The sequence below is a fragment of the Pseudomonas sp. SK3(2021) genome, assembly GCF_016772375.1.
GTDB lineage: Bacteria > Pseudomonadota > Gammaproteobacteria > Pseudomonadales > Pseudomonadaceae > Aquipseudomonas > Aquipseudomonas chlororaphis_I.
In genome coordinates this window covers 6,414,268-6,469,508 of record NZ_CP061943.1, presented here as the reverse complement: position 1 = coordinate 6,469,508, position 55,241 = coordinate 6,414,268, and the positions used below count along the sequence as shown (strand labels likewise).

Below are 55,241 nucleotides of genomic sequence, written 5' to 3'. Positions count from 1 at the left end.
GGGGATTTGCTGTCATCGGGAAGATACAGCGGGCCTTTTTGACCGCAGGCAGTGACAAGGCAGGCAACCGCGACGAGCGCAGCAAGGGAAGAGATCAGGCGCTTCATGGCGAAATCCTTGAGAATGCGTTAATTGCGCCCGAGTATACCGGCCACCCGACGGCTTGCCTATGCGCTGGAACACCCGTCCGGCGGGCCTTTGCCCCGGGCGCAGGCGTTGGGCGCGGCGGCCGCGGGGATATTTTCTCTGCCGCCCGCGCCCTTGATCGGTATCCTTTGCATTCGCCCGGATGCGTCCGTATCTTGCGGCGCTTGAGCGTGAGTAGACACTTTTCGAGGTTCCCGCAATGAGTTTGACTGAAGCCCGTTTCCACGACCTGGTCGATGCCACCCAGCAGGCGCTGGAGGACATTTTCGAGGAGAGTGACCTGGATATCGATCTGGAGAGCTCCGCCGGTGTGCTCACCGTCAAGTTCGAAAACGGTAGCCAGGTGATCTTCAGCCGCCAGGAACCACTGCGTCAGCTGTGGCTGGCCGCGCGCTCCGGTGGCTTCCACTTCGACTACGACGAAGAAAGCGAACGCTGGATGTGCGACAAGAGCGAAGAGCAGCTGGGCGAAATGCTCGAGCGCATCGTCCTCGAGCAGGCCGACATCAAGCTCGAGTTCGAAGGGCTCTGAGACCGTGACGCCAACCGCCCCGGTGCGCCCGCCCAAACCGTTGTACAGCAATGTCAGCCCGGCCGTGGCCTCGCCCTGCGTCAGCCTGTGCCGGCTGGACGAGGAAAAGGTCTGCAAGGGCTGTTTCCGGCATGTCGAAGACATTCGCGAATGGCGCTCGGCGGACGATGAGCGTCGGCGCGTCATCTGTCGCCAGGCGCTGGAGCGCAAGCGGGCGGCGCCCGGCATGGGCTAGCCCCGGCACAAATGCCCGGCGGCTTGTTTATTTGTGCTGCTGTGGTAGTGTCCGGTTACGCCTCGCCACATCGGGGCCGGTGAAAACCCCGTCTTATCTGGACGGGGTTTTGCTTTTTTGTGCCGAAAAAAGGAGTCTGCCTGGATCATGAGCACCGCACCTTCCATCATTCTCACCCGCCTCGACGTGCAGCGTCTGGAGCGCCTGATCGACAGCCTGGACGACACGCTGCCTGGCGTCATTGCGTTGCAGACCGAGCTGGATCGCGCCGAAACCCTGGTGGGCCACGATGAAGTCCCGCCCGGTGTCGTGACCATGAATTCGCGTGTGCATTGCCGCGAAGAGGGCAGTGGCAAGGACTATCACCTGACCCTGGTGTATCCACAGGACGCCAACGCCGACGAAGGCCGGATCTCTATCCTGGCGCCGGTGGGCAGCGCCTTGCTCGGCTTGCAGGTCGGGCAGTACATCGACTGGCCGGCGCCGGGCGGCAAGACCCTGAAGCTGACCCTGCTGGAAGTGGAATACCAGCCCGAAGCGGCTGGCGACTTTCACCTCTGATTAGGCGCCTCTGTGCGGCTAGACCTGCTCGAGCGCGTCGTTCAAGGCGCGCTCCAGGTCGGCCTTGTAGCGCAGGTAGAGATTGCTTGAGCCGTGGTGGTCACCGAGCAGGCCGGACAGGTCCAGGTCGGTGATGTAGCAGCGATAGCGTTCGGTTTCGCGGCGCTGGCCGACAATCTCCTGAGCGACCGCGGCGAACAACTGGTCGCCATGCTCCAGCTCGGAAAACTCCCGTTGATTGCAATACAGGGTGACCTGCACCTGCCCCGGTGCGGCTTTGCCGATGATGCCCTGCACGTCATAAAAGGCGTTGTTCGCCGGTGTCTGTGGCGCCGGGCGTGGCTCGATTCGACGGGCCCTTGTGCTGCCTGAAGGCAATATCTGGTAATACAAAATATCCAGCGGCACGAGAGCCTGGGAGGCCTCCATCGGCAGTTGGGCATCGCGCCGGTAGAGGATCGACTGCAGGAAGCGTTGCAGGGGAACCAGCAGGCTCTGTTCGTCGTGGTAGGGCAGGCGTTGCTGCCAGAGCGCATCGAACTCATCCAGCACGTACAGCTCGGCCTGAGCCTCGACGACGCGGTAGAACACCTGGATGCAGTCGGGCTGGCCCATTGGCAGGATCAGCGCCAGGTCGTGTTCTTCCAGGGCCATCGGGTCCAGGTACAGCGGGCTGTAGCTCGACTGCTCTTCGCCCAGGTAGTCGATCAGCGCCGGCAGGCTCGCCAGCGCCACATGATTGACCTGGCCCGGCACCAGTTCCAGCACGTGGTAATGCTGCTGCACCTGGATCAGGTAGCGGTGATTGAGCTGGCTGAGCAACAGGTTCTGCGCCGTGTCGAACAGCTCTTCGACCCGTTGGGCGATGAACTGCGCGCGGTTGTGGCAAAAGCAGCGCACTTGCAGCTTCGGCTGCTCAGGGCCGCGCGGCAGGTTGTTGAGGTAGTCACGCAGGCAGTCGAGCAGGGCATGGGCGCCGTCGTAACGACTGACCAAGACCTCGTTCCAGCTGTTGAGCGTCACCTGGTCGAGGGTCAGCACCAGGTTTTCCCGCACCCCGGCGTAGCTCAAAGAGTCGGTACGCTCGGTGGTCATCAGGATGTTCAGGTCGCGGTGATGCTTGAGCGGGTCGCGGCCGACGTTCACCAGGATCAGCACTTCGCTGGGCACGCTGCTGTGCAGCAGGCGTTCTTCGCTGACGGTGCCCAGGGGCAGGGCGATGGTCTGCTGCAGGCTGCCCAGCAGATTGAACAGCTCGAACTCGCTCAGGTCGCTGCTGCCTGGATGCAGCGCCAGGCGCGTGCTGCTGTCGATCACGCCGTTGCGATGGCACCAGGTCAGCAACTCCAGCAGTTCGCGGCTGCGCTTGATCGGCGCGAAATGTTCCCACTCCAAGGCATTCAGGCTGCCGTTGTACAGGCCCCAGTGGGTTTGCCCAGGTTCTTTCTTGTTGGGCGACTGCACCAGGGTCAGGGTGTCTTCGGCCAGGTCCGGGGCAATGCCGGGGTTGATGAACTCGATCTTGCCGGCCTTGCGTTCAAAGGCCGCGTACAGGCGGCGGCCAAGGACATTCAGGTCGCGCTTGTTGATCAGGCCGACGGCCTGTTCGGTACGGGCGAACTGAGTCAGGAAGCGGTAGCTGTAGTTCAGTTCGTTGACCAGGGCCCGGCGTTCGGCGCTGACCTGGCGGACTTTCCACTGGCTGCGGCTGTCGAGCATTGCCAGTTGGCGCTGATCCCAGCCCCATTCGTGGGCCAGCCGTTCGAGCAGCGAGCGCTGCCAGCTCGGATTGCGCGCGCCGTTGCCGCCGGTGAGCTTGCGATTGACCTTCAGGTACAGGCTGCGCCGCACCAGCTCCAGGCGCTCCGGCTCGCCGCGGGCCTTGAGGTATTCCTCGATGCGCCGGTAGACCACGATGTACGGGTCCAGCTCATCGAGGTCCAGGCGGTTGGCGAACACCGCCTGCTTGAAGCGCAGGCTCAGGCATTCCACCCGCGGGTGTTCGCTGGCGTAGACCTCGGTCAGCAGCAACTTGAGCACGGACTTGTACGGCGACTCGATACCCTTGAACAGTTGCCAGAGCCCGGCGCCGATGAATTCCCCCGGTGGAATATGAGCCAGATGGCCAAGGTCGAGGTTTTCATCGGCGGGGATGAAACGCTTGGACAGCAGCGTATGGGTGTATTCGTGGTAGCGGGCTTCTTCATACACCGGCACCAGCCACCACAGCGGCGTACGCCCAGCCAGCCAGATGGCGGTGCGGTAGAACTCGTCCAACAGCAGGTAGTGCTGGGTGGTGCCGCAATCGTCGGAGCTCAGTTGGGTGTCGCGATCGCCACGGACAAAGCGGCTGGGGTCGATCAGGAAGAAGTGCGCCTCGGCGCCCTGGCTGGTGGCCCAGGCTTCCAGCAGCAGGCATTTCTTGCGCAGTTCGGCGAGTTCGTTCTCGTCGAGATCGGGCGCATGGCAGACCCACACGTCCATATCACTCTGGTCGGCCTGGGCCAGGGTGCCCAGGCTGCCCATCAGGAACAGGCCATGGATGGGGCGTGGTGCGTTGCCGGGCCGGGCCTTGTAGGAAAACGAACGGGTCAGGCGCTGGGCTTCGTTGAGCGTCGGCGTGTCGGGCTCGTAGTTCGACAGCCCGGCCGGTGTGCCGCCCGACACATAGCCCGGCAATAACGGGTGGTTGACGTGAAAGAACAGCGGCAACAGGTTGAGCACCAGTTGCTGGCGTGGTGACAACCCTTCCATGGCCCGGCCCAGGCGCCCTTCGTTGAGCTTCAGAAAGCGCGCGCGCAGCTGGCCGAGAACCTTGCGGTCGATTCCCTCGTCCAGATCTGGGCGGATTTCATGGGTGCGGGTCATTCAAACAGGCTCGCGAAGCTTGAACGTGGGAGGTCTTGTGTGCGGAGGAGTTTACAGCCAGTCGAGGGCGGCCTTTAAGCTGAATTTTATTTTTGACGTCAGATTTCCAGCGGATGGCTGGCGCTTGCCCGCGGAATCCGACAGGCGGGGATTCCGAGGGCCGTAGGGGAGAACGTTCAGGCGGCTTCTTTGACCGTCAGAATGGTCAGCAGGCCTTGGGCATGCTCGGCGGCATCGCGGCCCAGGCTGGTCAGGTAACCACCATCGGGCTGGGTAATGAGCTCTTTCTCGAACAGGCGTCGTGCGGCGGCGATAGCTTGGGGGGCAGCGGTCTGATGGATTTTCAGGCCTTCCTGGGAACTGTCCAGGTTGAAGAGTACAAGGATTTCCAGTTCGGCAACCAACTCAGGGGTATACGACATAAGGACTCCAGACTTTCTAGGAATTAGGCGACAGCGTCCTTAAGGTGACCGCAGTTGTGCAGCCTGTCCAGTGTCCGCTGCGGACTTTTACGCCCCTGGGCGGCGGTATTTGGCCGCAGGGTGCGTACCAGTGTAGTCAAGGGTCGCAATCGCGCCGGCCTGGTGCGGGCGCGAGGCGTGGCGGGCTTACTTCTTCTCGGGCGGCAGCTCGGGCAGGGCGCGCAGCGCGGCTTCGTACCATTGGGTGTCGAACGCGCGGTCTTCTTCGAGGATCGCGTCGATTTCCACCGCCAGGACGTGAGCCATGAGGTTGAGGATTTCGTCACGCTCATAGCCGACCAGGGTCAGCTTGTTGAAGGTGGCCTTGGCCGCGGGCGGGTTGTCGCTTTCGATCTGGTTTTCGATTGCTTCGATCAGGGTGTTTTCGGTGAAGGCTTCTTCGTCGTTGTCATCCTGGTGGATGTCGGGGGTTGGCTCGCTCATGGCAGGCTCCTCAAGGAAAGGTCGCCAGTTTACCCGTATTCAGGAGCCTGATGCTGCTGGCCAGTCGGCAGTCGAGGATCTATAAGAGTGGCTGCCAACCCCGTACCCGGCCTGGAGGCTACATGATGTTCAAGCTTTATGGATTCGCCGTCAGCAACTACTACAACATGGTGAAACTGGCATTGCTGGAAAAAGGTCTGCCTTTCGAAGAGGTGCCGTTCTACGCCGGGCAAAGCCCTGAGGCGTTGGCCATCAGCCCACGCGGCAAGGTGCCGGTGCTGGGGGTGGAGCAGGGTGTTATCAACGAAACCAGCGTGATCCTCGAATACCTCGAAACCCAGCCTGGCCCGGCACTGCTGCCAAGCGATCCGTTCGAGCGTGCCCAGGTGCTGGCGCTGGCCAAGGAGATCGAGCTTTACATCGAGTTGCCGGCGCGGGCCTGTTACGGCGAAGCGTTCTTCGGCACGGCGGTCCCCGAGGCGATCAAGGAGAAGTCCCGCAATGAGCTGGTGCTGGGGTTCGCCTCGCTGGCCAGGCACGGCAAGTTCGCCCCTTATGTGGCGGGCAGCAGCCTGAGCGTGGCGGATCTGTATTTCCTGTACAGCGTGAGCCTGGCCTGCGTGGTAGGGCAGAAACTGTTCGGTATGGATCTTTTGGCCGAGATGCCGGCAGCCAAAGCCTTGATGGCGCGCCTGGAAAAGATGCCCAACGTGCAGCGGGTCGCGGCGGACAAGGACGCGGCAATGCCGCAGTTCCTGGCGATGATCGCCAGCAAGAAATAGAAAGGCTTCAGGTCGCTGACTGCGGGCAAGCCACACTCTTGTGAGAGCGTGGCTTGCCCGCGCTAGCGTTTAGCGACTGCTCAGCAACGCCTGGCCGCGAACCACCGCCGCCTTGACTTGAGCCGGCGCGGTGCCGCCGATGTGGTCACGGGCATTGACCGAGCCTTCCAGGGTCAGCACGGCAAACACGTCCTGATCGATCTGGTCGCTGAACTTGCGCAGTTCCTCCAGGCTCATTTCCGCCAGGTCCTTGCCGGTTTCCACGCCGTACTTCACGGCGTGGCCAACGATCTCGTGGCAATCGCGGAATGGCAGGCCGCGGCGCACCAGGTAGTCCGCCAGGTCGGTGGCGGTGGAGAAGCCGCGCAGCGCCGCTTCGCGCATCATCGCGTGCTTGGGCTTGATCGCCGGAATCATGTCGGCAAAGGCGCGCAGCGAGTCGCGCAGGGTGTCGGCGGCGTCGAACAGCGGTTCCTTGTCTTCCTGGTTGTCCTTGTTGTAGGCCAGGGGCTGGCCCTTCATCAGCGTCAGCAGGCCCATCAGCGCACCGAACACGCGGCCGCTCTTGCCGCGAACCAGCTCCGGAACGTCCGGGTTTTTCTTTTGCGGCATGATCGAGCTGCCGGTGCAGAAGCGGTCTGGCAGGTCGATGAACTGGAACTGCGCACTGGTCCACAGCACCAGCTCTTCGGAGAAGCGCGACAGGTGCATCATGGCCACGCTGGCGGCGGCGCAGAACTCAATGGCGAAATCGCGATCAGACACATTGTCCAGCGAGTTGCCACCGACGGCGTCGAAGCCCAGCAGCTGGCAGGTCAGCTCGCGGTCGATCGGGTAGGTGGTGCCGGCCAGCGCGGCGCTGCCCAGAGGCATGCGGTTGGTGCGCTTGCGGCAATCGACCAGGCGCTCGTAGTCGCGGCTGAGCATCTCGAACCAGGCCAGCATGTGATGACCGAAAGTCACAGGCTGTGCGGTCTGCAGGTGAGTGAACCCCGGCATGATGGTGTCGGCTTCGCGCTCGGCCTGCTCCAGCAGGCCTTTTTGCAGGCGGGTGATTTCCGCCAGGATCAGGTCGATTTCGTCGCGCAGCCACAGGCGGATATCGGTGGCCACCTGGTCGTTGCGGCTGCGGCCGGTGTGCAGCTTCTTGCCGGTGACGCCGATGCGGTCGGTCAGGCGTGCTTCGATGTTCATGTGCACATCTTCCAGGTCGACGCGCCAGTCGAAGGTGCCCGCCTCGATTTCGCCCTGGATGGTTTTCAGGCCGTCGATGATGCTGTCGCGTTCGGCATCGGTCAGTACGCCGACCTTGGCCAGCATGGTGGCGTGGGCGATCGAGCCCATGATGTCGTGACGATAGAGGCGCTGGTCGAAAGTGACGGAGGCGGTGAAGCGGGCGACGAAGGCGTCGACGGGCTCACTGAAGCGGCCGCCCCAGGACTGATTGGTCTTGTCAGTGCTCATGAATTCGCTCGTGATCGGCTGGAAGGGAATTGAGGTGAAAAGTTGCCGCGGATAATAACAGGGTTGCCAATCCTGTAGCTGGCACCGGTCGGCAGGTTTTTATTTCTGCCATGGGGGCCGCGGGCGCTTGTCGCCGACCTCGGGCGCGCAGAGACTAGGTGAGCGAAGGCGGGGTGCGAGGGGTGATGTAACGATATTTATCGATTGAGCAATATCGTCTTGGCAACCGTCTACAGTTGGACTGAAGGATCAGCGCAATCTCGGATGTTTCATCGAGCCTGGTCGCTGATTGCGCAACCGTTGTCGCATGCGCTCCGGTCCCGGCACCACCTCGCGATTCACGAGGGAGGCGGCCGGGGTGGAAGCCGACTATAAGAGAGGGGGTGTTTGTGTCCTGTATCAGCAGTCCCCATGACCATGCCGTGCAGTGGCGGGCCTTGAACGGTGTCGAGCAGGCCCGGGTAAATAATGGTGCCCGTCGTGGGGCACTTTTTGGCCCTCGCACTAGTCTTAGCGTGGATCGCCGTGACGGACGTCACTTCACCTGTCTACGCTATCCTTGTGCGAGACTCACGCAGGAATCCAGCGCAATATGAATGTCCTGATCGTTGATGACGAACCCCTAGCCCGAGAGCGACTGAGCCGTATGGTCGGTGAGCTTGAGGGATACAGTGTCCTGGAGCCCAGCGCCACCAATGGCGAAGAGGCATTGGCCCTGATCGATAGCCTGAAACCGGATATCGTGCTTCTCGACATCCGCATGCCGGGTCTCGATGGCCTGCAGGTCGCCGCCCGCTTGTGCGAACGCGAAGCGCCGCCCGCCGTGGTGTTTTGTGCAGCCCCTGATGAATTCGCCCTCGAGGCTTTTGATGTCAGCGAGGTCGGTCACCTGCTCAAGCCGGTGCGTTCCGAGCATCTGCTCGAGGCGCTGAAAAAGGCCGACCGCCCCAACAGGGTCCAGTTGGCGGCCCTGACCCGGCCCGCCGCCGAAAGTGGTAGCGGCCCCCGCAGCCATATCAGTGCGCGCACCCGCAAAGGTATCGAGCTGATCCCTCTGGATCAGGTCGTCTATTTCATTGCCGACCACAAATACGTGACCCTGCGCCATGAGAGCGGCGAAGTCCTGCTGGACGAACCCCTGAAGGCGCTGGAGGACGAGTTTGGCGAGCGTTTCGTACGCATCCACCGCAACGCCCTAGTGGCCCGTGAGCGCATCGAACGCCTGCAGCGTACGCCGCTGGGGCATTTCCAGCTGTTCCTCAAGGGGCTCAATGGTGATGCGCTGATCGTCAGCCGACGGCATGTGGCCGGTGTGCGCAAGATGATGCAGCAGCTCTAGATCTGGACAGTCGGGCGGGTCATGCACCCCGCCCGCAACGTTCCTGCAGCCAGGGAGGGGCCGCGGTTCCTGATACAAGTCAAAGCTGATTTGGCTGAGCTGTTATCATCTGCCGTATTTTCTTCAGTACGGATTGATCCATGTCCTCTCGCGAAATCCGCATCGCTACCCGCAAAAGTGCCTTGGCCTTGTGGCAAGCCGAATACGTCAAAGCTCGTCTGGAAGCCGCTCACCCCGGGTTGATCGTGACGCTGGTGCCCATGGTCAGTCGCGGTGACAAACTGCTCGACTCGCCGTTGTCGAAAATCGGCGGCAAGGGGCTGTTCGTCAAGGAGCTGGAAACCGCGCTGCTGGAAAACGAAGCGGATATCGCCGTGCATTCGATGAAAGACGTGCCGATGGACTTCCCCGAAGGCCTGGGCCTGTTCTGCATCTGCGAGCGCGAAGACCCGCGCGATGCCTTTGTCTCCAATACCTACTCCAGTCTCGACGACCTGCCCGTGGGCAGCGTCGTGGGTACCTCCAGCCTGCGTCGCCAGGCGCAACTGCTGGCTCGTCGTCCGGACCTGCAGATCCGTTTCCTGCGCGGCAACGTCAACACTCGCCTGGCCAAACTCGACGCCGGTGAGTACGACGCCATTATCCTGGCCGCTGCGGGCTTGATTCGTCTTGGCTTCGAAGATCGCATCAGCTCTTCAATCAGCGTTGACGACAGTCTTCCGGCTGGCGGACAGGGTGCGGTGGGTATCGAGTGCCGCACGGCCGACAGCGAGATCCATAAGCTGCTGGCGCCGCTGCATCATGCCGATACGGCGGATCGGGTCACCGCCGAGCGTGCCCTCAACAAGCATCTGAATGGCGGCTGCCAAGTGCCTATCGCCTGCTATGCGGTGCTCGAAGGCGACCAGCTGTGGCTACGCGGCCTGGTCGGCGAACCGAGCGGCGGTGTGCTGCTCAGCGCCGAGGCCCGTGCTCCTCGCAGCGCGGCGGCGGCGCTTGGGGTGCAGGTCGCGGAGGATCTGCTGGCCCAGGGCGCCGACGATATTCTGCGCGCGGTCTATGGCGAGGCTGGCGAAGAGTGAGCGACTGGCGTGTGCTGCTGACCCGGCCCACGGACGAGTCGGCGCTGCTGGCTGAGGTTCTGGGCGAAGCGGGAGTATTCAGCAGCAGCCTGCCGTTGCTGGAAATCCAGGCCCTGCCTTTTGACGATACCCGGCGCGCCAGAGTGCTTGATCTGCACCTGTACTGCGCGGTGATCGTGGTCAGCAAGCCGGCCGCGCGAATGGCCGTGCAACTGCTCGAGCAGTTCTGGCCGCAGCCGCCGAGCCAGTGCTGGTTCAGTGTGGGCGCCGCGACGGCGCAGATTCTGGCCGATCACGGCCTGGATGTTTTTTTCCCCGAGCAAGGCGATGACAGTGAAGCCTTGCTTGAACTTCCCCAGTTGCGCGAGGCTATTGCGCGGCCCGGCCCGCGGGTGCTGATCATGCGCGGGGAGGGTGGCCGCGAGCTGCTGGCTGAGCGTTTGCGCGGCCAAGGTGCTAGTGTCGATTATCTGGAGTTGTACCGCCGCGACCTGCCACGCTATGCCAATGGGGCGCTGATGCAACGCATCCAGGCGGAACGCTTGAATGGGCTGGTGGTCAGCAGTGGGCAGGGTTTCGAGCACTTGCAGCAGTTGGCCGGCGAGGCCTGGCCACAGGTGGCGCGGCTGCCGTTGTTTGTACCGAGCCCCCGGGTCGCCGAAATGGCGCGTGCCGCCGGGGCCGAGAAAGTTGTGGATTGTCGTGGTGCCAGCGCCGCGGCCTTGCTAACGGCGTTACGGGAGCACCCCGTGCCCGTTCTCTAAACGCAAAGGATGGATACGTGAGCGAAACAGCCTTGCCTAAAGATGATGTCCAGCCGGTAATCGACGCACCGGCTGAGCCCGCAACCCCTGCTCCGCAGCGCCGCGGCAACGGGTTGGCGATCCTCGCCCTGCTGCTGGGGGCGGCCGGTGTGGCTGCCGGTGGCTGGGGTGTCTGGCAGGTGCGTAGCCTGCAGGCCAACAATCAACAGCAACTGGGGCAGTTGCAGGCCCTGGGTGACGAGGCGCAGAGCCTGAAGCTCAATGAGCAGCGCCTGACGGCACGCCTAGAGCAGTTGCCGGCGGCCGATGAGCTGGAAGAGCGCCGTCGTCTGGTCGCGCAACTGCAGGGCGATCAGCAGCGACTCAATCAGAAGCTGGAGAGCGTGCTGGGTGCCAGCCGCAAGGACTGGCGTCTGGCCGAGGCGGAACATTTGTTGCGTCTGGCCAGCCTGCGTCTTTCGGCCTTGCAGGACATCAGCAGTGCCCAGGCCCTGGTGCAGGGCGCCGACGAGATCCTGCGCGAGCAGAACGATCCCGGTTCTTTCGCCGCGCGCGAGCAGTTGGCCAAGAGCCTTGCGGCCCTGCGCAGCACCGAGCAGCCGGATCGCACCGGACTGTTCCTGCAACTGGGCGCACTGCGCGACCAGGTGACCGAGCTTACCGAACTGGCCCCCGAGTACCGCGACCGTGGCGATTCGCTGTTGGGCCTGACCGCCGACGGCGACGGCGCCAGTCGCTGGGCGCAATGGTGGGACCAGATCTCGCGTTACATTCGTATCGACTTCAACGCGGACAAGAATGTGCGGCCGCTGCTCGCCGGGCAAAGCCTGACGCAGGTGCGCCTGGCCTTGAGCCTGGCCCTGGAGCAGGCCCAGTGGGCGGCGCTGAACGGCCAGGCGCCGGTGTATACCCAGGCGCTGGCGGAAGCCCGCGATGTGTTGAAGGGTAATTTCAATCAGGACAACCCGCAGAGCAAGCTCATGCTGGAGCGCGTGTCCGAACTGAGTAAACAGCCGGTCACTGTGCAGACGCCGGACCTGACCCAGACCCTGAGCGCCGTTCAGGCCTACCTGGAACGGCGTAACCTGAGCGCTGAAGAGTCGGTGAAACCACTGGCCAAGCCTGCTGCGAATGCCCCGCAGGAGACCAGCCCATGAAGCGCCTGTACGTGATTCTGTTCCTGGTGATCGCCGCCTCGGGATTGCTGGGGTTGGCGATTGCCGAGCATTCCGGGTACATCCTGATTGCCTACGACAGCTTCCGTTATGAGTCGAGCCTGTGGGCGACCCTGGCACTGGTCGCGGTGATCTGGCTGGTGATCTGGGGTATCAAGGCGCTGATCGAGCTGGTGATGGCCTCCAGCGGCGTGGTCAATCCCTGGTCGCGGCGCAACCGCAGCCGTCGCGTGCAGATCGCCATCGAGCAGGGCCAGATGGATCTTGCCGAAGGCCGCTGGGCCAGCGCCCAGAAGCATTTGCATCGTGCCGCGGAAGCCGAGCGCCAGCCTCTCCTTTACTACCTCGGCGCAGCCCGGGCGGCGAACGAGCTGGGAAATTACGAGCAGTGCGACAGCCTGCTGGAGCGTGCCCTCGAGCGGCAGCCCCAGGCCGAGCTGGCGGTGGCCTTGAGTCATGCCCAGCTGCAGACCGATCGGGGTGATACCGAAGGCGCCCTGATCACCCTGCAAGCCATGCACGAGCGTCACCCGCACAGTGTCCAGGTGCTGCGGCAGTTGCAGCGTCTGCATCAGCAGCGGGGCGACTGGTCGGCGGTGATTCGGCTGCTGCCCGAACTGCGCAAGGACAAGGTCCTGCCCGCCAATGAACTGGCCGAGCTGGAGCGTCGGGCCTGGGGCGAGAACCTGACCCTCGCGGCGCATCGCGAAGAAGACGGTGCGGTCGGCCTGCAATCGCTCAATCGCGCCTGGCAGCAACTGACCGCGGCTCAACGTCAGGAACCGCAACTGGTGCTGGCCTACGCCGAGCAACTGCGTCAATTGGGTGCCGAGGCCGAGGCCGAAGAAGTGCTGCGCGTCGCTCTCAAGCGTAAATACGACAGCCATCTGGCGCGGCTTTACGGCTTGTTGCGCGGCAGTGACCCGGCGCGGCAACTGCAGTTTGCCGAGCAATGGCTCAAGGATCATCCGAACGATCCGAGCCTGCTGCTGACCCTGGGTCGCCTGTGCCTGCAAACCAGTCTCTGGGGCAAGGCGCGGGACTATCTGGAAAGCAGCCTGCGCCTGCAGCGCAACCCTGAGGCTTGCGCCGAGCTGGCCCGGTTGCTGGCGCAGTTGGGCGATACCGAGCGCAGCAACCAGCTGTTCCAGGAAGGTCTGGGGCTGTTGGACGAGCGTCTGCTGGCATCGCCGTTGCCGGTGCCCGCCAGGGTATAAACCCGCAGGGCTGGGCCGTCCCTGGAGGGGCGGCCCGTCTGTGAACCTCCCCGATCTGGCCATTGTGCCCGTTTGCCACACTCGATCTTGTCATGGCGCGCCTTGAAAGGGCCGAGCGCTTTCTCTACCGTGGCAGCCTGTTTCTTCCGTTGTGGATACACCATGTCGCTGGCCGGCTCACGCTTGCTGTTCTCCCTTGTGTTTTTTACCGGTGCCTTGGCCCTGTGGGCTTCGTTTCACCTGGAGTACGGGGTTGGGCTCGAGCCTTGCCTGTTGTGGGTGGTGCAACGTTTCTTCGCGCTGCTGTTGACTTCGATCAGCCTGGTCGCGGCCGTGCAGGGGCCACAATACCCGGCGAGTGCCCTGTATTGGCTGTTGGAGCTGCTCTGCAGCCTGGCGGGTGTCGTCACGGCAGGGCGCCATGTGCTGTTGCAGAACATTCCTTCGGATCAGTTGTTGGCGTGCTTGCCGGACATGCCATTCATGCTTGGCAACCTGTCCTGGGGGCGTGCCTTGCAGTTGGTTTTCACCGGGACTGCGCAGTGTGCGGAGGTCACCTGGACGCTGCTGGACATGAGTGCCGCGGAGTGGAGCCTGTTGTTTTTCATCGGCGTGATGATTTTGAGTGCCTATCGTCTGGCGCGGCTTCTACCCCGGGGGCGGCGCAGGGCGGCCGCGACCTGAATCGTCGATTTGCGACGGGGCGCAAGATTAAACACTTGTATGAACTTTATCTCCTGCGTACCTTGAAGCGGCTGTCGAGCGGGCATAATCTGGCCCGCACGTGTCACCGCAATTACGTTGCTCGATGCTGTTCTGCCTGGCCAGGTGCTGATGTTCAGTCCAGTGGCGGATTCAGAGCGGCATGACCCATAAGGGAAGAGAGATCGCCATGCTCGAAAGTTGTCAGAATGCTCAGGAACGCTGGGGTGGAGTGCATCTGCTGATCGATCGCTGGTTGCAGGAGCGTCACGAACTGGTTCGGGCCTATGATGCTCTCGGCGCAGAGCCTGAGACGCTGGCTGAAAATCGACAGCTGCTGCAGGAGTTCTGCGCAATCCTGGTGGACTACGTCTCCGCCGGCCACTTTGAAATCTACGAGCAGTTGACCGGCGAGGCCAAGGCCTTCAACGACAAGCGCGGGCTCGAACTGGCCGAAACCCTCTATCCACGGATCGATGTCATCACTGAAAAGCTGCTGGCGTTCAACGACCTGTGCGATGAAGGAAAATGCGTGGCGGAGAAGTTCAAGGAGCTGGGCGGTCTGCTGCATGAGCGCTTCGAGCTGGAAGATTGCCTGATCGAAGTGCTGCACAACGCTCACAAGGAAGAGGCCGCCGTTCAGGCCTGACTTGCAGCGAACGCTTTACCGAAACGGTGCGCATTGCGCACCGTTTTTCGTTTCTGCGCCACCCTAGCCGGTAGCCCCCAGCAGCTCGATTTCAAACACCAGGGGGGTGTAAGGCGCGATCAAATCGCCCGCGCCGTCGGCGCCGTAAGCCTGGGCCGAAGGAATCACCAGGCGCCACTTCGCCCCCGTCGGCATCTGCTGCAAGGCGCTGCGCCATCCGGCAATCACACTGTCCAGGCGGAACCACTGCGGCTGCTGATTCTGATCGAACACCGTGCCGTCGGGCAGGCGTCCGATGTAGCGAACCTGTACCGAACCATTGGCTCCTGGTCGTACTCCATTGCCGGGTGCCAGCTCGGTCAGCAGGATGCCGTTCTCCAGTTCGCGTACGCCTGGCTTGGCCTTTTCGGCCGAGAGAAAACGCTGTTCGTTTTCCAGCGCCACCTCGATGCGCGGCTTGTCCGCCTGCTCGCCGACCCGGGCTTCATGCTGGGCGAGGATCTGTTCGATACGCTCGTCCTTGAGTGCCAGAGGCTTGCCTTGGTAGGCCTGTTTCAAGCCCTCCACCAATGCCTGGATCTGCAGGTCCGGCACCTCCTGGCGCAGGCGTCCGCCGAGGCTGGCACCCAGGCTGTAGGCGAGATCGTGGGCATCGGTTTTCTGCGAATCTTCGGCGGCCTGAGCCAGTGGCAATAACACACACAAGGATAAAAAAAGGTAACGCGACATGGGCGCTCTCCGGCCTGAGACGAGGTGGATTATGCCAGCGTGGATGGGGCGGCTGGTGAGTAACTTTCTTATGCGCGAAGAACATTTTCGATCCTCTGCAACGCATGGCATTCGATACTGTCAACATGCCCTAGCGGCGGTAGCAGCAGAGGTCTAGTATGAGCCGCAACTCACGTCAGCCAGGAGGTAAACCATGTCGGCCAATAAGAAGCCTGTAAGTACTCCGTTGCATTTGCTCCAACAGCTTTCGGGCAGCCTGCTCGAACACTTGGAAAACGCTTGTTCCCAAGCCTTGGCTGATGCTGAAAAACTGCTCGCCAAACTGGAAAAGCAACGCGGTAAGGCACAGGAAAAACTGCACAAATCGCGCACCAAATTGCAGGACGCCGCGGCGGCCGGCAAGGCCAAGGCACAAGCCAAAGCCAAGGACGCAGTGAAAGAACTTGAAGACCTGCTCGATGCACTCAAGGCACGTCAATCCGAAACCCGCGCCTACATTCTGCAACTCAAGCGCGACGCTCAGGAAAGCCTGAAACTGGCCCAGGGCGTCGGTCGTGTGAAAGAAGCCGCAGCCAAATTGCTGAGTACTCGCTCCACCAAACCGGCAGCCGCTCCAGCGCAGAAAGCCGCAGCCAAGCCAGCGGCCAAAACCCCTGCCAAAGCTGCTGCTAAAGCACCGGTAAAAGCTGCCAGCAAACCGGCCGCCAAACCCGCTGCCAAGCCAGTGGCGAAAACCGCCGCAGCCAAACCTGCAACTGCCAAGCCAGCGGCTAAACCGGCTGCTGCAAAAGCATCTGCGAAACCTGTCGCCAAACCTGCTGCGAAAACAGTGGCTGCCAAACCGGCTGCAGCGAAACCCGCTGCCAAGCCAGCAGCAAAACCTGCGGCCAAACCCGCCGCCAAGCCTGCGGCTAAAACCGCAGCGGCCAAGCCTGCTGCTGCCAAGCCAGCGGCTAAGCCGGTAGCGGCAAAAGCGGCGGCGAAGCCGGCCGCCAAACCGGCTGCGGCAAAAGCTCCGGTGAAGGCAGCCGCTAAACCTGCAGCCGCCAAGCCGGTGGCTTCCACGGCTGCCAAGCCAGTGGCGAAAACCGCCGCAGCCAAACCTGCAACTGCCAAGCCAGCGGCAAAACCCGCCGTGAAACCTGCAGCCAAGCCTGCAGCAAAACCTGCCGCGAAGAAGCCAGTCGCCACCAAACCGGCTGCTGCCAAACCGGCCACCGCTCCAGCGGCCGCCAAGCCAGCCACTCCGGCAATTCCGGCTGTCAAGCCGGCGGCACCGGTATCTTCGCCAGCTCCGGCGGCGACTGCTGCGCCAGCTCCGGCTGCCGCTTCCGCCGGCACCACGCCAACCAGCGCTTCCTAAGCGTCGGTCACCGCGACGCGCAGCGCCTGCAGCGCGTCGCGGTTGAGGTTGGCGGCTTCGGCCGCCAAACCTTCCAGCCAGCCCTGCAGATCCTGCGTATCACCCTCCGACCATCCCTCCGCCAGCGCTTCCAGGCGCAATAGCAGTTGCCGTTCGGCCTCCAGTTCCAATGCCTTGACCTGTTCGCGCAAGACCGCCAGTTCCGGATCCGTGCTCGCGGCCGGGCGCCATTGCGTGCGCAGCTGGCGCAGCGGTCTGACGACTTCGTCGTGCCAGGGCTGGCCCAGGCTTCGCAGTTGTTGCAGGCGCTGGGCGGTGCAGGCCACCCCGCGTGCGCCGAGCCAGGCCGCGCAGAGTAGAAGGCAGACATTGGCCCCGGCCGCCTGAAGGTCCAGACAGGCTGCTTCGACGCCCGGGCGGGCGTAGGTCTTGAGGGTGAAGCTCCATAGGTCAGAGGACATATTGCTACTCGCGCCAGTTGCGAACGAAGCTGGTAGACTCCGCCGCCATTATGATTCGACTTCAGAACCTGACTTTACAGCGTGGTCCGCAACGTCTGCTAGAAGACGCCGAGCTGACCCTGCACGCCGGCCAGAAAGCCGGCCTGATCGGTGCCAACGGCGCCGGCAAATCCAGCCTGTTCGCCTTGCTGCGCGGCGAGTTGCACCCGGATTCGGGCGACTGCTTCCTGCCCGCCGACTGGCGCATCGCCCACATGCGCCAGGAGGTCGACACCCTCGAGCGGCTGGCGGTCGACTACGTGCTCGATGGCGACCTGCGCCTGCGTCAGGTGCAGCGCGAGTTGGCCGCCGCCGAAGCGGCCCATGACGGTGCGGCCCTGGCGCGCCTGCATGCTGAGCTGGACAGCGCCGACGGTTATACCGCCGACGCCCGGGCGCGCAAGCTGCTGGCTGGCCTGGGTTTCAGCAACGAGCAGATGGACCGTCAGGTCGGCGATTTCTCCGGTGGCTGGCGGATGCGCCTGAACCTGGCGCAGGCGCTGATGTGTCCGTCGGACCTGCTGCTGCTCGACGAACCGACCAACCACCTGGACCTCGATGCGATCCTCTGGCTGGAGGACTGGCTCAAGGGCTATCCCGGTACCTTGCTGCTGATTTCCCACGACCGCGATTTCCTCGATGCGGTGGTCGACCATGTGGCTCACGTCGATCAGCGCAAGATCACCCTCTATCGCGGTGGCTACAGCGCCTTCGAACGGGCCCGTGCCGAACGTCTGGCACAACAGCAGCAAGCCTACGAGAAGCAGCAGGCGCAACGCGCGCACATGGAAAAGTACATTGCGCGCTTCAAGGCCCAGGCCACCAAGGCCCGCCAGGCCCAGAGCCGGATCAAGGCCCTGGAGCGGATGGAAGAGCTGTCCGCCGCCCATGTCGACTCGCCGTTCGACTTCGTTTTCCGCGAGTCGGAAAAGATCTCCAGCCCGCTGCTCGATCTGTCCGATGCTCGCCTGGGTTACGGCGAGAAGACAGTACTGGAGAAGGTCAAGCTGCAACTGACCCCGGGTGCGCGCATCGGTCTGCTCGGTCCCAACGGCGCCGGCAAGTCGACCCTGATCAAGAACCTCTCCGGCGAGCTGTCGCCGCTGAGTGGCCGCCTGACCCGTGGCGAGAACACCGTCGTCGGCTACTTCGCCCAGCACCAGCTGGACTCGCTCGATGCCAAGGCCAGCCCGTTGCTGCATTTGCAGCGCCTGGCACCGACCGAGCGCGAGCAGACCCTGCGCGATTTCCTCGGCGGCTTCGACTTCCGCGGCGCGCGTATCGACGAGCCGGTGCTGAACTTCTCTGGTGGCGAAAAGGCGCGCCTGGCTTTGGCCCTGATTGCCTGGGACCGCCCGAACCTGCTGCTGCTCGACGAACCGACCAACCACCTGGACCTGGAGATGCGCCTGGCCCTGACCATGGCCCTGCAAGAGTTCAGCGGCGCGGTACTGGTGGTTTCCCACGACCGTCACCTGTTGAAAAGCACCACCGACAACTTCTTCCTGGTGGCTGACGGCAAGGTCGAGGAATTCGACGGCGACCTGGACGATTACGCACGCTGGCTGGTGGACTACCGCCAGCGCAACGCGCCGGTCAGCACGACCACGGTCAACCCGGACAAGACCGACAAGAAGGCCCAGCGCCAGGCCGCAGCGGCCCTGCGTCAGCAGCTGGCTCCACACAAGCGTGAAGCCGACAAGCTGGAAACCGAGCTGGGCAAGGTCCACGAGCGGCTGGCGAAAATCGAAGCCAGTCTCGGCGACAGTGGCATCTACGAAGCGGCCCGCAAGGATGAATTACGTGATCTGCTGGCCGAGCAGGCCAAGCTGAAGGTCCGCGAAGGCGAGCTGGAAGAGGCCTGGATGGAAGCGCTGGAACTGCTGGAAAGCATGCAGGCGGAACTGGAAGCCTTGTCCTGATGGACGCGTTCAAGCTGCCTGTGCCGATCATGTGGGTCGAGCCGCTGTGGGTCACTGTGCAAATCCTGCTGATCCTGTTGGCTGGCTACATCGCCCAGCGTTTTGTCGCGCGCTGCCTGACCCGCCTGGGTGAACGTTATCCGTTCCCGCCGCAGCTGCTGATGCCGCTGCGCGGCGGCTTGCGCTGGCTGATCATGGGTAGCGCGCTGATCTTCGTCCTGGAACGGCTCGGGGTGTCGGCGACGGTGCTCTGGACTGCCCTGTCCGGTTTTGTCGCGGTGGCGGCGGTAGCCTTCTTCGCCATGTGGAGCGTGTTGTCCAACCTGCTGTGCGCCATCCTGATCTTTACCGTGGGCCCGTTCCGCATCGGCGATGTGGTCGAGCTGGTGGACACCCTCGACAAGCCGGGCATCAAGGGCCGGGTGGTGGCAATCAACCTGCTGTACACCTCGTTGATCGAAGCCGAGGAAGCCGGCACCGGCGGCGTCATGGTGCAAGTGCCCAACAGCCTGTTCTTCCAGCGCTCGGTGCGCCGTTGGCGTGGCAGCGATGCGCTGTCGATGGGCTCCGGCGAGAAATAGCCCCCCTGTGCCGTCCCTGTAGCCGCTGCGATCGGCTGCGAAGCAGACGCGCTCTTGAGATCGCAGGAAGTTCCTGCGGACCTTAGTGCAACCTTTGGCAGCAGCTACAGTCGGTCGGCGATGCCTGTCCGACAAAAATCTATGGTCATCCGCCCGCCAGCGCATTAGCTTAGGCGTCTACGACGAATTCGAGCCGAGGTGTGCGATGGTGCTTGAGACATGGCTGGCGTTTTTTGCCGCCTGCTGGGTGATCAGCCTTTCCCCGGGGGCCGGCGCGATTGCGTCGATGTCCTGCGGTCTGCAATACGGTTTCTGGCGCGGTTACTGGAACGCCCTGGGCCTGCAACTGGGCCTGGCCATGCAGATCGCGATTGTCGCGGCCGGTGTGGGGGCGATTCTCGCGGCATCCTCGACCGCCTTTTACGCGATCAAATGGTTCGGCGTGGCTTACCTGGTCTACCTCGCGGTCAAACAGTGGCGCGCGCTGCCCAGCGACCTGAGCGACGACGCCGCGATCCGGCCGATCGGCAAACCCCTGGCCCTGGTGTTCCGCGGCTTCCTGGTCAACATCAGCAACCCCAAGGCGCTGGTGTTCATGCTGGCGGTCCTGCCGCAGTTCATCGATCCTCATGCGCCGCTGGTGAAGCAATACCTGATCCTCGGCGCGACCATGATTACCGTCGACCTGATCGTCATGGCCGGCTACACCGGCCTGGCTTCCAAGGTCCTGCGCCTGCTGCGCACGCCTACCCAGCAACGCCGCATGAACCGCACCTTCGCCGGTCTGTTCCTCGGTGCCGCCGGATTGCTGGCGACCATTCGCAAAGCGCCGGTCTAAGAGGCTGGCCGTATCAAAAAGGCGCCTATCGAGGGCGCCTTTTTTATAGCTGTGTCCCCAGGGGGGATCCGTGAGCATGAACCGGTCCCGTTGCCGCCCGGATTTATTTCATCTTTGTTCAGGAAACCCCGGACCCCAGGTGATTCAAGGCTTTGGCCCGGTATCAGGTGCAACAGCGTCTGGGTGTCGCGTGTGACAACGCTTGAGTGAAACTCATTGGAAGTGAACAATGTGTTACTTCGTATTTCCATTTGAGATTCGTTCATGACTGCCCCCTCCCGTTTCCTGGCGTGGCTCGTGCTGCCGGTATTGGCCCTGTGCAGCGCCAACCTGCTGGCGGATACCGTAGAAGGCGCACCCAAGGCGCTGCACCTGCTCGACTACATTGGCGCGGACTATCCACCGACGGTCGAGGCGGGCAAGGTCATTGACGACTCCGAGTACCGTGAACAGATCGAGTTTCTCGGCGTGTTGCAGGGGCTGGTCGCCGACTTGCCGGCCAAGCCGGAGAAAGCCGAGCTGGAGCAGGGCATCGCCAGCTTGAACGACGCGGTCAAGGCCAAGGCGGATGGTGCTCTTGTCGCCCGTCAGGCGCGGCAGCTGGGTGCCAGGCTGGCGGTGGCCTATGAGGTCAGCCAGGCCCCGATCATCACTCCGGACCCGAGCCGTGGCGCGCCGTTGTATGCCCAGCACTGCTCGGTGTGTCACGGCGACACCGGTGCCGGCGACGGCCCGGCGGGCGTCGGCCTGACGCCGCCACCGGCCAACCTGCGGGATGCGGCACGCCTGGATCACCTGAGCCTCTACGCGATCTACAACACCCTCGGCCTGGGCGTCGAAGGCACCGACATGCCGTCGTTCGCCGATCAGCTGGACGACCGCCAGCGCTGGGACCTGGCGACCTATATCGCCGGCTTCACTGCCGACCCGGCCGCGGCGAAGGGCGACAAGAGCTACAACCTCGCCGACCTGGCCCGCCAGACCCCAAGCGAAGTAGAGGCCGCCGAAGGCCCGCAGGCCGCGGCCACCTTCCGTGCCCAGCGCGCCCAACCGCCACAGGTCAAGCGCGGCCCGGCGCAACTGCTTGACTACACCGCCTCGACCCTGGACAAGAGCCTGGCCGCCTACCGCGCCGGTGACCATGAACAGGCCTACGACCTGTCGGTGGCGGCGTACCTGGAAGGCTTCGAGCTGGTGGAAAGCTCCCTCGACAACGTCGACGCCAACGTGCGCAAGGATACCGAGAAGGCCCTGATGGCCTATCGTCAGGCGCTGCAGGATGGCTTGTCGGTAGAGCAGGCCGAGCAGCGTCTGGATGCCGCCAAGGCCAAGCTGACAGAATCGGCGGGCCTGCTGGGCAGCGATGGCCTGAGTTGGTCCCTGAGCTACATCTCTGGCCTGCTGATCCTGCTGCGCGAGGGGCTGGAAGCGATCCTGGTGCTGGCGGCGATCCTGGCCTTCCTGCGCAATACCGGCCAGCAATCGGCGGTGCGCAGCGTCAACGTCGGCTGGGGCCTGGCCTTGCTGGCCGGCCTGGGCACCTGGGCGCTGGCGGCCTATGTGATCGACGTCAGCGGCTCCCAGCGCGAGTTGCTGGAAGGCGCCACGGCCTTGTTCGCCAGTGTCATGGTGCTGTGGCTCGGCGTGTGGATGCACGACCGCCGGCACGCGGCGGCCTGGCAGGACTACATCAAGAGCAGCCTGGTGGGCGGCGGCGGCCGTTTCGGCTTTGCGGTGCTGGCGTTCTTCTCGGTCTATCGCGAACTGTTTGAGGTGATCCTGTTCTACGAAACACTGTGGCTGCAGGCCGGCCCGGCGGGCCATAACGCGGTGCTGGCCGGCGGCGCCACGGCGCTGGTGCTGCTGATCGGCCTGGCCTGGGTGATCCTGCGCGGTTCGGCCAAGCTGCCGCTGGCCCTGTTCTTCGGCATCAACGCGGCATTGCTGTGCGCCTTGTCGGTGGTGTTTGCCGGGCATGGCGTCAAGGCGCTGCAGGAGGCCGGAGTCTTCGGTACTCGGCCAGTGGCGTTCTTCGACTTCGATTGGCTGGGCATTCACGCCGATGCCTACTCGCTGGCGGCACAGGCGGTGGCGATCGTGGCGATCATCGTGCTTTACAGTCGCAGCCGCATCGCCGAGAAGCGGCGGCCCCAGGTTTCCTGAGGCACCCGCTTCGCGCATTATCGCGGGCAAGCCGCGCGCTCACAGAATGGTGTGTTTCTGTAGGCGCGCGGCTTGCCCGCGATGCTTTTTAGAGGAATGACGCAATGCGTGTGTGGATCGATGCCGATGCCTGCCCCAAGGCGGCGAAGGATCAGGTGGTGAGGTTTGCCCTCAAGCGTCAGTTCGAGCTGGTGCTGGTGGCGGGGCAACCGCAGATCAAGCCGGCCTTTGCCTGCGTCAAGCTGATCGTGGTGCCCAGCGGCCCGGATGCGGCCGACGATTACCTGGTGGAACACGCGGTGCCGGGCGAACTGGTGATCTGCAGCGACGTGCCCCTGGCCGACCGGCTGGTGAAGAAGGGTGTCGCCGCCCTCGACCCGCGGGGCAAGGAGTTCGATGCGCAGAACATGGGCGAGCGGTTGGCGGTGCGCAACCTGTTTACCGATCTGCGCGAGCAGGGGCAGGTCGGTGGCGGGCCAGGTGCTTATGGGGACCGCGAGAAGCAGGCCTTCGCCAACGCCCTGGATCGGATCCTGACGCGGCTGGCGCGTCAGGCCTGACGATTCCAGCGAGGCGAGGGCGCTTGCCGGCTCGCCGCGGCTGCGGGGTTATTCGTCGTTTTCGTGGGTCAGTTCCAGCACCCGATCCACCAGCTTGTTGATCCCGGCCGCTGCTTCGCTGATGGATTGCGCGAGCATGTAGGCCGGGGTGCTGACCAGCTTGCGCGCCTTGTCCTCGATGATGTCGCCGACGGTGCATTCTGCGTGGGTCGCGCCCATCTTGCTGACGGCGGCCGCAGTGTCGGCGTCATTGCCAATGGTGCAGGTGACGCCCGGGCCGTAGATCTTCGCCGCCAATGCCGGCGAGATGCAGATCAGGCCCACCGGCTTGCCGGCTTCGGCGAAGGCTTCGGTCAGCGCCAGGACATCCGGCTGGACCGTGCAGCCGGCCCCTTCCACGGCGAAGTTGGAGAGGTTCTTCGCCGAGCCGAAGCCGCCAGGCACGATCAGTGCGTCGAAGTCTTCGGCGTTGGCCTCGCGGATGTCTTTCACCTGGCCGCGGGCGATGCGCGCCGATTCCACCAGGACATTGCGCGACTCGGGCATCTCTGCGCCGGTCAGGTGGTTGATCACATGCAACTGGGCGATGTTCGGGGCGAAGCACTGCACCTGGGCGCCGCGCTGGTCCAGGCGCAGTAGGGTGATGACGCTTTCATGGATCTCGGCACCGTCGTAGACGCCACAACCGGAAAGGATCACTGCAACTTTTTTGCTCATGGTTTTTTCTCCAGATTCATGGCGTTAAATGTCCACTAATTTGTCGTCCGTTGCCATAGGGTTATCCCGCCGCCCGACCTAATCTTCGATCAGGATTCCGATCAGGTCGTGTCATGAATTTTATCCTTTATGCGGTGCCGTTCTTCTTTGTGCTGATCGCCCTCGAGCTGCTGGTCGACCGCTGGCGGGGGGTGAACAACTATCGGGTCGCGGACGCTATCAACAGCCTCAGCACCGGGGCCTTGTCGACCACCACCGGGCTGCTGACCAAGGGGGTCGGCCTGGTGACCTACGCCTTCGCCCTGGAACACCTGGGGCTCTTCACCCTATCGGCCGAGAGCGCCTGGGTCTGGGTGTTTGCCTTTGTCCTCTACGACTTCTGCTACTACTGGCTGCACCGCATGGGTCATGAGCGCAACATTCTCTGGGCGGCGCATTCGGTGCATCACCAGAGCGAGGACTACAACCTCTCCACGGCGCTGCGCCAGACCAGCACCGGCTTCTTGCTGAGCTGGATCTTCTACCTGCCGATGGCCGTGCTGGGGGTGCCGCTGCTGGTGTTTGTCAGCGTGGGCGCGCTGAACCTGCTGTATCAGTTCTGGGTGCACACCCGGCACATTCCCAAGCTGGGCTGGTTCGAATGGTTTTTCGTCTCGCCGTCCAATCATCGGGCCCACCATGCACAGAACGCTCTCTACATGGATCGCAACTACGGCGGGGTGTTCATTATTTGGGATCGGCTGTTCGGCACCTTTCAAGAGGAGGACGACAACGAGCCGGTGATCTTCGGTGTCACCACGCCCCTGGCGAGTTGGAACCCGGTGTGGGCCAACCTGCAGTTCTATGCCCAGTTGCTCGACGATGCTCGGCGTGCCGAGCGCTTTTGGGACAAGCTGCGGATCTGGTTCATGCGCACCGGCTGGCGGCCGGCGGATGTGGCGACCAAATACCCGTTGCGCAAGCCTGACCTGAGCCAGTTTCGCAAGTTCGAGGTGCCGCTGGATGGCTGGCAGCAGGGGTATGTGGTGTTGCAGTTCGCGGTGTACGCCGCCTTTGGCAGCTACCTGATGAATCTGGGCGACAGCCTGCCGGTCGCGGCCCTGGTGCTGGGCTGGAGCGCCATGGCCTTTGGTCTGTTCGTGCTGGGGGTGGCGCTGGAGAATCGCCCGTGGGCGCTGAAGATGGAGTTGCTGCGGCTGGCGTCGAACCTGCCGCTGGTGTGGCTGGCGCCTCTGCTCGGGCTGTGGCCGGCCAGCGCCTTGGGCTGGGTCGGCCTGATCAGTTACAGCCTGCTCAGTGGCATTGCGCTTTACTGTTGCCGGGGCCGTCTTACTCGACTGGCGTCTTAGACTTGCAGCAATCGCTCTGCTCGTTCTGCTTGACCTGTTCGGCTTCGTAGATCGCCTTGGCCAGCCGCGCATTCTTGAAGCGGCGGCGCAGCCACAGGGCAAAGCCCAGGACCAGCAAGGCGCCGAGTACCCACAGCTCGTATTTCTTGATGCTGCCCAGCATGCCTTCGAGCACGGCGCCGAAGTGATAGGCCGCGGCGGCCAGGGCAGCGGCCCAGATCGCCGCGCCAATGCCGTTGAGCAACAGGTAACGTCCCGGCGGATACCCCGACAGGCCGATGGCCACCGGCATCACGGTGCGCAGGCCATAGACGAAGCGGAAGCTCAGCACCCAGATGTCCGGATGCCTGCGGATATGCTCCAGCGCCCGATCGCCCATCAACTGCCAGCGCGGCTTGCGTGCCAAGAGTTTGCGTCCGTGCTTGCGTCCCAGGAAGTACCACAGCTGGTCGCCGGCATAGCTGCCGAAGAAGGCCACGACCACCACCAGGTTGATGTCCATGTATCCGCGAAACGCAAGAAAGCCGGCCAGGACCAGGATGGTCTCGCCTTCGAAGAATGTGCCGAGAAAGAGGGCGAAGTAGCCGAATTCCTGAAGAAATTGTTGGAGCATTGTCTGGATGCTGGCGAAATGAACGCGCAGCCTACCCCTTCGAGCCCATGGAGGAAAGTATCCAAATGTGTCTCGACGTGAACAAATGCTGGCTGGACAATAGCTGCGACTACCGGTCACAGGGTTAAGCACAACTGTCATCCGTTCGTCATAATGGGCGCTTATAACTGTCACGCTCGCCCGCCTGCTCGGGCTCAGGAGTCTGTCGTGAGCTTTACCCCAGCCAGCCGTTTGTTTCCTGCCACCCGCCTGCGTCGCAATCGTCGTGATGATTTTTCTCGTCGCCTGGTTCGTGAAAACGTCCTGACCACCGATGACCTGATCCTGCCGGTATTCGTGCTCGACGGTGAGAATCGCCGGGAAGCGGTGGCCTCGATGCCGGGCGTCGAACGCCTGACCATCGACCTTCTGCTGGAGGAAGCGGCGCAGTGGGTCGAGCTGGGGATTCCCGCGCTGGCGTTGTTCCCGGTGACCCCGGCGGAGCTCAAGTCGCTGGACGCCGCCGAAGCCTGGAACCCGAACGGCATTGCCCAGCGCGCCACCCGCGCGCTGCGTGAACGTTTCCCTGAGCTGGGGGTGATCACCGACGTGGCGCTCGACCCGTTCACCACCCACGGCCAGGACGGCATCCTCGACGAAGAAGGCTATGTGCAGAACGACATCACCGTCGATGCGCTGGTCAAGCAAGCCCTGTCCCATGCCGAAGCCGGTGCCCAGGTGGTCGCGCCTTCGGACATGATGGACGGTCGCATCCAGGCGATCCGCGAAGCCCTGGAGCTGGCCGGGCATGTCAATGTGCGGATCATGGCCTATTCGGCCAAGTACGCCAGCGCCTATTACGGCCCGTTCCGCGACGCGGTCGGCTCGGCGCTGAACCTGGGCAAGGCCAACAAGGCCTCCTACCAGATGGATCCGGCCAACAGCCACGAAGCCCTGCATGAAGTGGCCGCCGACCTCGCCGAAGGCGCGGACATGGTCATGGTCAAGCCGGGCATGCCGTACCTGGACATCCTTTGGCGGGTCAAGGATGAATTCAAGGTGCCGACCTTTGTCTATCAGGTCAGCGGCGAATACGCCATGCACATGGCGGCGATCCAGAATGGCTGGTTGAGCGAAGGGGTTATTCTCGAATCCTTGACCGCCTTTAAACGCGCGGGTGCCGATGGCATCCTGACTTACTTTGCCGTTCGTGCTGCTCAATTGTTACGAGAGCAAACATAGCCCTCCCAGGAACACGCGATGAATACCGAAGGACTCACTGAAGTTGCCGTAAAAGAAGCCCAACCCGTGGTCGAGCAGGTTGTTGAAACACCTCCGGAGCTGGAAGCCCCGCCGGTACAAGCGGACGCGCCGCATGTGGCGATGCCGACCCTGGTCATCCCGAGCCTGGATGACAGCAGCCTGTATATCCATCGCGAGCTGTCGCAACTGCAGTTCAACATCCGCGTGCTGGAACAGGCGCTGGATGAGTCCTACCCGTTGCTGGAGCGCCTGAAGTTCCTGCTGATCTTCTCCAGCAACCTGGACGAGTTCTTCGAGATCCGCGTCGCCGGCCTGAAGAAGCAGATCACCTTCGCCCGTGAACAGGCCGGTGCCGATGGCCTGCAACCGCACCAGGCCCTGGCGCGCATCAGCGACCTGGTGCACGGCCATGTCGACCGCCAGTATGCGATCCTCAACGACATCCTGTTGCCGGAGCTGGAGAAGCATCAGGTCCGCTTCATCCGCCGCCGTTACTGGACCACCAAGCTCAAGACCTGGGTCCGTCGCTACTTCCGCGACGAGATCGCGCCGATCATCACCCCGATCGGACTCGACCCGACGCACCCGTTCCCGCTGCTGGTGAACAAGAGCCTGAACTTCATCGTCGAACTCGAAGGGATCGACGCCTTCGGTCGCGATTCCGGCCTGGCGATCATCCCGGCGCCGCGCCTGCTGCCGCGGATCATCAAGGTACCGGAAGAAGTCGGCGGCCCTGGCGACAACTATGTGTTCCTCTCGTCGATGATCCACGCCCACGCCGATGACCTGTTCCAGGGCATGAAGGTAAAAGGCTGCTATCAGTTCCGCCTGACCCGCAACGCCGACCTGGCGGTGGACACCGAGGACGTCGAAGACCTGGCCCGCGCCCTGCGCGGCGAGCTGTTCTCCCGTCGTTACGGCGACGCGGTGCGTCTGGAAGTGGCCGACACTTGCCCGAAACACCTGTCCGACTACCTGCTCAAGCAGTTCAACCTGAGCGAGAGCGAGCTGTACCAGGTCAACGGTCCGGTGAACCTGACACGCCTGTTCAGCATCACTGGCCTGGACAGCCACCCGGAGCTGCAATACACGCCGTTCACCCCGCAGATTCCCAAGCTGTTGCAGAACAGCGAGAACATCTTCAGCGTGATCAGCAAGCAGGACATCCTGTTGCTGCACCCGTTCGAATCCTTCACCCCGGTGGTCGACCTGCTGCGTCAGGCGGCCAAGGACCCGAACGTGCTGGCAGTGCGCCAGACCCTGTACCGCAGCGGCGCCAACTCGGAAATCGTCGATGCGCTGGTGGACGCGGCGCGTAACGGCAAGGAAGTCACCGCGGTGATCGAGCTGCGCGCACGCTTCGACGAAGAGTCCAACCTGCAACTGGCCAGCCGCCTGCAAGCGGCCGGCGCGGTGGTGATCTACGGCGTGGTCGGTTTCAAGACCCACGCCAAGATGATGCTGATCCTGCGTCGCGAAGCCGGTGAGATCGTGCGCTACGCCCACCTGGGCACCGGCAACTACCACGCCGGCAACGCCCGCCTGTACACCGACTACAGCCTGCTGACGTCCGACGACGCCTTGTGCGAAGACGTCGGCAAGCTCTTCAGCCAGTTGATCGGCATGGGCAAGACCCTGCGCATGAAGAAGCTGCTGCATGCGCCCTTCACCCTGAAGAAGGGCATGCTCGACATGATCGCCCGGGAGACCCAGTTCGCCCTGGACGGCAAGCCGGCGCACATCATCGCCAAGTTCAACTCGCTGACCGATCCGAAGATCATCCGTGCGCTGTACAAGGCCAGCCAGTCGGGCGTGCGCATCGACCTGGTGGTGCGGGGCATGTGCTGCCTGCGTCCGGGGATCGCCGGCGTGTCGCACAACATCCATGTGCGTTCGATCATCGGCCGCTTCCTGGAGCACACCCGGGTGTTCTACTTCCTCAATGGCGGCGAGGAGCAGATGTACCTGTCCAGCGCCGACTGGATGGAGCGCAACCTCGACAAGCGTGTCGAGACCTGCTTCCCGGTCGAGGGCAAGAAGCTGATCCTGCGGGTCAAGAAGGAGCTGGAAAGTTATCTCACCGATAACACCCACAGCTGGAGCCTGCAGTCGGACGGCCGCTACATCCGCAACACGCCGACCGGCAACCAGAACCCGCGCAGCGCCCAGGCAACGCTGCTGGAGCGCCTGAGCAATCCGGTGCTGGCGGTGCGCTGAGCCCGGGGTTCATTCAGCCCATGATAAAGCCGGCTTGCCGGCGATGGGGCCCTTTGGAAGGAGCCCATCGCCGGCAAGCCGGCTTTTTTGTGCAGGGTATTTCAGTGCACGTTGAGGGTGATGCCGACCCGGGTCAGCCATTCCGCTTCCAGGGCGAAGTCGGCCTGGGTCAGCTGGTTCTCGTCCAGCCAGTTTGCCGGGAACATCACCTCCAGGCTGTCGCCGGCGGCGTGCAGCGTCACCTGGGGCATTTCCTGGGTACCGCGGATGTGGTGGAAGAGGATGGCGAAACGCAGCAGCACGCACAGGCGGATCAGCTTGCTGCCTTCCTCGCCGAATTCGGCGAACTTGTCCTTGGGAATGTTGCGGCGGTGACCGCGTACCAGTAGCGCGAGCATTTGCTGGTCTTCGCGGGAGAAGCCGGCGAGGTCCGAGTGCTCGATCAGGTAGGCGCCGTGCTTGTGGTAATGGTAGTGGGCGATATCCAGGCCCACTTCATGGACCTTGGCGGCCCAGCCCAGCAGCTCGCGCCAGACGCCGTCCTCCAGGTCCCAGTCCTCGGCCACCTGGTCGAAGGCGTGGAGCGCCTTGCGCTCGACCCGGGCGGCCTGTTCCAGGTCGACGTGATAACGCTCCATCAGCGAGCCAAGGGTGCGCTCGCGCACGTCTTCGTGGTGATGGCGGCCCAGCAGGTCGTAGAGCACGCCTTCGCGCAGGGCGCCTTCGCAATGGTCCATGCGCTGCAGTTCGAGGGCGTCGAAGATGGCTTCGAGAATCGCCAGGCCGGCCGGGAAGATTGCCCGGCGATCCGGCTTGATGCCTTCGAAGTCGATTTTCTCGACGTCGCCCAGCTTGAACAGCCGGCGCTTGAGCCAGGCCAGGCCTTCGGCGTTGACTTCACCGCTGCCGTGGCCACCGGCCTTGAGCGCCAGGCCGATGGCGCGGATGGTGCCCGAGGAGCCGATGGCTTCATCCCAGGTCAGGCGATGCAGGGCGTGTTCGATGCTCATGATTTCCAGGCGCGCCGCGGTGTAGGCCTGGGCGTAGCGCGCTGGAGTGATCTTGCCGTCGCGGAAATAGCGCTGGGTGAAGCTGACGCAGCCCATCTGCAGGCTCTCGCGCAGCAGCGGTTCGAAGCGCTGGCCGATGATGAATTCGGTACTGCCGCCGCCGATGTCGGCGACCAGGCGCTTGCCCGGGGTATCGGCGAGGGTATGGGACACGCCCAGGTAGATGAGGCGGGCTTCTTCGCGACCGGAGATGACTTCCACCGGGTGGCCGAGGATCTCTTCGGCGCGGCGGATGAATTCGCCGCGGTTGCGGGCTTCGCGCAGGGCGTTGGTGCCGACGATGCGCACCGCGCCCAGGGGCATGCCGTTGATCAGTTGGGCGAAGCGCTTCAGGCAATCGAGCCCGCGCTGCATGGATTCTTCGTTGAGTTGACGGTCTTCGTCGATCCCGGCGGCCAACTGCACCTTTTCACCGAGCCGCTCGAGAATGCGGATTTCATTATGGTGAGCCTTGGCCACGACCATGTGAAAGCTGTTGGAGCCCAGGTCGATGGCGGCGATCAGGGACAGATTCTTGGCTTGGGTTTGCGGCATGGTTTGGGGGTCTCGGTCGATAACCTCGCCATCCTGCCACGATCAATCGCTCGCGCCAACGCGCAGCAGTGGCCGAAGACGGGATCCTTGATGCAACGCAGGCAAAAGCGCCGAGCGCTGCACGCTCGATCGCGAACAATCGCGCGTCGACCGGCGGCTCCTACAGGGGAGCGCGGGCTTCTGTAGGAGCGAGCTTGCTCGCGAAACGATCTAACAGCCGCTGCAAAATCTCAGCCAGCCGCCTCATTGGTCCCGATAAAATTTGCCAGTTCTGGCGTCTGAGGGTTGGCGAACAGCACTTTCGGGTCGCCCACTTCATGCACCTTGCCCTGGTGCATGAACACCAGTTTGTCGCCCACCTCCCGGGCAAAACGCATCTCGTGGGTCACCATGATCAGGGTCATGCCGTCCTTGGCCAGTTGGCGCACCACGCTCAGGACTTCGTTGACCAGTTCCGGGTCGAGGGCCGAGGTGATCTCGTCGCACAGCAGCACCTTGGGCGACATGGCCAGCGCCCGGGCAATCGCCACCCGCTGCTGCTGGCCGCCGGACAGGCGGTCGGGGAAAGCGTCGAACTTCTCCTCCAGGCCGACCCGTTTCAGCATCTCCCGCGCCAGTTCGGCGGCCCTGGCCTTGGGCACCTTCTGCACCACTTGCGGGGCGAGCATGACGTTCTCGCCGACGGTCAGGTGCGGGAACAGGTTGAACTGCTGGAACACCATGCCGACCTTCTGCCGTAGGCTGCGCAGGTCGGCGCGAGCGGCGTCGAGGTATTCGCCGTCGACTTCGATGACCCCGTCGTTGATCGACTCCAGGCCATTGAGGGTGCGCAGCAAGGTGCTCTTGCCCGAGCCGCTGCGGCCGATGATCGCCACCACCTGGCCTTCCTCGATACTGAGGTCGATGCCCTTGAGCACGTGATGGTCGCCGTAATATTTATGCAGGGCGGAAATTCTAAGCAGAGGCATGCAGTCTCCTTTCCAGGTAGCGCGCACTGAGGGACAAGGGGTAGCACAGGAGGAAGTAACCGAGCGCCACCAGGCCGTAGACCATGAAGGGCTCGAAGGTGGCGTTGGCGAGCATGCCGCCGGTCTTGGTCAGCTCGGTGAAGCCGATGATCGAGGTCACCGCGGTGCCTTTGACCACCTGCACCGAAAAGCCCACGGTAGGTGCCACGGCGATCCGCAGCGCCTGTGGCAGGATCACATGGCGCAGCTGTTCATAAGGGTTGAGCGCCAGGCTGGAGGAGGCTTCCCACTGGCCATTGGGGATCGAGTCGACGCAGCCGCGCCAGATTTCCGCCAGGTAGGCGCTGGTAAACAGCGTCAGGGCGATGGCCGCCGCCAGCCAGGGCGAGATATCCACCCCCAGCAGGGCGATGCCGAAGAACACCAGGAACAGCTGCATCAACAGCGGCGTGCCCTGGAACAACTCGATGTACAGGCGGGCGAAATGGTTGGGGAAAGCCTTCTTGGAAATGCGCAGGGTCATGATCAGCAAGCCGATCAGCCCGCCGCCGACAAAGGCCACCAGCGACAACAGCAGGGTCCATTGCAGGCCGGTCAGCAGGTTGCGCACGATGTCCCAGAAGCTGAAATCACTCATTGGCTGCTCCTCGCGATATAGCGGCGCCCGACCCAGTTCAGCAGCTGCCGGATCAGCAGGGCCATGCACAGGTAGATCAGCGTGGTCAGGGCGTAGGTTTCAAAGGCGCGGAAGTTGCGCGACTGAATGAAGTTGGCGGCGAAGCTCAGCTCCTCGGTGGCGATCTGCGAACACACCGCCGAACCGAGCATGACGATGATGATCTGGCTGCTCAGGGCCGGCCACACCTTGCCCAGCGCCGGCAGCAACACCACGTGGCGGAAGGCTTCCAGGCGGGTCATGGCCAGGGCCGCCGCGGCTTCCAACTGGCCGCGGGGGATGGCCTGGATGCCGGCGCGGATGATTTCCGTGGAGTAGGCCCCCAGGTTGATCACCATCGCCAGCACCGCCGCCTGCCACTCGGAAATCTGCAGCCCCAGCGACGGCAGGCCAAAGAAGATGAAGAACAGCTGCACCAGGAACGGGGTGTTGCGGATCAGCTCGACGTAGACGCCGAAGAGGGCAGAGAAGGGCTGGATCTTCCAGGCCCGCACCACCGCGCCGACTATGCCCAGGCCGACCCCGAGCAATGCGCCGATGGCGGTCAGCTCAAGGGTGAACAGGGCGCCGCGCAGCAGCAGGCCGGTGTTTTCCAGCACCGGTAGAAAGTCGAACTGATAAGCCATGGATAACCTCCGCGACCGCGATCAGAGGCCGGCCGGCAACGGCTGCTTGAGCCACAGCTGGGCGTTCTTTTCCAGGCTGCCGTCGGCCTTGGCGGTGGTGAGGATCTGGTTGACCTTGTCCAGCAGCTCTGGCTGGTTCTTGTTCACGCCGACATAGACCGGGGAGTCCTTGAGCTTGACCTTCATCGCCGGGATGCGTTTCGGGTTGCGCTCGCTGATGGCGACCATCACCACGTTGCCACTGGCGATCAGGTCGACCTGGCCGGCCAGGTAGGCGGCGATGGTCGAGTTGTTGTCCTCGAAGCGCTTGATGGTCACGCCTTGCGGGGCCACGGCGGTCAGCTCGATGTCTTCGATGGCGCCACGGGTGACGCTGATGGTCTTGCCCTTGAGGTCGTCGAGGGTGGCGACGGGTGCCTCGGGTGGGCCGAATACCGCCAGGTAGAAGGGAGCGTAGGCCTGGGAGAAGTCGATGACCTTCTCACGCTCCGGATTCTTGCCGAGGCTGGAGATCACCAGGTCGACCTTGCCGGTGGTCAGGAATGGAATGCGGTTGGTGCTGTTGACCGGGGTCAGTTCGAGCTTGACCTTGAGCTGGTCGGCCAGCAGTTTCGCGGTGTCGATATCCAGGCCGCGGGGCTTCATGTCCGGGCCGACCGAGCCAAAGGGCGGGAAATCCTGGGGCACGGCTACCTTGAGGGTGCCACGGGCGACGACATCGTCCAGGCCGCTGGCGTGGGCGGGTGCCTGGCTCAGCATCAGACTGGCAAACAGGGCAGAGAGCAGGGCGCTGAAACGCTTGGTCATGGCAAATCTCCGGATTCACGGGAAGTGATTTCTGCGCAGCGACACAGCACAGGCCGTGCCAAACGCCGGTAAAAGTCCTGGAACACTGGGTTTTGCTGGTGTTGTTCGGTCTTACTGGTCTGAACAGTTGCTGGCGTTCCTGCCCTCTTATCGAGCGTCCGGCGGTGTGCCTGAACCCCCTTGGGGCATGACTTGCCGGGCTTGGCGAATAGCTTTACAACTAGCTTTTTCCTGGACCGGCCAGCCTGAATTTTATGAACTCGATCTCCCGCGCCGTACCCGAGGTGGCGCTGCAAGCCATCCGCCAATTGATCAACGAGCGCGGCTTCGGCCCGGGCGATGCGCTGCCGTCGCAGCGCGATCTGGCCGTGCAGCTGGGGGTTAGCCGGGCTTCGTTGCGCGAGGCGCTGTCGTCCTTGAGCGCCTTGGGCGTGATCAGCGTGCAGCCCGGCAAGGGCGTGTTCGTGCAGGCCGCGGAGTCGACGGTCAATGGCGTGGGGCTGAGCTGGCCGTTCGCGGCTCAGGCCTCGCCGACGGACATCTTTCAGCTGCGTTACGCCCTGGAAGGCTTCGCCGCGGGGCTGGCGGCCGTGACACTGACCGCCGACGAGCTGGATGCGTTGCAGGACAATGTCGAGGCCATGCGCAACGAGCTGCGGGCGGCGGATTTCGAGGCGGCGGCGCGGCTGGATTTCGAGTTTCACCAGAAGATCCTGCAGGCCAGCGGCAATCAGGCAATGGTGAGCATTCTCAGTACCAGCGCGGAGATCTTCCTGGAGAGCCAGAAACTACCGTTCATCCGGCCCGAGCGGGCCATGGAGACCTGGCAGGAGCACCGCAAGATCCTGCGCGGGCTGGCCCGGCATGCCTCTGGGGCGGCGCAGAAGGCCATGCAGGAGCATGTGCGGGGCGCGGCATTGCGCACCGGAATCGCTTTTGTCACCCCCGCATAGTTTCCAGTTGAGCTATACCCAAATTCATCGGGCGCCATAGCGAGAGTCAATCAACTCCGGCTTCCTGAACGCGGGAAGGGCGGCTATGATGGGCCACGTTTTTTTGCTTACAACCTGGAGACTTCCATGAGCAGCGATCTTATCAAACACGTTAGCGACGCTAGCTTCGAGGCTGACGTACTCAAGGCCGAAGGCGCTGTACTGGTCGACTACTGGGCTGAGTGGTGCGGCCCATGCAAAATGATCGCTCCGGTCCTGGACGAAATCGCTGAAACCTATAAAGGCAAGCTGACCGTTGCCAAGCTGAACATCGACGAAAACCAGGAAACCCCGGCCAAGCATGGCGTGCGTGGTATCCCGACGCTGATGCTGTTCAAGAACGGCAACGTCGAAGCCACCAAGGTCGGCGCACTGTCCAAGTCGCAACTGGCTGCTTTCCTCGACGCCAACATCTAAGCGTCGTTGTAAATCGCATCAAAAAAGCCCCGTAATTAGCGGGGCTTTTTCATTATTCAGGGCTAGACGCTCAGAAACTCAGGTGTTACATTCGGCCCCGCACTGGTTTCTCCTCTGCCCCCTGCAAGCCGTCGCCGACGCTCTCCTTTTCGAATAAGTACGCGATCCTGTCGCCTTCTCCGCGGCGCGGCATCATTAAGCCAAAAGCTTAATTTCCCCCCTCCATAAATGATTACGTCATTCCTATATGAATCTGACTGAACTCAAGCAAAAGCCGATTACCGAACTGCTCGAATTGGCCGAACAGATGGGCATAGAAAATATGGCCCGTTCGCGCAAGCAGGACGTGATTTTCTCCCTGCTGAAAAAGCACGCTAAAAGCGGCGAGGAAATCTCCGGTGATGGCGTGCTGGAGATCCTCCAGGACGGCTTCGGCTTTCTTCGCTCCTCCGACGCCTCCTATCTGGCCGGCCCAGACGATATCTACGTCTCCCCGAGCCAGATCCGTCGTTTCAACTTGCGCACCGGTGACACCATCGTTGGCAAGATCCGCCCTCCAAAGGAAGGCGAGCGTTACTTCGCACTGCTGAAGGTCGACACGATCAACTACGATCGTCCCGAGAACGCGAAGAACAAGATCCTGTTCGAAAACCTGACGCCGCTGTTCCCGACCGTGCGCATGAAGATGGAAGCCGGCAACGGTTCCACCGAAGACCTGACCGGTCGTGTCATCGACCTGTGCGCCCCGATCGGTAAAGGCCAGCGCGGTCTGATCGTTGCTCCGCCGAAAGCGGGCAAGACCATCATGCTGCAGAACATCGCGTCGAACATCACCCGTAACAACCCTGAAGTTCATCTGATCGTGCTGCTGATCGACGAGCGTCCGGAAGAAGTGACCGAGATGCAGCGCACCGTGCGCGGCGAAGTGGTCGCCTCCACCTTCGACGAACCGCCGACCCGCCACGTGCAGGTTGCCGAAATGGTGATCGAGAAGGCCAAGCGCCTGGTCGAGCACAAGAAGGACGTGGTGATCCTGCTCGACTCCATCACCCGCCTGGCCCGCGCCTACAACACCGTGATCCCGAGCTCCGGCAAGGTGCTGACCGGTGGTGTCGATGCCCACGCGCTGGAAAAACCGAAGCGTTTCTTCGGCGCCGCGCGGAACATCGAAGAAGGCGGTTCGCTGACCATCATCGCCACCGCGCTGGTTGAAACCGGCTCGAAGATGGACGAAGTGATCTACGAAGAGTTCAAGGGCACCGGCAACATGGAACTGCCTCTGGACCGCAAGATCGCCGAGAAGCGGGTCTTCCCGGCCATCAACATCAACCGTTCCGGCACCCGCCGCGAAGAGTTGCTGACCGCCGACGACGAGCTGCAGCGCATGTGGATCCTGCGCAAGCTGCTGCATCCGATGGATGAAGTCGCCGCCATCGAGTTCCTGGTCGACAAGCTGAAACAGACCAAGACCAACGATGAGTTCTTCCTGTCGATGAAGCGCAAGTAAGTCGAGCGGGACCGCAAAAGCCGGGGAAACCCGGCTTTTTGCTATCTGATTATTGATGAACGGCAGTTCACTGTTCTGAACAGTCGGGTTCGGCGCTAAACTGCCAGCCCCGAACGCCACGGCCAAAACGAGGCTCACGCATGCAGTATCGCGACTTGCGCGACTTTATCAGCGGTCTGGAACAGCGCGGCGAACTCAAGCGCATCCAGGTTCCGGTGTCCCCAGTGCTGGAAATGACCGAGGTCTGCGATCGCACCTTGCGTGCCAAAGGTCCGGCCCTGCTGTTTGAAAAGCCCACCGGCTACGATATTCCGGTGTTGGGCAACCTGTTCGGCACTCCGGAGCGCGTGGCGCTGGGCATGGGCGCCGAAGCGGTCAGCGAACTGCGGGAAATCGGCAAGTTGCTGGCTTTCCTCAAGGAGCCCGAGCCGCCCAAGGGGCTGAAGGATGCCTGGTCCAAGCTGCCGATCTTTCGCAAGATCATTTCCATGGCGCCAAAAGTCGTCAAGGACGCGATCTGCCAGGAAGTGGTCATCGAAGGCGATGACGTCGACCTGGCGATGCTGCCGGTGCAGACCTGCTGGCCGGGCGATGTCGGTCCACTGATCACCTGGGGCCTGACCGTCACCAAGGGCCCGAACAAGGACCGGCAGAACCTCGGGATCTATCGCCAGCAGGTGATTGGCCGTAACAAGGTGATCATGCGCTGGTTGAGCCACCGTGGCGGCGCGCTGGATTACCGCGAGTGGTGCGAGAAGCACCCGGGCCAGCCGTTCCCGGTATCCGTGGCTCTGGGGGCCGACCCGGCGACCATCCTCGGCGCCGTGACGCCGGTGCCGGACAGCCTCTCCGAATACGCCTTCGCCGGCCTGTTGCGGGGTAACCGCACCGAACTGGTGAAATGCCGCGGCAACGACCTGCAAGTGCCGGCCACCGCGGAAATCATCCTGGAAGGGGTGATCCATCCGGGCGAGATGGCCGACGAAGGCCCGTATGGCGACCATACCGGCTACTACAACGAAGTCGACAGCTTCCCGGTGTTTACCGTCGAGCGCATCACCCACCGGATCAAGCCGATCTACCACAGCACCTACACCGGCCGTCCGCCGGATGAGCCGGCGATTCTCGGCGTGGCGCTGAACGAAGTATTCGTGCCTATCCTGCAGAAGCAGTTCCCGGAAATCACCGACTTCTACCTGCCGCCCGAAGGCTGCTCGTACCGCATGGCGGTGGTGACCATGAAGAAGCAGTACCCCGGCCACGCCAAGCGGGTAATGCTCGGTGTCTGGTCGTTTTTGCGACAGTTCATGTACACCAAGTTCGTTATCGTCACTGACGACGATATCAACGCGCGCGACTGGAACGACGTGATCTGGGCCATCACCACGCGCATGGACCCCAAGCGCGACACGGTGATGATCGATAACACGCCGATCGACTACCTCGACTTCGCCTCGCCGGTCTCTGGCCTGGGTTCGAAGATGGGGCTCGATGCCACGCATAAATGGCCCGGTGAAACCACCCGCGAATGGGGCCGGGTGATCGTCAAGGATGAGGCGGTGACCCGCCGGATCGATGCCATCTGGAATCAGTTAGGAATAGATTGATGCGTGTAACCTTGCAGCCCTCCGGAGCGGTGCTTGAGACGCTGCCCGGCGAGCGGATTCTCGATGCGGCGCGGCGCCTGGGCTATGAATGCCCGCAAAGCTGCCGCAATGGCAACTGTCATGTGTGCTGTGCCTTGCTGGTGGAGGGCAGGGTCCTGCAGGCCGGCGATGTGCGCGATCACGGCGAGTTCTACACTTGCATTGCAGAGCCGCTGGAAGACTGCATCGTGCTGTGGGATGGCGTCCTTGCGCTGGGAGAGCTGCCGGTGCGCAGTCTGTCGTGTCAGGTCACCGAATGTCTGGAAGTCGGCGGCGATGTCTGGCGGATCCGCCTGCGGGCGCCGGCCGGCAAGCCACCGCGTTATCACGCTGGCCAGTACCTGATGCTCGAGCGGGAGAATGGCGAGAAATCGGCCTTCTCCCTGGCCTCGGCGCCGCACGCCGGGCGCGAGCTGGAGCTGCACGTACTGGTGCGCGAAAATAGTGCACAAAACCTGATCGAACAGTTGCGGCGCAATGGCAACGTGCGCGTCGAGCTGCCGTTTGGCGATACCCACCTGGCCGAGCTGCCGGATGGGCCGCTGGTGCTGATCGCCGCCGGTACCGGCATGGCGCAGATGCACAGCCTGATCGAGCACTGCCGGGCCAAGGGCTTCAAATATCCGGTGCACCTGTACTGGGGGGTGCGCCGGCCGGACGACTTCTACCAGATCGAACACTGGGACGAATGGAAGAAGCTGCCCAACCTGTTCCTGCACAAGGTGGTCAGCGACCTCTGTGGCTGGGAAGGGCGCTGCGGCATGCTGCATGAGGCAGTGAGCGAGGACATTGCCGACCTGTCGGCGGTGCATGTCTACGCCAGCGGCTCGCCAGCGATGATCTACGCGACCCTCGACGCGCTGGTCGAAGCGGGCATGGATGCGCACCAGATGCGCGCCGATGTATTTGCCTACGCTCCGCGGTCCTGAGTTCTCGGGACTGACCCTCGTTATAACTTCCTATATAGCCCATCGGTATTTATTTAATTGGATAAATGCCGGTAGGTTATATGTCACGCATTATTGAAAGTTAAAACTCTTCGATGGCACTTAACTTGCCTTGAAACACTTGAGGCATATGTGTCTTGGAGTTACAGCCGTGCGTTCTATTAAGTAATTCTTTATACGCGGGGAGCCGAACGCTATTCGCCATGACAGCCATTGAATCCAGTTTTTTGAATCTGGCTTACCCTCCGCGCCTCGACCTGGGGCCGCAGCTTACCCACGAACAACTCCTCAGCTCGATGCAGTCCACCATGGCGCGCCACAAGGGTGGGCCGGTCTGGTTGTTTGCCTACGGTTCGCTGATCTGGCGCCCTGAATGTTCGGCGGTCGAGCGCATGCGCGGGCGAGTGCATGGCTACCATCGCGGTTTGTACCTGTGGTCCCATGAGCACCGTGGCACGCCGGAGAAACCGGGGCTGGTCTTTGGCCTGGATCGTGGCGGTTCCTGCAGCGGCTTCGCCTACCGCTTACCGGAAGAACAACTGGAAACCTCGCTGTATGCGCTGTGGCAGCGCGAGATGCCATACCCGTCCTATCGCCCACACTGGCTCAACTGCCGTCTCGAAGACGGTAGCCGGGTTCAGGCCTTGGGGTTCGTTCTGGAGCGACACCTGCCCAGCTATGCCGGCAACCTGCCGGACCATGTGCTGAGCCAGGTATTTGAAAACGCCTGCGGGCGCTACGGCACCACTCGCGATTATGTCGAGCAGACCGTGCACGCCCTGCGTAGCCACGCCATGCCAGACCGTAATCTGGAGGCGCGGCTCAAGCGCTGTAAGTCAGCCACCCACTAGGCAATGGCTTCGCGGCTCTGGCTGGCGACCTGTTTGTGCCACAGGGTCGGGGCCAGGAAGGCCATCGACAGCAGGCAGGCGCCTACCAGCAGGACAAAACCGCCGTCCCAGCCAAAGTGGTCCACGGTGTAGCCCATCGCCGCGCTGGCCGCGACCGAGCCACCCAGGTAGCCGAACAGGCCGGTAAAGCCCGCGGCGGTGCCGGCGGCTTTTTTCGGCGCCAGTTCCAGGGCCTGCAGGCCGATCAGCATCACCGGGCCATAGATCAGGAAGCCGATGGAGAACAGCGCGATCATGTCGATGGTCGGGTTGCCGGCCGGGTTCAGCCAGTACACCAAGGTCGCCACGGTCACCAGTGCCATGAACACCATGCCGGTCAGGCCACGGTTGCCACGGAAGATCTTGTCCGACATCCAGCCGCACAGCAGGGTGCCCGGAATCCCCGCCCACTCGTAGAAGAAGTACGCCCACGAGGTTTTATCCACGGTGAAGTGCTTGGCTTCCTTGAGGTAGGTCGGCGCCCAGTCCAGTACCCCGTAGCGCAGCAGGTAGACGAAGACGTTGGCCATGGCGATGTACCAGAGCATTTTGTTGCGCAGCACGTATTTGACGAAGATTTCCTTGGCGCTGAATTCTTCTTCGTGGCTGGCGTCGTAGCCTTCCGGGTAGTCGTTCTTGTATTTCTCGATCGGCGGCAAGCCGACCGATTGCGGGGTGTCGCGCATGGTGACGAAGGCGAACAGCGCCACCGTCAAGGCCACGGCGGCCGGGACGTAGAACGCCGCGTGCCAGTCGTTGAACCAGCCCATGCCGAGCAGGAACAGTGGGCCGATCAGGCCGCCACCGACGTTGTGCGCAACGTTCCATACCGAAACCACGCCGCCGCGTTCCTTCTGCGACCACCAGTGCACCATGGTCCGTCCGCTTGGCGGCCAGCCCATGCCCTGGGCCCAGCCGTTGATGAACAGCAGGATGAACATCATGGTCACGCTGGACGTGGCCCAGGGTGCGAAACCGAAAATGAACATCACCCCGGCCGATACCAGCAGGCCGAAGGGCAGGAAGTAGCGCGGGTTGGAGCGGTCGGATACCAGGCCCATGAGGAACTTGGACAGGCCGTAGGCGATGGCGATTGCCGACATGGCCAGGCCCAGCTCGCCGCGGGTGTAACCCTCTTCGATCAGGTACGGCATGGCCAGGGAGAAGTTCTTGCGCAGCAGGTAGTAACCGGCGTAGCCGATGAAGATACCGGCGAAGATCTGCCAACGCAGGCGGCGGTAGGTGCTGTCTATTTTTTCGGCAGGCAGAGGCGCCCGATGTGCGGCAGGTCGAAAGAAAGCAAACATTCAAGAGCTCCAGATTTCTTGTTTTGACTGCGGATGCGAATGTTACAGTTTCGTTACCGAAAATAGCACTGCATCTTGTCTACAGGCATAGAAGAAAGGAGCAATCTCATGTTCTTTTGCGAACATGTCGGTCAGGTATAAGCAAAGGTCGTAAACAGATTTCACGCCCTTGTAGGGGCGAGCTTGCTCGCGATCCGCACAGCGGCCATCCGCCGTTGCGCGAGCAAGCGCCTACAGAGACAGGTCAGCGAACCCGGACCACCACCTTGCCCACCGCCTTGCGCTGGCCAAGATCGTTGATGGCGCTGGCGGCGTTGCTCAGCGGATAGACCTGCGAGACCAGTGGCTTCAGCTTGCCTTCGGCGAACCAGCCGAACAGTTGCTGGAAGTTCGCCGCGTTGTCCTGGGGCTGGCGCTGGGCGAACGAGCCCCAGAACACGCCGACCACCGCGGCGCCCTTGAGCAGCGCCAGGTTGACCGGCAGTTCGGGAATGCGCCCGCTGGCAAAGCCTACCACCAGCAGCCGGCCGTTCCAGGCGATGGAACGGATAGCCTGGTCGAACAGATCGCCACCGACCGGGTCGTAGATCACGTCGGCGCCCTGGCCGTCGGTCAGGCGCTTGATCTCGTCCTTCAGGCTGGTTTCGCTGTAGTTGATCAACTCATCGGCACCGGCGGCCTTGGCCACCGCGAGTTTCTCGGCGCTGCTGGCGGCGGCGATGACCCGGGCGCCCATGGCCTTGCCGATTTCCACTGCCGCCAGACCGACGCCACCGGAAGCACCGAGCACCAGCAGGGTTTCACCCGGCTGCAGGTTGCCGCGCTGCTTGAGGGCGTGCATCGAGGTGCCGTAGGTCATGCTGAAGGCGGCAGCGGTATTGAAGTCCATCGACGCTGGGATCGGCAGGACGTTGTAGCCCGGCACCGCCACTTCCTCGGCAAAGCTGCCCCAGCCGGTCAGCGCCATGACCCGGTCGCCGACCTTGAGGTGGCCGACCTTCTCGCCGACGGCGCCGACCACCCCCGCGGCCTCGCCACCGGGCGAGAATGGGAAGGGCGGCTTGAACTGGTATTTACCCTCGATGATCAGCGTGTCCGGGAAGTTCACCCCGGCTGCGTGCACCTGCAGCAGGATTTCGTTCTTCTTCGGCACAGGACTCGCGACGTCTTCCAGCACCAGCGTTTCGGCGGGGCCGAAGGCTTTGCACAGCACGGCTTTCATCAGGGCTATTCCTTTGGGAGTGATGGCCGATAAGTGTAGGAGGGTGAATAACACGGTCAACGAGCATGCCCCGGCCTGATAACCCGCCATAAGCTTTGTGCTTGGGCTCAGGCAGAGGGGCCTTTATGCTAGACCGCCTACCGGATAAGGAGCGAATTGTGAAAGCGTGGATCATGTTGATGCTGGCCCTGTCTCTGCCCATGGCAGCCATGGCCGAGGAAGCCAAAGAGGGCGAAGCACCGAAAGTCAGTTACATCAGCCTGAATCCGCCGTTCGTCGGCAACTACGGACTGGATGGCGGTCCCAAGCTCAAGGTCTACAAGGCTGACGTCGCCCTGCGGGTGACCGGCGATGCCGCCGCCCAGGCGGTGAGGGCCAACGAGCCGTTGATCCGCAACCAACTGGTGGCGCTGTTCGCCCAGCAGACCACGGAAACCATGAACAACGTCGAAGCCAAGGAAAAGCTGCGCCAGGAAGCCCTGAAGCAGACACAGCAGGTGATGAACGACGAAACCGGCAAGCCGGTGGTGGAAGACCTGCTGTTCAACAACCTGATCATCCAGTAATGCTGGATCCTGTAGGAGCGAGCTTGCTCGCGATAGCGCCATCGCGGGCCCCGCCGAATTTCAGCCTGACGGCTGATCGCGAGCAAGCTCGCTCCTACAGGTCGCCGTTGTGTTCCACGTCCTGAGGCAACCTCAGGACGCCAGGCTCCTGCGAAACCTCGCCAAGGCGATACCGAAGAACAGCAGGCCGATCACCGCCAGGGCCAGCAGGTCCGGCCAGACCACCTCGATGCCGGCGTCGCGGAACAGGATCGCGGCGCTGAGGCTGACGAAATGAGTCGACGGCGAGCCCTGCATCACCCATTGCAGCCATTGGGGCATGCTGTCCAGCGGGGTGCTGCCGCCCGACAGCAGCAACATCGGGATGATCACCGGAATCGCCAGTAAGCCGAATTGCGGGGTTGAGCGTGCCAGCGTGGCGAGAAAGATCCCCAGCGCGGTGCTGGCGAACAGGTAAAGCGCGGTCATCGCAAGGAACAGCCCCAGCGAACCGGCCAGGGGCACGCCCAGCACACCTTTGACGATCACCTCCAGCGATACCCAGGTGCAGAGCACCACCACCAGCATGTTGCTCCAGATCTTCGCCAGCATGATTTCCAGGGCGGTCAGCGGCAGCACCAGCAGATGGTCGAGGGTGCCGTGCTCGCGCTCGCGCAGCAGCGCCGTGCCAGTCAGGATGATGGCCAGGATGGTGATGTTGTTGACGATCTGGATCACCGCCAGAAACCAGCCACCCTGCAGATTGGTGTTGAACAGCGCGCGACTGGTCAGCTGGGCCGGCATCTGGCTCGCCGGGTCGGCCTGGCTGTAGTTCAACAGTTCACGCTGGAAAATCCGCCCGATATAACCGGCGCCCATGAAGGCCTGGCTCATGGCGGTGGCGTCGACATTTACTTGCACGCTGGGTTGGCGCCCGGCCAGCAGGTCGTTCTGGAAGTTGGCCGGCACATTGATGACGAAGGTGAACTGGCCGCTGTCCATGACCTGGTCCAACTGGTCGTAGGGCAATGGCAGCGGGCTCTGGAATTCCGGGGGTTGCAGGGCCTCGGCCAGCAGGCGCGAAAGCTGGCTGTGGTCTTCGTCCACCAGTGCGACGCTGGCGTTGTGCACACCGATCACCGAACCGGCCGCGGGCATGTAGATGGCCACGGTGAAGGCGTACAGCAGAAACAGCAGTAACACGCTGTCGTGTCGCAGGCTGGTGAGCTCCTTGAGGCCCAGGCGCAGGATGTGGTTGAACCGGTGCATCAGGCCTCCTGCTTTTTCAGCATCGCCAGGCTCAGCCCGGTGAACCCGAGGAAGAAGCCGAACAGCGCCAGGCACTGTGGCCACAACTGGCGCAGGTCCAGGGCCTTGGTGAAGGTGCCGACGGCAATGTCGAGGAAGTGACCGGCGGGGAACAGCTGCCCCATCAGCGCCGCGGCGCCGTCCAGCGACGAGCGCGGCACGATCAGCCCGGAGAACTGGATGGTCGGCAGGCTGGTGATGATCATGGTGCCGAGGATCGCCGCGATCTGGGTGCGGGTGAAGGCGGAAATCAACAGGCCCAGGCTGGTGGTGGCCAGCAGGTACAGCAGGCCGCCGAAGGCCAGGGTCAGGCCGCTGCCCTTGAAGGGCACGCCGAACAGCCAGCGGTTCATGGCCACCAGCAGCGCCAGGTTGATCAGGCTCAGGCCCAGGTAAGGCACCTGTTTGCCCAAGAGAAACTCCAGGCGCTTGAGCGGCGTGGCGTAGAAGTTGGTGATCGAACCCAGTTCCTTCTCGCGCACGATGCCCAGCGCCGTGAGCATCGCCGGGATGAACGCCAGGATCAGCGCCATCACCCCGGGGCCGATGGCATTCACACTGACCACGTCCTGGTTGTAGCGAAAGCGCGTTTCCAGGCGGGCCGCGGGGGGGCTCCCCAAGGCCCGGCTGCTGTGTTCGGCCAGCAATTCGATATTGGCCTGATGCACCGCCTCGACATAGTTGCGGCTGGTCTCGGCGCGAAACGGCATGCCGCCGTCGAGCCAGGCGGCCACCGCGGGCTGGCGCCCGGCGTACAGGTCGCGGCCGAAGCCGGGGGGAATCTCCAGGGCCAGCTTGATCTCCGAGCGTTGCAGGCGCCGGTGCAGTTCGGCGGCGTCACGGATCGGCTCCTGTTCCTTGAAGTAACGGGAGCTGCGGAAGGCTTCCAGGTAGGCGCGGCTTTGCGGCGTCTGGTCCTGGTCGTAGACGGCGAAGGCGAGGTTTTCCACGTCCAGGGAAATGCCGTAGCCAAAGATCACCATCATGAACAGCGCCCCGAGCAGGGCGAAGCCCAGGCGCACCCGGTCGCGCAGCAGTTCCTTGCCTTCGCGGGTGGCCACGGCGATCAGGCGCGACAGGCTGAAGCGCCGACCGTCACCGTGAATGGCGCTGGCGACCTCGGGCTGGGCGGTCGCCGGGGGAGCAGGTTCCGGCGCGCCCTGGGCCTCTTCCAGGCAGCGGACAAAGGCGGCTTCCAGGGTTTCGCCGGCGAACTGTTGCTGCAGGGCGGCCGGCGTATCGCAGGCCAGCACCTGGCCGGCGTGCATCAGCGAGATGCGGTCGCAACGCTGGGCTTCGTTCATGAAGTGGGTGGACAGAAAGATCGTCACCCCCTGTTCCCGCGACAGCTCGATCAACAGGCGCCAGAAGTCGTCGCGGGCCGCCGGGTCCACGCCCGAGGTCGGCTCGTCGAGAATCAGCACTTCCGGACGGTGCAGCACCGCCACCGCCAGGGACAGGCGCTGGCGCAAGCCCAGGGGCAGGGCACCGGAGGGTTGTTCGGCAATCTCCCGGAGGGCGAAGTGGCGGATCAGTTCTTCGATCCGCGGGCCGCTCTCGGCCTTGGGCAGGTCGAACAGCCGAGCGTGCAGTACCAGGTTCTGGCGCACGCTGAGTTCGCCGTACAGCGAAAAACTCTGGGACATGAAGCCCACGCGCTTGCGGGTGGCCAGGTCCTTGGCGTCCACCGGGTTGCCCAGCAGCCTGGCGCTGCCCTCGGTGGCGGGTATCAGTCCGGTCAGGACCTTCATGGTGGTGGTCTTGCCGCAGCCGTTGGAGCCGAGGAAGCCGAAAATCTCGCCCCGGCCAATGGCGAAGCTGACCTTGTTCACGGCGGTGAAGTCGCCGAAACGCAGGGTCAGCTCATGGGCCTCGATGGCGACTTGCTGGTCGTCTGTGGTTCTGGGCGGGATCACCAGTGGCTGGTTGTCGTGTCCGCTGTCGCCCTGGAAGTGGGTGAAGGCATCGTCGAGCTTGCCGCTGGGCGTGACGATGGCCAGTTCCCGGCTCAAGCCCTGGGCAATCAGCCGGCCGCGGTCGAGCATCAGGCAGTGTTCGAACTGCTCGGCTTCCTCCATATAGGCGGTGGCCACCAGCAGCGTCAGTTGCGGGCGCTGGCGGCGAACCTCGTCCACCAGTTCCCAGAAGCGCCGGCGGGACAGCGGGTCGACGCCGGTGGTGGGCTCGTCGAGGATCAGCAGGTCCGGCTCATGGATCAGCGCGCAGCACAGCCCGAGCTTCTGCTTCATCCCACCGGACAGCTTGCCCGCGGGCCTTTCGGCGAAGCGCAGCAGGTCGGTGGCCAGCAACAAGTTGTGCATGCGCTGTTCGCATTCGGCTTTCGACAGGCCGAACAGGGTGGCGAAGAAGCGGATGTTTTCCTGGATCGACAGCTCGGGATACAGGTTACCGCCCAGGCCCTGGGGCATGAAGGCGATCCGCGCGTACAGGCTGTTGCGATGGTGGCGTTGCTCGATGGAGCCGCCGAGCACCTGCAGTTGGCCCTGCTGCAGCTTCTTCACTCCGGCGATCAAGCCCAGCAGGCTCGACTTGCCGGCGCCATCCGGGCCGATCAGTCCGCAGCGGGTGCCTCCGGGCAGGCTGAAGGCGAGATCGACCAGCGCTTGTTGCGAACCATAACGGTGATTGATGCCCGTGGCCTGCAGCGCCAGCTCGTTCATTGCAGGTTGGCCGGCCAGTCCACGGTCGCGGTGCGCACGTAGCCGGCGCCGGGCATGCCCGGCTTGGCCTGCGGTACGGCGCTGGGTTGGGTCAGCCGCAGCTTGACGCGGAACACCAGTTTTTGGCGCTCATCGCGGGTTTCCACTTCCTTGGGGGTGAACTGGGACTTGGCCGCGACAAAGCTGATTTTCGCCGGCAGCGGCTGATCGGGCAGGGCGTCGAGCAGGATCCGCGCTTCGCTGCCGACGGCCAGGCGGCCGGTCACCGAGGCGGACAGGTAGAGGTTCATGTACTGATCGCTCGGGTCGATCAGCAGCAACACCCGGCCGCCGGCGCCCAACACCTCGCCCGGTTCGGCCAGGCGCAACTGGATGATGCCGTCGATGGGCGCGCGCAGACTGCTGTCATCGATCTCGCTGGTCAGCTGGGCGACCAGCGCGTTGGCCGAGCCGATGGCGGCGCGCACCGCGGCGACCTGGGCCTGGGCCGCCTGGACGGCGGCGTTGCCGGTGTTCAGGCGCGCCTGCTGTTGGTCGATGATCTGCTGGCTGGCGAAACCACGCTTGAACAGTTCCCGGGAGCGCTTGAGTTCCTGGGTGGCCAGCAGCAGTTCACTCTGGCGCAGGTGCACATTGGCCTCGGCCGCCGCGAGGTTTTCCCGGGTGCGCACCACATCGGCCTCGGCCTGGGCGCGCTGGGCTTCCAGCGTGCGGGTGTCCATGCGGGCCAGCAGTTGGTCCTTGAATACTTTGTCGCCTTCGTCGACGAGCACTTCGGCCAGGCGTCCGGGCGTCTTGCTGGCGATCTGTACTTCGGTGGCTTCAAGCCGGCCGTTGCCCATGCTCAGGCCTTCGGGCAGACGGTCCAGGGTGGACTTCCAATAACCAAAACCGCCCGCGATCAGCAGCAATGCCAGCAAGGCGAAGGCAAAAAGGCGGGAGGAGCGGCGATTCGTCGGCATTGGGGGTATCCCTGCAGCTATAGCGTCCTGGGCTCTGTACGAAAAGTGGCTGCGCGCTGGGCGCCTTCGGCGCTACGCAGGCCATGCTGCGTTAAAAACAGGCTCGGAATGCTCATGTAGGTCCCTACAGTCGAGCGCGACCCCGGCCGTTCCTCGCCTGTTTTTGCCTTGCCTGACCTTCGCTCGCCTACTTTTCGTACAGGCCCTAGTCTGGTGGCTCAAGCCGCTGGGCGACTTGATGTCTGTCAAATGAACGGGCAAGCCTAGTACGTTGTGCGCGCGATGCCTGCCTGAGTATCGCTGGCGGCCTGTTCAGCGCAACGCGAGCACCGCCGCCCACTGTTCGGCGGTCACCGGCATCACGGACAGCCGGCTGCCTTTCTGCACCAGAGGCAGCTCGGCGAGGGCGGTTTGCTGCTTCAGATAATCCAGGCGCAGCACCTTGGGGAAGGTATCGACATGGGCGACGTCGACAGCGCTCCAGGCGTTTTTCTCGGCGCTGGCCTTGGGATCGAAATGCGGGTTTTCCGGTTCCAGGGCGGTCGGGTCGGGATAGGCGGCCTCGATGATCTGGCCGATCCCGGCAATGCCCGGCTCGGGGCAGCTGGAGTGATAAAAGAAGAATTGGTCACCCACCGCCATGTTTCGCAGGAAGTTTCGCGCCTGGTAGTTGCGTACGCCGTCCCAGCGCGCCTGTTTCTTGAGTGCCAGGCCCTCGATCGAGAGTTCTTCCGGTTCGGATTTCATCAACCAATAGGCCATTTTCTTTGCTCTCCAGAGGGACGTGGGCAAGTTGTCGGGCGATTTTATGACAAACCGACAGTCGGTTGACGTCAGCATTTGCGTGTCGGTTCACGTTATCGCAGAATGCCGGGATTTTAAGCTTGACGCTGCTGCACGGCCTGTTATGGACACCGTCGCTGTCATCGTGTGTGATTTGCCTGAGGGGGGCAATCGATGCAACGCAAACCGGATTTACTATGGATTTTGGTTATTTTGTTCGGTTTGGGCGTAGTGACAACCGGTTATGCGCAGAGCCTGTGGGCCAACAAGACCGATGCTCCGGTCGAGCTCGCGCAACAGCAGCCTTACAAGCGCTGATTCCTTCCAAGGCGCCGCTCTCTCCCGGTGGCGCCTATTTCTTCGCGAAATACCATTTCTTGTCCGTCACCGTTCCTTGCAGTGGCACATCCCAGCTCGCCTGATCCAGTTTCGCGACTTTCTGACATTCATGGGCCAACCCCAGCAGCGTTGGCTTGCGCCAGCTTTTGCGCCGAGCCAGATAGGCCAGGCTGCGATCATAGAAGCCGCCGCCCATTCCCAGGCGCCCACCCGCCTCATCGAAGCCGACCAGCGGCAGCAGCACCAGGTCCAGCGCCCAGACCTTGCGTTGCCGGGCCAGGCTTTTCCGTGGCTCGGGAATGCGGAAGCGGTTGGGACGCAGTTTCTCCCCGGGGCGAACGCGCTGAAACACCATCTTGGTCCGTGGCCAGGCGCTGAGTACCGGCAGATAGGTCGCCTTGCCCCGGCGTTGCGCGGCAAGCAGCAGCGGGCGCGGATCGATTTCACCGTCCATGGGCAGGTAAAGGGAGATGTGCCTGGCGCGGCGGAACAGCGGATGCTGCGCCAGTTGCCGGTAAAGCCCTCGAGAGGCCTGGCGTTGTTCGCTGGCGGTGAGGGCGCGGCGGGCTTTGCGCAGTATGCGTCGAAGTTGCGGGCGGGAAAGCGGCGCCGGTTCGGTCATGGTCGCTCGGGTCCGGGTGGGGTACGGCAGGACAGCGTACCAAATAACCCTGAACCGAAAAAAACGGAGCCGAAAAAAACAATGCCAGCTATTTGCATAGCTGGCATTGGTCTGGAATTCAGGCTCCCCGGATGAACCGCTGTCGACTTAGCCCTTGAACCCGAAAGTTCAAGGCGGAAGATGCAGTAGGCGTTAAGGCTTTCCGTCTAGCGGACATGCACACCGGCCCAACGTGCAACTTCCAGGGTAGTGCGAATCGGCTCAGGGACATCGCCAACTGGCAAGCACCCCAGGGAGTGGTGGGGATTATACCGCAACCACCCTCAGGAATCAGCCTTGGTTGTATCGGTGTCGGTGGCGAGCACCAGATCCACGCGTTCGAGCAGATCGCGCACCTGTTCGCGGGTCGAACCGCTGGCTTGCACGTCAGGGCGGTCCTGCTTGTGCAGCAGATCGTGGGTGATATTGAGGGCGGCCATCACGGCGATACGATCGGCGCCAATGACTTTGCCGCTGCTGCGGATCTCACGCATCTTGCCATCCAGGTACCGGGCGGCGCTCACCAGATTGCTACGTTCTTCCTGGGGGCAGATGATCGAATATTCTTTGTCGAGGATCTGCACGGTAACGCTATTGCTTGAACTCATGAGTCTTGCTCCAGGGCCTTGAGGCGCGAAATCATCGATTCGACCTTACGCCGGGCGATTTCGTTTTTTTCAATGAGGTGCGCGCGTTCCTCGCGCCAAGTCTTTTCCTGAGCTAATAAGAGTGCGTTTTGACTCTTTAGTTGCTCGACTCGGCCAATTAGCAGTTCGAGTCTAGCCATCAGCGCTTGCAGGTCGGTGTCTTCCATTGGATCCCACTGGGTTTGTCTGATGAGTGGCAACTGCCGGGCAAACGAGTTGACGGCCTCGATGGTCTTGGCGCGTCTGCCGATGCTAGGATACAAGGCCTCCATTCTAGACATTGCGCCGCTTGGCGCCTAGCTGCCCATGCCCATTCAGAATTCCCCGTACAACGCCTTCGCCACCCTGCTCAGCAGCAGCGGTCACCCTGTCTCGCCCGCCGAATTGCATGGCCTGTTGCTGGGGCGCAGCTGCGCCGGCGCCGGCTTCGAGGTCGACGGCTGGCTGATCGACGCCGCCGAGCTGCTCGAGGGCGAGCCGCAGGACAATGTTCGCAACGCCTTGATCGGCCTGCAGGAAATGGTCAAGGGCGAGCTGACCAGCGACGACATGACCGTCGTTCTGCTGCTGCCCACCGACGACGCCCCGCTGGCCGAGCGCGCCGCGGCACTGGGTCAATGGTGCCAGGGTTTCCTCACCGGCTTCGGCCTGAACTCCCGCGACAGCAGCGCCCTGAGCGCCGAGGCCACGGAAGTGTTGCAAGACCTTGCGGCGATTGCCCAGGTGCAGGACGCACTGGAAGAGTCCGACGACGGTGAAAGCGACTACATGGAAGTGATGGAATACCTGCGGGTCGCCCCGCTGCTGCTGTTCACCGAGACCAACAAGACGGTTGAACCGGCCGCCAAGCCTTCTCTGCATTGATCGTTCGATAGGGAAATCCGTCTGCCCATGATCCATATCCCGAAATCGGAATACACCCGCCGCCGCAAGGCGCTCATGGCGCAGATGGAACCCAACAGCATCGCGATCCTGCCGGCTGCCGCGGTGGCGATCCGCAACCGCGATGTCGAGCATGTCTACCGCCAGGACAGCGATTTCCAGTACCTCAGCGGTTTCCCCGAACCCCAGGCGGTGATCGTGCTGATGCCCGGTCGCGAGCATGGCGAGTACATCCTGTTCTGCCGCGAACGTAATGCCGAGCGTGAACTCTGGGACGGCTTGCGGGCTGGCCAGGAGGGCGCGATTCGCGATTACGGCGCCGACGACGCCTTCCCCATTACCGATATCGACGACATCCTGCCGGGCCTTATCGAAGGCCGCGACCGGGTGTATTCGGCCATGGGCAGCAACCCCGAGTTCGATCGCCACCTGATGGAATGGATCAACGTGATCCGCTCCAAGGCGCACCTGGGGGCCCAGCCACCGAACGAATTCGTTGCCCTGGATCATCTGCTGCACGACATGCGCCTGTATAAATCGGCGGCGGAAGTGAAGGTGATGCGCGAGGCCGCGCGGATTTCCGCACAGGCCCATATTCGGGCCATGCAGGCCAGCCGGCCCGGTCTGTACGAGTTCAGCCTGGAAGCCGAGCTGGACTACGAGTTCCGCCGGGGCGGAGCGAAGATGCCGGCCTACGGCTCGATCGTCGCTGCCGGGCGCAACAGCTGCATTCTGCATTACCAGCAGAACGACGCGTTGCTCAAGGACGGCGACCTGGTGCTGATCGACGCCGGTTGCGAGATTGATTGTTATGCCAGCGATATCACGCGCACCTGGCCGGTGAACGGCAAGTTCTCCGCCGAGCAGAAGGCGATCTACGAGCTGGTGCTGGCCTCCCAGGAGGCCGCCTTTGCCGAGATCGCGCCGAACAAGCACTGGAACCAGGCTCACGAAGCGACCGTCAGGGTGATCACCGCCGGGCTGGTCAAGCTGGGGTTGCTCGAAGGCGAGGTGGACGAGTTGATCGCCAGCGAAGCCTACAAGGCGTTTTACATGCACCGCGCCGGCCACTGGCTGGGCATGGATGTGCATGATGTCGGCGAGTACAAGGTCGGCGGCGAATGGCGGGTGCTGGAAGTCGGCATGGCCCTGACGGTCGAGCCGGGTATCTACATTGCACCGGACAATCAGAACGTGGCAAAGAAATGGCGCGGCATTGGCGTGCGCATCGAGGATGACGTGGTGGTAACCAAGCAAGGCTGTGAAATTCTCACTGGTGGCGTGCCGAAGACCGTGGCCGAGATCGAGGCCCTGATGGCCGCCGCACGGAGCCACGCAGCATGAACCGGGTCAATCTGGCGATCATCGGCGGTGGCCTGGTCGGTGCCAGCCTGGCCCTGGCCTTGCAGGCCGGCGCCAAGGAGCGCGGCTGGAAGATCGTGCTGATCGAGCCATTCGCTCCGGGCGATACCTATCAGCCCAGCTACGACGCGCGTTCTTCGGCGCTGTCGTTCGGCGCCCGGCAGATCTATCAACGGCTGGGTGTGTGGCAGGAAATCTCCCGCCGCGCCGAGCCGATCAAACAGATCCATGTCTCCGACCGTGGGCGGTTTTCCACCGCGCGGCTGTCGGCCATGGAGGAGGGCGTTCCCGCCCTGGGTTATGTGGTGGAAAACGCCTGGCTCGGCCAGTGCCTCTGGCAGGGGCTGGACAAGGACGTGGTGAGTTGGCGCTGCCCGGCCGAAGTCACGCGCATGGAGCCGCTGGAAGACGGCTACCGCCTGACCCTCAACGATGAAACTAGCCTGGACTGCGAGCTGGCGGTGCTGGCCGACGGCGGTCGCTCCGGGCTGCGCGAGCAGTTGGGCATCGGGGTGAAAAAACGCCCCTACAACCAGAGCGCGCTGATCGCCAATATCACCCCGAGCGAAGCCCATAACGGCATGGCCTTCGAGCGCTTCACCGACGACGGCCCGATGGCCCTGCTGCCGCTGCCGGAGAACCGTTGCGCGCTGGTCTGGACCCGTCTGGGCATGGACGCGCAGCGCCTGGCCGCGCTGGATGAACGCAGCTTCCTCAGCGAACTGCAGGGGATATTCGGTTATCGCCTGGGAACCCTGAAACAGGTTGGCGCGCGGCATCTTTACCCGTTGTCGCTGGTGGAGGCCGAGGAACAGGTGCGTCCTCACCTGGTGGTGCTGGGCAACGCCGCCCATAGCCTGCACCCGATTGCCGGGCAGGGTTTCAACCTGTCGTTGCGCGACGCACAGGCGCTGGCCGATGCCTTGCTGGTCAGCCCGACGCCACCCGGCGATTTCAGTATCTTGCAGGCCTACCGCGAGCGGCAGCGTCTGGACCAGGATCTGACCGTCGGCTTCTCCGACCAGGTCACCCGGCTGTTCGGCAGCAAGCTGCCGCTGGTGTCCCTGGGGCGCAATATCGGGCTGCTGGGCCTGGACCTGCTGCCACCGGCCAAGCGCTGGTTCGCCCGGCAGGCCATGGGCCTGGGTACCCGTCCCGATGCGTGAGTGGCTGAGCCCGCGACCGGGCATGGAAATCCAGCACAGTGTCGGCAGCCAGGTAGCGCGGTTCGACAAAACCCTTTACGTGCGGCTCAAGCCGCAAGCGAGACAGGCTTAAAGCATGGAAATGCGTGCAGATCTGCTGATTGTCGGGGCCGGAATGGTCGGGAGCGCCCTGGCGCTGGCGTTGCAGGACAGCGGCCTGGAAGTGCTGCTGCTCGACGGCAGCCCGCTGAAGGTCAAGCCCTTCGACAGCGAAGCGCCGTTCGAACCGCGGGTGAGTGCATTGTCGGCGGCCAGCCAGCGGATTCTCGAGCGCCTGGGTGTCTGGGAAGGGGTGACCCGGCGGCGCAGCAGCCCGTATGCCGAGATGCAGGTCTGGGATGGCAGCGGCACCGGGCAGATTCATTTCTCGGCCGCCAGCGTACATGCCGAGGCGCTGGGCCACATCGTTGAAAACCGCGTGGTCCAGGACGCGCTGCTGGAGCGCCTGCACAACTGCGACATCGGCCTGCTGGCCAACGCGCGCCTGGAACAGATGCGCCGTTCCGGCGACGACTGGTTGCTGACCCTGGCCGATGGCCGCAGCCTGCGCGCACCGCTGGTGGTCGCCGCCGATGGCGCCAACTCGGCGGTGCGGCGCCTGACCGGCTGTGCCACTCGCGAATGGGATTACCTGCATCACGCCATCGTGACCAGTGTGTGCTGCGCCGAGCCGCACCAGAGGACCGCCTGGCAGCGTTTCACCGACAACGGTCCGCTGGCGTTCCTGCCGCTTGCGCGCGACGGTCAGCATGACTGGTGTTCGATCGTCTGGTCGACCACGCCCAGCGAGGCCGAACGCCTGATGGCGCTGGACGACAGCGACTTCTGCCGAGAGCTGGAGCGCGCCTTCGAAGGTCGCCTGGGCGCGGTGTTGAGCGCCGATCCGCGGCTCTGCGTGCCGTTGCGCCAGCGTCATGCCAAGCGTTATGTGGCAGAGGGCCTGGCCCTGATCGGCGACGCGGCCCATACCATCCATCCGCTGGCCGGGCAGGGGGTCAACCTGGGCTTCCTCGATGCCGCGGTGCTGGCCGAGGTGCTGCT

Annotated in this window: 55 protein-coding genes, 1 other RNA gene and 1 pseudogene (2 of these 57 only partly in view); 33 read left to right on the top strand and 24 right to left on the bottom strand. The window is 63.1% G+C overall.

Annotated elements, in window-relative coordinates; genetic code table 11:
* A protein-coding gene (gene lptM / locus IF690_RS28850; protein WP_007926668.1) for an LPS translocon maturation chaperone LptM crosses the window boundary here: on the bottom strand, positions 1-107 show its 5' portion. 46 nt of this gene lie to the left of the window's left edge; the window shows 107 of its 153 coding nt (coding positions 1-107); its start codon is at positions 105-107; its stop codon lies off the left edge, out of view.
* Between the two features lie 239 nt (positions 108-346).
* Between lptM and cyaY the strand changes: the two genes are divergently transcribed.
* From cyaY to rnk, 3 genes are all read left to right on the top strand, one after another.
* Entirely contained in the window at positions 347-679 is a 333-nt protein-coding gene (gene cyaY, locus IF690_RS28845) for an iron donor protein CyaY (protein ID WP_023967860.1), read from the top strand.
* Positions 680-683: 4 nt separating this feature from the next.
* Positions 684-914: a DUF1289 domain-containing protein gene (locus tag IF690_RS28840; RefSeq protein ID WP_202698353.1), complete on the top strand. Its 231-nt coding sequence runs from the start codon at positions 684-686 to the stop codon at positions 912-914.
* A 147-nt stretch (positions 915-1,061) separates the two neighbouring features.
* Positions 1,062-1,475, top strand: a complete 414-nt coding sequence (gene rnk, locus IF690_RS28835) for a nucleoside diphosphate kinase regulator (protein WP_007926672.1) — start codon at positions 1,062-1,064, stop codon at positions 1,473-1,475.
* Between the two features lie 18 nt (positions 1,476-1,493).
* On the opposite strand, the gene IF690_RS28830 is transcribed toward rnk, so the two are convergent.
* The 3 genes from IF690_RS28830 to IF690_RS28820 all read right to left on the bottom strand — a co-directional run bounded on the left by IF690_RS28830 (position 1,494) and on the right by IF690_RS28820 (position 5,248).
* On the bottom strand, positions 1,494-4,343 hold the full coding sequence (locus IF690_RS28830) for a class I adenylate cyclase (RefSeq protein WP_202698352.1): 2,850 nt from the start codon (positions 4,341-4,343) through the stop codon (positions 1,494-1,496).
* Positions 4,344-4,519: 176 nt separating this feature from the next.
* On the bottom strand, positions 4,520-4,765 hold the full coding sequence (locus IF690_RS28825) for a TIGR02647 family protein (protein ID WP_023967863.1): 246 nt from the start codon (positions 4,763-4,765) through the stop codon (positions 4,520-4,522).
* Between the two features lie 186 nt (positions 4,766-4,951).
* Positions 4,952-5,248, bottom strand: coding sequence for a hypothetical protein (locus IF690_RS28820; protein WP_202698351.1), 297 nt, complete (start codon positions 5,246-5,248; stop codon positions 4,952-4,954).
* A 125-nt stretch (positions 5,249-5,373) separates the two neighbouring features.
* On the opposite strand from IF690_RS28820, the gene IF690_RS28815 reads away from it, so the two are divergent.
* Positions 5,374-6,030 carry a glutathione S-transferase family protein gene (locus IF690_RS28815; protein WP_202701768.1) on the top strand — a complete coding sequence of 219 codons (657 nt, stop codon included), beginning with the start codon at positions 5,374-5,376 and terminating at the stop codon, positions 6,028-6,030.
* A gap of 69 nt (positions 6,031-6,099) precedes the next feature.
* Here the strand turns inward: IF690_RS28815 and argH are convergent, their stop codons facing one another.
* Positions 6,100-7,494 (bottom strand): argininosuccinate lyase, encoded by a 1,395-nt coding sequence (gene argH, locus IF690_RS28810; protein WP_009051440.1) that lies wholly within the window; start codon positions 7,492-7,494, stop codon positions 6,100-6,102.
* A 440-nt stretch (positions 7,495-7,934) separates the two neighbouring features.
* Between argH and IF690_RS29400 the strand changes: the two are divergent.
* The 8 genes and pseudogenes from IF690_RS29400 to rsd all read left to right on the top strand — a co-directional run.
* Positions 7,935-8,090, top strand: a pseudogene (locus tag IF690_RS29400) (sensor histidine kinase); the annotation flags it as partial.
* Positions 8,087-8,833, top strand: a complete 747-nt coding sequence (locus IF690_RS28805) for a LytR/AlgR family response regulator transcription factor (RefSeq protein ID WP_202698350.1) — start codon at positions 8,087-8,089, stop codon at positions 8,831-8,833. The pseudogene IF690_RS29400 and the gene IF690_RS28805, both read left to right, overlap by 4 nt.
* Positions 8,834-8,973: 140 nt before the next feature.
* Entirely contained in the window at positions 8,974-9,915 is a 942-nt protein-coding gene (gene hemC, locus IF690_RS28800) for a hydroxymethylbilane synthase (RefSeq protein ID WP_202698349.1), read from the top strand.
* A complete protein-coding gene (locus IF690_RS28795) occupies positions 9,912-10,679 on the top strand; it encodes a uroporphyrinogen-III synthase (protein ID WP_202698348.1) in 768 nt (255 codons plus the stop codon). The genes hemC and IF690_RS28795 overlap by 4 nt, the downstream gene beginning before the upstream one ends.
* Positions 10,680-10,696: 17 nt before the next feature.
* Positions 10,697-11,836, top strand: coding sequence for a uroporphyrinogen-III C-methyltransferase (locus IF690_RS28790; RefSeq protein WP_202698347.1), 1,140 nt, complete (start codon positions 10,697-10,699; stop codon positions 11,834-11,836).
* Positions 11,833-13,071: a heme biosynthesis protein HemY gene (locus IF690_RS28785; RefSeq protein ID WP_202698346.1), complete on the top strand. Its 1,239-nt coding sequence runs from the start codon at positions 11,833-11,835 to the stop codon at positions 13,069-13,071. The genes IF690_RS28790 and IF690_RS28785 overlap by 4 nt, the downstream gene beginning before the upstream one ends.
* Positions 13,072-13,233: 162 nt before the next feature.
* Positions 13,234-13,755, top strand: coding sequence for a disulfide bond formation protein B (locus IF690_RS28780; protein WP_202698345.1), 522 nt, complete (start codon positions 13,234-13,236; stop codon positions 13,753-13,755).
* A 208-nt stretch (positions 13,756-13,963) separates the two neighbouring features.
* Positions 13,964-14,422: a sigma D regulator gene (gene rsd / locus IF690_RS28775; protein ID WP_202698344.1), complete on the top strand. Its 459-nt coding sequence runs from the start codon at positions 13,964-13,966 to the stop codon at positions 14,420-14,422.
* 63 nt (positions 14,423-14,485) lie between these two features.
* Here rsd and IF690_RS28770 read toward each other — a convergent pair whose 3' ends face one another.
* Positions 14,486-15,151, bottom strand: coding sequence for an FKBP-type peptidyl-prolyl cis-trans isomerase (locus tag IF690_RS28770; protein WP_202698343.1), 666 nt, complete (start codon positions 15,149-15,151; stop codon positions 14,486-14,488).
* Positions 15,152-15,344: 193 nt separating this feature from the next.
* Between IF690_RS28770 and IF690_RS28765 the strand changes: the two genes are divergently transcribed.
* Positions 15,345-16,514 carry an AlgP family protein gene (locus tag IF690_RS28765; protein WP_202698342.1) on the top strand — a complete coding sequence of 390 codons (1,170 nt, stop codon included), beginning with the start codon at positions 15,345-15,347 and terminating at the stop codon, positions 16,512-16,514.
* On the opposite strand, the gene IF690_RS28760 is transcribed toward IF690_RS28765, so the two are convergent.
* Positions 16,511-16,975 (bottom strand): TIGR02444 family protein, encoded by a 465-nt coding sequence (locus tag IF690_RS28760; protein WP_202698341.1) that lies wholly within the window; start codon positions 16,973-16,975, stop codon positions 16,511-16,513. The two genes, IF690_RS28765 and IF690_RS28760, sit on opposite strands and share 4 nt — an antisense overlap.
* A 50-nt stretch (positions 16,976-17,025) precedes the next feature.
* Between IF690_RS28760 and IF690_RS28755 the strand changes: the two genes are divergently transcribed.
* From IF690_RS28755 to IF690_RS28735, 5 genes are all read left to right on the top strand, one after another.
* Entirely contained in the window at positions 17,026-18,936 is a 1,911-nt protein-coding gene (locus tag IF690_RS28755) for an ATP-binding cassette domain-containing protein (protein ID WP_202698340.1), read from the top strand.
* On the top strand, positions 18,936-19,517 hold the full coding sequence (locus IF690_RS28750) for a mechanosensitive ion channel family protein (RefSeq protein WP_202698339.1): 582 nt from the start codon (positions 18,936-18,938) through the stop codon (positions 19,515-19,517). Before IF690_RS28755 ends, IF690_RS28750 begins: the two co-directional genes overlap by 1 nt.
* A gap of 205 nt (positions 19,518-19,722) precedes the next feature.
* Positions 19,723-20,355: a LysE family transporter gene (locus IF690_RS28745; RefSeq protein WP_038574875.1), complete on the top strand. Its 633-nt coding sequence runs from the start codon at positions 19,723-19,725 to the stop codon at positions 20,353-20,355.
* A gap of 264 nt (positions 20,356-20,619) precedes the next feature.
* The gene (locus IF690_RS28740) at positions 20,620-22,518 is read left to right on the top strand and encodes a cytochrome c/FTR1 family iron permease (RefSeq protein ID WP_202698338.1); all 1,899 of its coding nucleotides are present in this window, start codon (positions 20,620-20,622) and stop codon (positions 22,516-22,518) included.
* 104 nt (positions 22,519-22,622) lie between these two features.
* The gene (locus IF690_RS28735) at positions 22,623-23,078 is read left to right on the top strand and encodes a YaiI/YqxD family protein (protein ID WP_016703198.1); all 456 of its coding nucleotides are present in this window, start codon (positions 22,623-22,625) and stop codon (positions 23,076-23,078) included.
* 48 nt (positions 23,079-23,126) lie between these two features.
* On the opposite strand, the gene elbB is transcribed toward IF690_RS28735, so the two are convergent.
* The gene (gene elbB, locus IF690_RS28730) at positions 23,127-23,795 is read right to left on the bottom strand and encodes an isoprenoid biosynthesis glyoxalase ElbB (protein WP_202698337.1); all 669 of its coding nucleotides are present in this window, start codon (positions 23,793-23,795) and stop codon (positions 23,127-23,129) included.
* 113 nt (positions 23,796-23,908) lie between these two features.
* Here elbB and IF690_RS28725 point away from each other — a divergent pair, with 113 nt between their 5' ends.
* A complete protein-coding gene (locus tag IF690_RS28725) occupies positions 23,909-25,144 on the top strand; it encodes a sterol desaturase family protein (RefSeq protein ID WP_202698336.1) in 1,236 nt (411 codons plus the stop codon).
* Here IF690_RS28725 and IF690_RS28720 read toward each other — a convergent pair.
* A complete protein-coding gene (locus IF690_RS28720) occupies positions 25,125-25,757 on the bottom strand; it encodes a DedA family protein (RefSeq protein ID WP_202698335.1) in 633 nt (210 codons plus the stop codon). The two genes, IF690_RS28725 and IF690_RS28720, sit on opposite strands and share 20 nt — an antisense overlap.
* Before the next feature lie 207 nt (positions 25,758-25,964).
* Between IF690_RS28720 and hemB the strand changes: the two genes are divergently transcribed.
* Complete coding sequence (hemB, locus tag IF690_RS28715) at positions 25,965-26,978, top strand: porphobilinogen synthase (protein ID WP_202698334.1); 1,014 nt, start codon at positions 25,965-25,967, stop codon at positions 26,976-26,978.
* Positions 26,979-26,996: 18 nt separating this feature from the next.
* Positions 26,997-29,216: a polyphosphate kinase 1 gene (gene ppk1 / locus IF690_RS28710; protein ID WP_202698333.1), complete on the top strand. Its 2,220-nt coding sequence runs from the start codon at positions 26,997-26,999 to the stop codon at positions 29,214-29,216.
* Positions 29,217-29,317: 101 nt separating this feature from the next.
* On the opposite strand, the gene ppx is transcribed toward ppk1, so the two are convergent.
* The 5 genes from ppx to IF690_RS28685 all read right to left on the bottom strand — a co-directional run bounded on the left by ppx (position 29,318) and on the right by IF690_RS28685 (position 33,897).
* Positions 29,318-30,820, bottom strand: coding sequence for an exopolyphosphatase (gene ppx / locus IF690_RS28705; RefSeq protein WP_202698332.1), 1,503 nt, complete (start codon positions 30,818-30,820; stop codon positions 29,318-29,320).
* Positions 30,821-31,050: 230 nt separating this feature from the next.
* Positions 31,051-31,788: an amino acid ABC transporter ATP-binding protein gene (locus tag IF690_RS28700; RefSeq protein ID WP_087092513.1), complete on the bottom strand. Its 738-nt coding sequence runs from the start codon at positions 31,786-31,788 to the stop codon at positions 31,051-31,053.
* Positions 31,775-32,425, bottom strand: coding sequence for an amino acid ABC transporter permease (locus IF690_RS28695; RefSeq protein WP_016703201.1), 651 nt, complete (start codon positions 32,423-32,425; stop codon positions 31,775-31,777). The genes IF690_RS28700 and IF690_RS28695 overlap by 14 nt, the downstream gene beginning before the upstream one ends.
* Positions 32,422-33,090 (bottom strand): amino acid ABC transporter permease, encoded by a 669-nt coding sequence (locus IF690_RS28690; RefSeq protein ID WP_007926722.1) that lies wholly within the window; start codon positions 33,088-33,090, stop codon positions 32,422-32,424. Before IF690_RS28690 ends, IF690_RS28695 begins: the two co-directional genes overlap by 4 nt.
* Before the next feature lie 21 nt (positions 33,091-33,111).
* Entirely contained in the window at positions 33,112-33,897 is a 786-nt protein-coding gene (locus IF690_RS28685; protein ID WP_202698331.1) for a transporter substrate-binding domain-containing protein, read from the bottom strand.
* Positions 33,898-34,151: 254 nt separating this feature from the next.
* Between IF690_RS28685 and IF690_RS28680 the strand changes: the two genes are divergently transcribed.
* From IF690_RS28680 to IF690_RS28655, 6 genes are all read left to right on the top strand, one after another.
* Entirely contained in the window at positions 34,152-34,850 is a 699-nt protein-coding gene (locus IF690_RS28680; RefSeq protein WP_202698330.1) for a FadR/GntR family transcriptional regulator, read from the top strand.
* Between the two features lie 126 nt (positions 34,851-34,976).
* Positions 34,977-35,306: a thioredoxin TrxA gene (gene trxA / locus IF690_RS28675; protein ID WP_003206727.1), complete on the top strand. Its 330-nt coding sequence runs from the start codon at positions 34,977-34,979 to the stop codon at positions 35,304-35,306.
* A 247-nt stretch (positions 35,307-35,553) separates the two neighbouring features.
* Positions 35,554-36,813 (top strand): transcription termination factor Rho, encoded by a 1,260-nt coding sequence (rho, locus tag IF690_RS28670; RefSeq protein WP_007926725.1) that lies wholly within the window; start codon positions 35,554-35,556, stop codon positions 36,811-36,813.
* A gap of 140 nt (positions 36,814-36,953) precedes the next feature.
* On the top strand, positions 36,954-38,420 hold the full coding sequence (gene ubiD / locus IF690_RS28665; protein ID WP_009046125.1) for a 4-hydroxy-3-polyprenylbenzoate decarboxylase: 1,467 nt from the start codon (positions 36,954-36,956) through the stop codon (positions 38,418-38,420).
* On the top strand, positions 38,420-39,388 hold the full coding sequence (locus IF690_RS28660; protein WP_202698329.1) for a CDP-6-deoxy-delta-3,4-glucoseen reductase: 969 nt from the start codon (positions 38,420-38,422) through the stop codon (positions 39,386-39,388). The genes ubiD and IF690_RS28660 overlap by 1 nt, the downstream gene beginning before the upstream one ends.
* 221 nt (positions 39,389-39,609) lie before the next feature.
* The gene (locus tag IF690_RS28655; RefSeq protein WP_023967891.1) at positions 39,610-40,257 is read left to right on the top strand and encodes a gamma-glutamylcyclotransferase; all 648 of its coding nucleotides are present in this window, start codon (positions 39,610-39,612) and stop codon (positions 40,255-40,257) included.
* Here the strand turns inward: IF690_RS28655 and glpT are convergent.
* Positions 40,254-41,603, bottom strand: coding sequence for a glycerol-3-phosphate transporter (gene glpT / locus IF690_RS28650; protein ID WP_202698328.1), 1,350 nt, complete (start codon positions 41,601-41,603; stop codon positions 40,254-40,256). The genes IF690_RS28655 and glpT overlap by 4 nt on opposite strands.
* A gap of 244 nt (positions 41,604-41,847) precedes the next feature.
* Positions 41,848-42,825: an NADPH:quinone oxidoreductase family protein gene (locus IF690_RS28645; protein WP_202698327.1), complete on the bottom strand. Its 978-nt coding sequence runs from the start codon at positions 42,823-42,825 to the stop codon at positions 41,848-41,850.
* Positions 42,826-42,983: 158 nt separating this feature from the next.
* On the opposite strand from IF690_RS28645, the gene IF690_RS28640 reads away from it, so the two are divergent.
* Complete coding sequence (locus tag IF690_RS28640; protein WP_009051412.1) at positions 42,984-43,391, top strand: flagellar basal body-associated protein FliL; 408 nt, start codon at positions 42,984-42,986, stop codon at positions 43,389-43,391.
* A 132-nt stretch (positions 43,392-43,523) separates the two neighbouring features.
* On the opposite strand, the gene IF690_RS28635 is transcribed toward IF690_RS28640, so the two are convergent.
* The 4 genes from IF690_RS28635 to IF690_RS28620 all read right to left on the bottom strand — a co-directional run bounded on the left by IF690_RS28635 (position 43,524) and on the right by IF690_RS28620 (position 49,083).
* Complete coding sequence (locus tag IF690_RS28635; protein ID WP_202698326.1) at positions 43,524-44,639, bottom strand: ABC transporter permease; 1,116 nt, start codon at positions 44,637-44,639, stop codon at positions 43,524-43,526.
* Positions 44,639-47,359 (bottom strand): ribosome-associated ATPase/putative transporter RbbA, encoded by a 2,721-nt coding sequence (gene rbbA / locus IF690_RS28630; protein ID WP_202698325.1) that lies wholly within the window; start codon positions 47,357-47,359, stop codon positions 44,639-44,641. Before rbbA ends, IF690_RS28635 begins: the two co-directional genes overlap by 1 nt.
* On the bottom strand, positions 47,356-48,321 hold the full coding sequence (locus IF690_RS28625; RefSeq protein WP_202698324.1) for an HlyD family secretion protein: 966 nt from the start codon (positions 48,319-48,321) through the stop codon (positions 47,356-47,358). The genes rbbA and IF690_RS28625 overlap by 4 nt, the downstream gene beginning before the upstream one ends.
* Positions 48,322-48,633: 312 nt before the next feature.
* Positions 48,634-49,083, bottom strand: coding sequence for an EVE domain-containing protein (locus IF690_RS28620; RefSeq protein WP_202698323.1), 450 nt, complete (start codon positions 49,081-49,083; stop codon positions 48,634-48,636).
* Between the two features lie 195 nt (positions 49,084-49,278).
* On the opposite strand from IF690_RS28620, the gene IF690_RS28615 reads away from it, so the two are divergent.
* Positions 49,279-49,422, top strand: a complete 144-nt coding sequence (locus IF690_RS28615; RefSeq protein ID WP_202698322.1) for a hypothetical protein — start codon at positions 49,279-49,281, stop codon at positions 49,420-49,422.
* A gap of 34 nt (positions 49,423-49,456) precedes the next feature.
* Here the strand turns inward: IF690_RS28615 and IF690_RS28610 are convergent, their stop codons facing one another.
* From IF690_RS28610 to IF690_RS28595, 4 genes are all read right to left on the bottom strand, one after another.
* Positions 49,457-50,065 (bottom strand): 5-formyltetrahydrofolate cyclo-ligase, encoded by a 609-nt coding sequence (locus tag IF690_RS28610; protein WP_202698321.1) that lies wholly within the window; start codon positions 50,063-50,065, stop codon positions 49,457-49,459.
* A gap of 120 nt (positions 50,066-50,185) precedes the next feature.
* Positions 50,186-50,364: non-coding RNA, 6S RNA (gene ssrS, locus IF690_RS28605), on the bottom strand.
* Between the two features lie 24 nt (positions 50,365-50,388).
* Positions 50,389-50,712, bottom strand: a complete 324-nt coding sequence (locus IF690_RS28600; RefSeq protein ID WP_007926742.1) for a cell division protein ZapA — start codon at positions 50,710-50,712, stop codon at positions 50,389-50,391.
* Positions 50,709-50,918, bottom strand: coding sequence for a TIGR02449 family protein (locus IF690_RS28595; protein WP_007911197.1), 210 nt, complete (start codon positions 50,916-50,918; stop codon positions 50,709-50,711). Before IF690_RS28595 ends, IF690_RS28600 begins: the two co-directional genes overlap by 4 nt.
* Before the next feature lie 139 nt (positions 50,919-51,057).
* Between IF690_RS28595 and IF690_RS28590 the strand changes: the two genes are divergently transcribed.
* From IF690_RS28590 to IF690_RS28575, 4 genes are all read left to right on the top strand, one after another.
* Positions 51,058-51,615, top strand: a complete 558-nt coding sequence (locus IF690_RS28590; RefSeq protein WP_009051406.1) for a YecA/YgfB family protein — start codon at positions 51,058-51,060, stop codon at positions 51,613-51,615.
* A 27-nt stretch (positions 51,616-51,642) separates the two neighbouring features.
* Positions 51,643-52,977, top strand: coding sequence for a Xaa-Pro aminopeptidase (gene pepP / locus IF690_RS28585; protein ID WP_202698320.1), 1,335 nt, complete (start codon positions 51,643-51,645; stop codon positions 52,975-52,977).
* A complete protein-coding gene (gene ubiH / locus IF690_RS28580; RefSeq protein ID WP_038574913.1) occupies positions 52,974-54,161 on the top strand; it encodes a 2-octaprenyl-6-methoxyphenyl hydroxylase in 1,188 nt (395 codons plus the stop codon). The genes pepP and ubiH overlap by 4 nt, the downstream gene beginning before the upstream one ends.
* Positions 54,162-54,282: 121 nt before the next feature.
* Positions 54,283-55,241 carry the 5' portion of a 2-octaprenyl-3-methyl-6-methoxy-1,4-benzoquinol hydroxylase gene (locus IF690_RS28575; RefSeq protein ID WP_202701767.1) on the top strand. Its footprint extends 259 nt past the window's final position, so the window shows 959 of its 1,218 coding nt (coding positions 1-959); the start codon lies at positions 54,283-54,285; its stop codon lies off the right edge, out of view.

Bases quoted from the DNA above. Each gene is read 5' to 3' on its own strand.
- IF690_RS28820 (WP_202698351.1), bottom strand. From the start codon at position 5,248: ATGAGCGAGCCAACCCCCGACATCCACCAGGATGACAACGACGAAGAA.
- IF690_RS28760 (WP_202698341.1), bottom strand. From the start codon at position 16,975: ATGTCCTCTGACCTATGGAGCTTCACCCTCAAGACCTACGCCCGCCCG.
- ubiH (WP_038574913.1), top strand. From the start codon at position 52,974: ATGAACCGGGTCAATCTGGCGATCATCGGCGGTGGCCTGGTCGGTGCC.
- IF690_RS28615 (WP_202698322.1), top strand. From the start codon at position 49,279: ATGCAACGCAAACCGGATTTACTATGGATTTTGGTTATTTTGTTCGGT.
- ubiD (WP_009046125.1), top strand. From the start codon at position 36,954: ATGCAGTATCGCGACTTGCGCGACTTTATCAGCGGTCTGGAACAGCGC.
- trxA (WP_003206727.1), top strand. From the start codon at position 34,977: ATGAGCAGCGATCTTATCAAACACGTTAGCGACGCTAGCTTCGAGGCT.
- IF690_RS28805 (WP_202698350.1), top strand. From the start codon at position 8,087: ATGAATGTCCTGATCGTTGATGACGAACCCCTAGCCCGAGAGCGACTG.
- elbB (WP_202698337.1), bottom strand. From the start codon at position 23,795: ATGAGCAAAAAAGTTGCAGTGATCCTTTCCGGTTGTGGCGTCTACGAC.
- IF690_RS28740 (WP_202698338.1), top strand. From the start codon at position 20,620: ATGACTGCCCCCTCCCGTTTCCTGGCGTGGCTCGTGCTGCCGGTATTG.
- IF690_RS28750 (WP_202698339.1), top strand. From the start codon at position 18,936: ATGGACGCGTTCAAGCTGCCTGTGCCGATCATGTGGGTCGAGCCGCTG.
- IF690_RS28825 (WP_023967863.1), bottom strand. From the start codon at position 4,765: ATGTCGTATACCCCTGAGTTGGTTGCCGAACTGGAAATCCTTGTACTC.
- IF690_RS28700 (WP_087092513.1), bottom strand. From the start codon at position 31,788: ATGCCTCTGCTTAGAATTTCCGCCCTGCATAAATATTACGGCGACCAT.
- IF690_RS28735 (WP_016703198.1), top strand. From the start codon at position 22,623: ATGCGTGTGTGGATCGATGCCGATGCCTGCCCCAAGGCGGCGAAGGAT.
- hemC (WP_202698349.1), top strand. From the start codon at position 8,974: ATGTCCTCTCGCGAAATCCGCATCGCTACCCGCAAAAGTGCCTTGGCC.
- IF690_RS28685 (WP_202698331.1), bottom strand. From the start codon at position 33,897: ATGACCAAGCGTTTCAGCGCCCTGCTCTCTGCCCTGTTTGCCAGTCTG.
- IF690_RS28725 (WP_202698336.1), top strand. From the start codon at position 23,909: ATGAATTTTATCCTTTATGCGGTGCCGTTCTTCTTTGTGCTGATCGCC.
- IF690_RS28645 (WP_202698327.1), bottom strand. From the start codon at position 42,825: ATGAAAGCCGTGCTGTGCAAAGCCTTCGGCCCCGCCGAAACGCTGGTG.
- ppk1 (WP_202698333.1), top strand. From the start codon at position 26,997: ATGAATACCGAAGGACTCACTGAAGTTGCCGTAAAAGAAGCCCAACCC.
- IF690_RS28620 (WP_202698323.1), bottom strand. From the start codon at position 49,083: ATGGCCTATTGGTTGATGAAATCCGAACCGGAAGAACTCTCGATCGAG.
- IF690_RS28745 (WP_038574875.1), top strand. From the start codon at position 19,723: ATGGTGCTTGAGACATGGCTGGCGTTTTTTGCCGCCTGCTGGGTGATC.
- IF690_RS28610 (WP_202698321.1), bottom strand. From the start codon at position 50,065: ATGACCGAACCGGCGCCGCTTTCCCGCCCGCAACTTCGACGCATACTG.
- IF690_RS28680 (WP_202698330.1), top strand. From the start codon at position 34,152: ATGAACTCGATCTCCCGCGCCGTACCCGAGGTGGCGCTGCAAGCCATC.
- pepP (WP_202698320.1), top strand. From the start codon at position 51,643: ATGATCCATATCCCGAAATCGGAATACACCCGCCGCCGCAAGGCGCTC.
- IF690_RS28625 (WP_202698324.1), bottom strand. From the start codon at position 48,321: ATGCCGACGAATCGCCGCTCCTCCCGCCTTTTTGCCTTCGCCTTGCTG.
- IF690_RS28595 (WP_007911197.1), bottom strand. From the start codon at position 50,918: ATGGAAGACACCGACCTGCAAGCGCTGATGGCTAGACTCGAACTGCTA.
- IF690_RS28695 (WP_016703201.1), bottom strand. From the start codon at position 32,425: ATGAGTGATTTCAGCTTCTGGGACATCGTGCGCAACCTGCTGACCGGC.
- IF690_RS28655 (WP_023967891.1), top strand. From the start codon at position 39,610: ATGACAGCCATTGAATCCAGTTTTTTGAATCTGGCTTACCCTCCGCGC.
- IF690_RS28660 (WP_202698329.1), top strand. From the start codon at position 38,420: ATGCGTGTAACCTTGCAGCCCTCCGGAGCGGTGCTTGAGACGCTGCCC.
- IF690_RS28635 (WP_202698326.1), bottom strand. From the start codon at position 44,639: ATGCACCGGTTCAACCACATCCTGCGCCTGGGCCTCAAGGAGCTCACC.
- cyaY (WP_023967860.1), top strand. From the start codon at position 347: ATGAGTTTGACTGAAGCCCGTTTCCACGACCTGGTCGATGCCACCCAG.
- IF690_RS28765 (WP_202698342.1), top strand. From the start codon at position 15,345: ATGTCGGCCAATAAGAAGCCTGTAAGTACTCCGTTGCATTTGCTCCAA.
- IF690_RS28755 (WP_202698340.1), top strand. From the start codon at position 17,026: ATGATTCGACTTCAGAACCTGACTTTACAGCGTGGTCCGCAACGTCTG.
- IF690_RS28770 (WP_202698343.1), bottom strand. From the start codon at position 15,151: ATGTCGCGTTACCTTTTTTTATCCTTGTGTGTGTTATTGCCACTGGCT.
- IF690_RS28830 (WP_202698352.1), bottom strand. From the start codon at position 4,343: ATGACCCGCACCCATGAAATCCGCCCAGATCTGGACGAGGGAATCGAC.
- IF690_RS28690 (WP_007926722.1), bottom strand. From the start codon at position 33,090: ATGGCTTATCAGTTCGACTTTCTACCGGTGCTGGAAAACACCGGCCTG.
- rho (WP_007926725.1), top strand. From the start codon at position 35,554: ATGAATCTGACTGAACTCAAGCAAAAGCCGATTACCGAACTGCTCGAA.
- IF690_RS28590 (WP_009051406.1), top strand. From the start codon at position 51,058: ATGCCCATTCAGAATTCCCCGTACAACGCCTTCGCCACCCTGCTCAGC.
- IF690_RS28600 (WP_007926742.1), bottom strand. From the start codon at position 50,712: ATGAGTTCAAGCAATAGCGTTACCGTGCAGATCCTCGACAAAGAATAT.
- ppx (WP_202698332.1), bottom strand. From the start codon at position 30,820: ATGCCGCAAACCCAAGCCAAGAATCTGTCCCTGATCGCCGCCATCGAC.
- IF690_RS28785 (WP_202698346.1), top strand. From the start codon at position 11,833: ATGAAGCGCCTGTACGTGATTCTGTTCCTGGTGATCGCCGCCTCGGGA.
- rsd (WP_202698344.1), top strand. From the start codon at position 13,964: ATGCTCGAAAGTTGTCAGAATGCTCAGGAACGCTGGGGTGGAGTGCAT.
- argH (WP_009051440.1), bottom strand. From the start codon at position 7,494: ATGAGCACTGACAAGACCAATCAGTCCTGGGGCGGCCGCTTCAGTGAG.
- IF690_RS28815 (WP_202701768.1), top strand. From the start codon at position 5,374: ATGTTCAAGCTTTATGGATTCGCCGTCAGCAACTACTACAACATGGTG.
- glpT (WP_202698328.1), bottom strand. From the start codon at position 41,603: ATGTTTGCTTTCTTTCGACCTGCCGCACATCGGGCGCCTCTGCCTGCC.
- rbbA (WP_202698325.1), bottom strand. From the start codon at position 47,359: ATGAACGAGCTGGCGCTGCAGGCCACGGGCATCAATCACCGTTATGGT.
- IF690_RS28780 (WP_202698345.1), top strand. From the start codon at position 13,234: ATGTCGCTGGCCGGCTCACGCTTGCTGTTCTCCCTTGTGTTTTTTACC.
- rnk (WP_007926672.1), top strand. From the start codon at position 1,062: ATGAGCACCGCACCTTCCATCATTCTCACCCGCCTCGACGTGCAGCGT.
- IF690_RS28720 (WP_202698335.1), bottom strand. From the start codon at position 25,757: ATGCTCCAACAATTTCTTCAGGAATTCGGCTACTTCGCCCTCTTTCTC.